Here is a 57,671-nt window from a genome sequence, read left to right on the forward strand (position 1 = left end):
AGCGAATATTCTCTGAGTTACCGTCGCCCATAATAACTGCAGAGGCGCTGGCGCCAAACTGGCGAACTTGTTTAATCGGTAAACCCAATATGGCTTTTGCATGTAAGGCAAACTCAGATAAGTCCTGAGAAATTAGGGTAACCATACCGGTATCATGGGGCCGCGGTGATACTTCACTAAAGTACACTTCGTCACCTTTAATGAATAGCTCTACACCAAATAAACCATAACCACCAAGTTCGGTGACTATTTTACGCGCTACATCTTGAGATTTAGCTAATGCTTGCTCAGACATGGCTTGAGGTTGCCATGATTCACGGTAGTCGCCGTCTTCTTGGCGATGACCAATGGGCGCACAAAAATGAATACCGTCTACTGCCCTAACCGTAAGTAAGGTAATTTCGTAATCAAAATCAACAAAGCCTTCTACGATAATTCGACCCGCGCCAGTGCGACCGCCTTCCTGTGAGTAATCCCAAGCGGCGTTGATTTGGCTGTTATCACGTAGCGTCGATTGGCCTTTACCCGATGAACTCATTACCGGTTTAAGTACGCAGGGCAAACCTACATTGGCAACGGCCTGTTGGCATTCTTCTAAGCTATCGGCAAATTGATAAGCAGAAGTCGGCAGGCCTAGTGTTTCTGCTGCTAAACGGCGAATACCTTCGCGGTTCATGGTGAGTTGCGTAGCACGAGCGCTAGGAGTAACAGCAAAGCCTTGCTGCTCCAACTCAACTAAAGTTTGGGTTGCTATGGCTTCAATTTCAGGAACAATGTGCTGCGGTTGTTCTTTTAATATCAGCGCCTTAAGCGCTTCGCTATCAAGCATATCAATCACATAACTGCGGTGAGCTACGTGCATTGCAGGAGCATTGGGGTAGCGATCTACCGCGATAATCTCAACGCCGTAACGTTGTAATTCAATGGCAACTTCCTTGCCGAGTTCGCCAGCTCCGAGCAATAACACTTTCGTTCCAGAAACGCTTAGCGCAGTTCCTAACATTTAAATACTCCTACGTTGAAGGGTAGCTATGGTGGACCATAGGTTTTTGAGAATGTTCCGCAAAATTCTGTAATTCTTGCTTAAAGCTGAATTGATTGTCCTTATGTTCCCATAATTCGAAACGTTCTACTTTGTCTAAGCTCAGATGATTTAGCGTTAGCTGTGATAATAAAGTGAGAAGCGGCGAGAGAGAAGGGTTAAACGCAACGTTTTCTAGGTAACAGCTCCAAGCGAGCACTTTGTCGCCAGCGTAAGCAAACATCGCACTTTGTACTTGGGTATAGGGCGCGTAGCTGGCTTTTGCAAAATCGGGGGATTGTGAGGCAGTGCTTAACGCTAAACGGGCTAGCGGAGTAGTAACGCCTAAATCTTCAGGACCAAAGGATTGTGGTAACAATTCTGGAAAATCATAGCTCTGCTGATTAAAGCGAACACTTAGCTGATTGGCATTGGCTAACTCATTAATGAACTGGCGGCAATAACCACAGGGCGCTGCGTTAATCACTAAGTGAGTGAGTTCGCTGGCTTGGTGGCTTAAGGCATTAAAAATCGCGCTTTGTTCGGCGTGCAAGCTGCCTGTGAGCGGGCCATAGGCTAACTCGTAATTAGCGCCTAAAAACAGTTGTTGCTGTTTATCTACTGCCACAGCACCAACATTAAAATTAGACTTGGGTGCAAAAGAGAAACTCGCGGCTAGTGGTAATAGTCGCTCGGCTAATTCAATTGTCGTGCAGTTTAACCTTTGGCAAAGCGCAGCGGTTTGTTTGCTATTTAAGCGACTTGGTATTAGTTCACTATTAACAACCGTTTTTAGCCCATTGAGCAGAGATAGATCTTGTGGGGTGGTTTCAGACATATTATCGTTCCCTTTATTTTGTCGAAGCTAGCAAGAAATCATGATTTAGTCATGATTAGTTTGCTAAGGCTTCGATTATAATCTGCCGCAATCGTGTTTACTGAAGATAGATCACTAATATCTAAGGTAGAGACTAGCGTGTAATTTATTGTAACTAAAGGTGTTGATAAGTGTTTTCTAACTTAGACTCTGTTCTTCAATTGGTTCGCCAGTGGCAACTGCCTTCGCCACAACATCAAATCTTATACACCCCGCAGTGGGACAAGCAACAATGTGTGGTACGAATCGACAACTTGTCTGCGAATAGTTTGCAATTGGGTCCAATTGATTTGTTTTCAGGGCAATTACCTGAGAACGCCCAATTTCATGGTGAAGGGTTTCAAATGTTGGCGCAAAATTATGGTAGCGCCCAGCACATTACAGCCATTGGTCGTTGCCCTGATGCTGGTGAGTATCGCTTAAGTGAAGACCGCGATCATTTCACCGCTTACAATCAGTTACTTATTGAGTGTGACGGGCAATATACCCTTTTAGGTTTTAGTTCCTGCGAGCGTTTTAGTGGCTACTTTAAAGTGTACCCTGATGGTCGATTGATCATTGGTATTGATACCGATACCTTAGCTGTAGCCGCTCGTCACCATATAACGAGTGAAAGCTTGTTTGTGGGCCACAATGCTAGCCGCGAAGCACTGCTTGAAGAATTTGCAGAGGCTATTGAACAGCAGCACCCACGCTTACAGTGGCCGAGTAAACCAAACGGTTGGTGTTCTTGGTATCACTATTATGCCGATATTAGCGCCGCTGATATTGAAGAGAATCTACAGCAATTAATTAGCCCTCATGATCAACTTGAATACTTGTTAATTGACGACGGTTACCAAGAGTTTATGGGGGATTGGTTATATCCTTCGGAGCGTTTCAGTGGCGGGGTAGAAAACCTATGCAAGCGGATCCGTGAGCAAGGTAAAGAGCCTGCTATTTGGGTGGCACCGTTTATTGCCCAAGCTGAATCTCGTTTGTTCCAACAACACCCAGAGTGGTTTGTAAAAAATCAATTTGGCCAACCCTTAGCGGCTGAAGAAGTTACTTATGGCGGCTGGCGCTGTACACCTTGGTATGTGTTAGATACCACTCAGCCAGACGTGAACCGTTACCTACATGATGTATTTAGCCATATGTACCACCATTGGGGCGTGCGTTACTTTAAATTGGATGCCATTTACTGGGGTACTCTGGCTAAAGGTTATCGAGCCGATCCCAATAAAACACGTATTGAAGCCTATCGTATGGGCATGGAAACGATCAATAAAGCGTGCAATGGTGATGCATACATCTTGGGCTGTAATGCGCCAATGTGGCCATCGTTAGGTTTAGTTCACGGTATGCGTATCGCCGATGATGTTGATCGAAACATTGGCCGCTTTAAGCAAATTGCTAAAGAAACGTTTTTCCGCAATTGGCAAGACCAACGTTTATGGCATAACGACCCAGATTGCGTGACTTTAAATAACATTCCACATCAGCAAACTACCGCCGCCGCTTACAATTGGCACCGTATAAGTGTGTTGGCCAGCAGTGGATTGGTATTTTCTGGTGACCGCCTAAATCAGTTAAATGCTCAACAGCGCGACGTACTAACAGTACTAGAGCAAAATAGTGCAGACGCCGCACGTTTTGACGATTTTTCTTTGCAACACGCAAAGCAATATCAACAACAGCAGTTAGTGCGCCAATATTGGTTTAACTGGAGCGAGCAACAAAGCTTACATATAGAGATTGAGCTTGATAGTGAGCAGTGGCAAGTTCTATGGGCAGATGCTGACTTTACTGTGCAAGGCAAGGGTGATAAACAAACTATTGTTTTAGCGCCAAACAGTGCAGTGGTATTTGAAAGAAAAGCGTAGCGGCAACTGAAAGTGGGTTTAGTACTTAAATTCTAAGCCCACAGAGAAGTTACTGTCGCCGTAACCTGGTATGTCGTGACTTGAAACAATGGTTTTCATTGACACCTTGTCATTGAGTGGCGCAACAAAACCTAAACCTACGGCAATATCAGTTTTGTCTACCAAGTAAGACATTTGGCGTTGTCCTAGGCTGTGGTAAATCGAGTCTTCATGAAGTTGGTTATATACCGAATACTTAGGGTCGTAAATGTGACTAAATAACTCTACGCGAAAAGAATTAAAAGGAGTTTGAATTACTGGCACTGCCACCATGTCGTAAAGCTCTGATTTAGAGAAATAACTATTAGTGAGAGTGGGGGAGAAATCGGTATCTTCGTAGGTCTTTTCGAAAATTTCGCCTAATAGAGCAAATTGCTCAGCACTTAAACGAAGTAAAGAAGACGGGCGTAAGGATAAATGTTCGTCGGAAGAGAAGCACGGGGAGGAAAAACATAAAGTCATAGCGACAGCAATACTTGCTGTTGATGCTATCGACAATTTTACCTTCTGAACCATTTCCATTGAATTTTCTTGTTCATCCCTAATGCGCCGACAATTATAACCTAGTCGGCGGAATAAAGTAGCATTTTGCTCACGTTTTAAAGGTTTTCTATATAGTTATACAGGCTTTTTAACACATTTATCTTATTAGTATCATTTTGATACTCGTTCATTAGCATTTCCAACTCTGGATAAACCACCGCAATTTGCTCGGCCAATGTGGCTTGGCGATGGGCTTGCCATTGCTGCAATTCCTTTTCGCTTAAGTATTCGGGGTAGTTACGCCCTTTAAAACGTAAAATCAAACGGTTCAAACGAGGGTCACTAAACTGAAACTGCTGTTTAGTAATCAGCTGCGGATCACTCGATCTTAACACCTGCATCAGGTTTTTATCTGCATTGCCCACAAAGCCTTTATATAAAGAGGTATCTGGGTTGTCGTCTTCTGCAAACTCGCGCTCAATGGCGAATACTTGATTAAGTTTTGCTTCTATTTGCGGCTTGTTTCGTACCATTAAGTCTAAGCTTTGACGGCACTGGCTGCGATTAAGGCCAAGCTCTTCGGCGCGTTCAGGTGTTAGTGTACTGGCGGGGGCTAACACTGGGCACTTGTTGGTATGAATTAGCTTCACCGGAATGGGAAGCTCACCATCGGCCAAATTAGCGTGTGAAGTATAAAGGCGTTGGTGAATTTGCTCCGCGCTTAACTCAAGCAATACACTGGCATTTTTATTTAAATCGACCACTATCATGGCGTTTTTATTTACTGGATGCCAGGCAACTGGCAATACCCATGAAGCACAGCCTTGAGCGGCGCCAAACATACCTGATATATGCACCAGTGGTTTGTTATTAAGTAAATCAAACTGCTGAGCCACCGCTTTTTTGTTACGAAGGTTAAGCAAATAGCTAAAGAGTTTAGGTTGTTTGTCTTTAATCAGCTTAGCCATAGCGATGGTGGCGTACACGTCTGATACCGCATCGTGTGCATTGGCATGGCTTAGGCCGTTGGCTGCCGTTAGCAACTCTAAACGAAAGCTTACTAGGCCATCGTCGTTAGTTGGCCATTCAATGCCTTCTGGTCGAAGCGCGTAACATGCCCGCACCATGTCTATTAAATCCCAGCGCGAATTTCCATTTTTCCATTCACGCTCATAAGGATCTAAAAAGTTACGAAATAGAGTGTAACGCGTAACTTCATCATCAAAGCGAATACTGTTATAGCCAACACCACAGGTACCAGGAACACTGAACTCTTGATTTATACGCGCAATAAAATCACTTTCAACTAGGCCTTTTTTTTGCGCCAACTGTGGTGTGATACCTGTTACTAAACACGCTTGAGGGTGAGGAACATAGTCATTTGGCGGCTGACAAAACCACTCGATAGGTTTACCGATAGGATTAAGATCCCAATCTGTTCGAATTGCAGCAAACTGACAAGGGCGATCTTTGCCCGGATGAATACCAAAGGTTTCGTAATCGTGGAACAGAAAAGTGTTGTCGCTCATGAACTGTTTTTAATCTTGTCGCTGTAAGTAAAAGCTATATCGCTAACCATAACACAAATCTGTTTGAGGTCGCTTGAACAGTGCAATAAACGCTTAGTTTGCTTAGCTTTTCGCCAAAAGTTTTTGATTTATCCGCCACAGAAAACTTTTCTACTACACTGTGCGTATTGTTAGAGCAAACTACACAACATAGGGACATGCAATGAAAACGCTCACTCTACTCGGCGGCATCATGCTCGCTTCAAGTGCTAACGCAACCATGGTTAGCCAAACGGTAACCCATACCATTGGTGATAAAAGTTTCGAATCTACCTTAGTATTTGATGATGCGAAGAAGGGGCTACCGGCTATTCTGATGGTTCCAAATTGGATGGGCCCCACCGAAGGCTCGTTAACTAAGGCAAAAAAAATAGCAGAAATGGGCTATGCGGTAATGATGGCCGATGTCTATGGTACTGACGTTAGACCCACTAATGCAGATGAAGCAAAAGTGGCGGCAACAGCGCTTCGCAGCGACAGACCCTTACTACGTGCTAGAACTAAGGCAGCGCTAGATGCGATGAAAGCCAATTTGCCCAGTGCAAATACAGACGCCGATAGCGTCGGTGCAATAGGTTTTTGCTTTGGTGGTGGCGCGGTGCTTGAATTAGCGCGTGCGGGCGAAGCCATCAATGGAGTGGTGTCTTTTCACGGTAACTTAGATACCCCAAATCCTACAGACGCTAACAACATCACTTCGCCAGTATTAGTACTGCATGGCGCCATAGACCCTTTTGTTCCGGCAAAACAAGTGGCCGATTTTGAGCAAGAAATGAGCGCAGCAAAAGTTGATTGGCAGTTTGTGGCCTACGGCGGTGCAGTTCACTCTTTTACTAATCCAGCGGCTGCAATGACCGGGAAAGCGGAATATCACCCTAAAGCAGCAGCGCGCTCATTTATTGCCATGGATAACTTTTTTGCTGAATCTTTCAATTAGAGCTGAGAGAGTTTTTGTTAAACGCCCTTAATTAATAAGGGCGTTTTTATTTAGCTAAAGTAGTAAGCTTATCTTTTGAATTTAATTGATTTTTAGCTTTTTGGCCTAAGCATTGTATTTAGTTTTGATTGGGGATTATAGTTAAGTGATTGGCCCTAAAAGATGGGGTGACTAAATGCGAGTGACAAGGAAAGTATATGCAAGTTGAGCAATTGTTATGGGTACTGTTTGCCTTACTCATTTTAATCGTGATGCTTTTGAACAGGTTGCGTAAATCAACCATTGAAAATGTCAGCTTATTACTTAGCTCGCGTAAAAGTATTTTAGTGATTGTTGCCATATGTACGGCAGCGATTGCTTTTATTGCTGCGGTAACCAGTATTGGCCTGCAACAACTAAAACATCATCAATTCTCCCAGTTAGAAGATGTTATTGAATCAGTACTTGATACTTCTGATGCTGGCTTGGACGAATGGAAGCAAGGCTGGCAATCTAAAGTTGATGCGATTGCCTTAGATCCCACCTTTAAGCATTTCTCTACTGTGTTAATTGAGGCAGAACATTCAAAAGACAGTTTAATTGATGACCCCGCATTAGAAGGCTTGCGTCAATCTGTTGACAATTATCGTGCGATTTTTGATGATTTAGGTTTTTTCATCATTTCTAGAGATCGCATAAACATTGCCTCAATGCGAGATGAAAACCTTGGCGAAATCAACGTTATTACTCGTTACTACCCACATTTGCTGAATCGCGCGTTTAACGGTGATACGGTAATTATTCCGCCGATTCGCCCCGAGATTAATTTAGACGACATGTTGCAAGGTAAAGTGCAAAATGTGCATTCCACCATGTTTATTGCTGCACCGATAAAAAATCGAGATGGTAAAGTTGTGGCATTGCTGACGCTGCGCATGGATCCAGAGACAGAGTTCTCGCAACTATTAAAAGGCGCTCGTATTGGCAAAACCGGTGAAACCTATTTGGTTAGCCGTTCAGGTTATATGATTTCACCTAGCAAATTTGAAGATGAGTTGACCGCTTTAGGTTTACTTGATGGCAAGCAATCTTCTGTACTTAACATTAAGCTTCAAGTCCCCAATCATAAAGGCGAAAACCCGGTTTGGACCAAGAGTGGTTATTCAATTATCGCCAAGCAAGACGGCGCTAATTTTATTGGTTATAAAGATTATCGAGGGGTAGCCGTTGTTGGCGCATGGCGCTGGGATCCGGAGCTGGAGATTGGCTTAGTATCTGAGATTGATCATGAAGAAGTGATGCAGGGTTACTTACGCTTTCGTAATATTGTGTTGTTGGTACTGGGTTCAGCCCTCGCATTTTGCATTTTGTTGTTTGTTTTGGTGTTTGCCTTAGTTCGTAAAATAAACCTGCGTTTAGAGCGCTCTAAAGCAGAATTAGAGCAAGAAGTTGAAGACCGCACTGCAGAGTTACGGGTACGCGAAAAAACCTTGTGGGATCTCTACGAAAATGCCCCTATTGCTTATGCTTCGTTAAATGAAGATGGTAAGTTTCTAAAACATAATCTTAGTCTTGCGGAGTTAATCGATCAGCAGCGAGATCAATTTAAACATCTATATTGGCACCAATTAGGCACTGATGAAGCAAACCAGCAGCGGGCTAAACAGTTACTTCAAAGCGCCCTACAAGGTCAAAGCTTTAACGATGAAACATTGAGCATTATTTGTGCTGATGGCCAGCAAAAAAATGTCAGTGTTAATATTGCGTCTGGTGTTGTGGAAAACGACAAAATCGTTGAAGTAAAAGTATCGCTTATTGATATGACCGAGCGCTACCAAGCGCGTTTAGCCTTGGCCGACAATGAAGAAAGGATCCGCACCATTGTGGATACCATCGCCGACGGTATTGTGCTGATAGAGCAATCTGGCATTGTGCGTAGTTTTAGCCCTGCTGCCCAGCAAATATTTGGCTACACCGAGCAAGAAGTTGTAGGTAATAACGTTAGAATGTTAATGCCAAAGTCTATTGCCGACAATCACGATCAAACCTTAGCTGATTATCTACCAAAGCCAAACTCGGTCGTTATTGGCAGCGAGCGTGCAGTATTTGGTTTGCGTAAAAATGGCGAAGAATTCCCTATGGAACTGGCGGTTAAAGAAGTGTTCCTAAAAGGAAAACGCCACTTCACCGGTATCATTCGCGATATTACTGAACGTAAAAAAGCCCAGCAAAAATTGGCCGATAGTGAGCGTCAATTTAGAACCCTGACCAACAACTTACAATGCGTTATCTATCGGGTAAAATTGGTAGAAGGTGAAGCACCAGAGTGGTTGTATGTTAGTGAGCAAGTGTTTGAGCAAACGGGTTACCCAGTAGAAGACTTTGTAGGGCCTAATGCGCCCCGGCGTTATAAAGATCTAGTTCACCCTGATGATTATCAAGAAAGCATTGACCGCTCGAAAGATCTCAATCAAAAAGGTGGTGCTATTTCTCAAGAGTTTAGAATCATTGATGCCCATGGCCGCGAAAAACACGTGCTGCAAAAAGCTTTTGTTTCCCTAGGTGAAGAGGGGGAAGCAACGTTCTCTGATGGCGCTATCTTCGATATTTCTGAAATCAAACAGGTAGAAGCGCAATTACGTGAAAGTGAAGAGCGATTAGATTCTGCTGCGTCTGGTGCAGGCTTGGGTATGTGGGATTACTATCCGCAAGAAGATCGGATAGAGGTGAATGCTATTTACGAGAGTATGCTTGGCTACGCCGCTGGCGAATTACGTGCGGGTGATGGATTGTGGGCACGTTTAAAAGGGGATACCGAAGCGTGGCTTAAGTTAATTCATCCTACAGATGCAATTCGTAACAATGACAAGCTAGAAGAGCACTTAGCCGGGGAAACGGATTTATTACGTAACGAAATACGTTTGCGCTGTAAAAACGGCCAGTACCGTTGGATATTAAGCATTGGCCGCGTGTCTGAGCTCGATGATGAGGGACGACCAATACGCATTAACGGTATTCATGTTGATATTAACGAGATTAAAAAACTGGAAGACCAGTTAAATGACGCTCGCGCTCAAGCAGACAGTGCTAACCAAGCTAAGAGTGACTTTTTAGCCAATATGTCGCATGAAATAAGAACACCAATGAACGCGATTATTGGTATGTCTTACTTAGCGTTAGAAACTGAACTAGACAATAAACAGCGAAATTACATTGATAAGGTACACCGCTCGGCAGAGGCTTTGTTAGGCATCATTAACGATATTCTCGACTTCTCCAAAATAGAAGCTGGCAAGCTAGACATTGAAGCAATTGAGTTTCGTTTAGAAGATATTCTGGACAATTTAGCTAATTTAGTGGGCTTACGTGCCGAACAAAAAAATCTAGAATTACTATTTGATATAGACCCTAACATGCCAACAGCGCTGTTAGGGGATCCACTTAGGTTGACACAAATACTCGTGAACTTGTGTAACAACGCAGTGAAGTTTACCGAGCAAGGCGTTGTAGTGGTAAAAATTGAGGCTAAAGAAATTACCGACGCTCAAGTACAAATGTATTTCTCGGTAAGTGACACCGGTATAGGCATGACACCCGAGCAGCAAGCTAAGTTATTTAAACCTTTTTCACAAGCCGATAGTTCGACCACGCGTAAACATGGCGGTACAGGATTAGGGTTAGCGATTTGTTTAAAACTAACTGAAATAATGGGTGGAAAAATTGCGTTAAGCAGTGAGCCAGGTAAGGGCAGCTGTTTCTATTTCGACTTACCGATGGTGATTCAGAAAAACGCTAAACCCTTACGCGATACAAACGAGTCGCAGCTGTCTAACTTAAAAGCGCTAGTGGTTGACGACAACCCAAGTGCTAAAGAAATCAATGTTCAGGTACTAGAGGGATTTGGACTCTCGGTAGAGTCTGCTGCTAGTGGTAAAGAGGCGTTGGCCTTGCTACAAGCGCCTGATGTAGAGCCTTTTGATATAGTGCTTATGGATTGGAAAATGCCAGACATGGATGGCGTCGAAACGGTTCGTAAAATTGAAGCCTTGGGTATCGATTTAGATGTAGTGATGATCACTGCATTTGGTCGTGATGAATTAAGTAAAGAAGCTAAAGACATTAAAATAGACGCCATTCTTACCAAGCCAGTGACCCCTTCTCATTTATTCGATACGGTTATCGACGTAAGACAAATTGAGGTGTTTGAGCAAACTAGACGAGAAGCTCAACAGCACGGAGCAGACCAAGATATAACTCATTTACGTGGCGCAAATATATTGGTGGCCGAAGACAATGAAATTAACCAAGAGTTGATTACTGAGCTGCTTAAAACCAATGGTATTTCCTGCGTGGTTTGTGGAGATGGAATGCAAGCGGCCGAGTATCTAAAAACGCATCAAGTAGACGGTGTATTAATGGATTGCCAAATGCCAGTAATGGATGGGTACACCGCCACCAAAGTGATACGTCATCAGTTGGCCTTAAAAGACCTGCCGATCATTGCGCTTACGGCAAATGCATTAGCGGGCGACAGAGAAAAAGCCATAGAAGCGGGCATGAATGATCACATACCCAAACCGATTAATGTAAATAGCTTGTTTAGCGTGATGGCTAAATGGATTACGCCTAGTGCGCCAGCACTTGTAACTGACCCGGCGTTTACCGCTAGTGACAACGGATACCAAGCACTGCCAGTTGTTAAAGGCTTGGATACTGCGGTTGGTCTAGCCAATGCAGCTGAAAACAAAACCCTATATTTGAAATTGATAGCTAAATTTGCCAGTGTAAATAATACGTCTTTGGTTGATTTACAGCAGGCATTTCAGCAACACCAAACAGCCGATGTTCAACGTATTGCACACACTATTAAAGGCGTGGCAGCAACTTTAGGTGCGCAAGTCATTTCAGATTTAGCCGCAGTGATAGAGCTGGCAGCAGAGCAGGGCGAAGTATTAAGTGAACAGTTAGACCAACTGGCGAGTCACTTGCAACCACTACAAATAGCCTTACAACAATTTGTGCTTAGCAGTGAGCAGCAAGCTCAGCCTGAATCGGCTGTTCAATCGAATGTTAGCGATGAAGAAATACTCTCTGATTTACAAACTTTGTCCCAATTGCTGGATGACTTTGATAGCGAAAGTAATGATTTTCTTGATCAACATGAGGCTATTTTGCAGCGGTTCCCGTCTCAGGCAAAACGCTTACAGCAGTTGATAGAAGAATATGATTACGAAGCTGCCGAGACCATTGTTAATGAATTGCAGCAATTAGTTGCAAATAATTCATAGGCATAGCCAAGGCTCACAAGACTTGTTTAGTCACTTGGGGTAGACTTCCCGCGAATTGTTATTATCGACTCAGGGGATTGTTGTGACTCAAACACTTACTATTACTAGACCAGACGATTGGCACTTACATTTACGTGACGGAGCAATGCTTAATGTTGCAGCAAATGCGACCGCTAAGCATTTTTCGCGCGCGATTATTATGCCAAACCTTACTCCGCCGGTTACCCAAGTCAGTGATGCTAAAGCTTATTATCAGCGTATTAAACAAACCCTGCCTGAGCAAAGTCAATTTGAACCGTTAATGACTTTATATTTAACTGACGCCACGAGTCCTGAAATGATTGCCGAGGCAGCAGCCAGCGGCATTGTTAAAGCTTGTAAGCTCTACCCAGCAAACGCCACAACAAATTCTGCCCACGGCGTAACCGACGTCAGTGCTTTACGTCCAGTCTTCGAAGCAATGGCTGAGCACGGTTTATTGCTGTTAGTGCATGGCGAAGTAACGCATTCAGATATCGACATTTTTGATAGAGAAGCTGCGTTTATTGACGCACACATGCGCGACTTAGTCGCTTCTTTGCCAGACCTTAAAATAGTGTTTGAGCACATTACTACTGCAGAGGCCGCTGAGTTTGTGATGAATGCGCCAGATAATGTCGCAGCAACTATTACTCCGCAGCATTTAATGTACAACCGAAATCATTTGTTAGCGGGAGGCTTACGCCCCCACAACTATTGCTTGCCCGTATTAAAGCGTCAAACTCACCAACAGGCGTTACAAAAAGCAGTGGCTACTGGCACTAAGAAGATATTTTTGGGAACTGATTCTGCACCTCACGTGCAAGGAGCCAAAGAAAGTGCTTGTGGTTGTGCGGGTTGTTACAGTGCGCCGGCTGCCATTGAACTATATGCAGAAATTTTTGACCAGCTAGGCATACTGGATAAGTTAGAAGGGTTTGCAAGTTTTAATGGCCCTGACTTTTACGGTTTACCACGTAACAGCGAAACGATTACGTTAAGCAAGCAAGCATGGCAAGTGCCAGAAAGTGTAATGGTTGAAGACGAGACCTTAGTACCGTTTTTTGCTGGCGAAACCCTACAGTGGCAAGTTAAGTAGGCAAAAAAAAGCCCTTTGCTATAGCAGCAAAGGGCTTGCGTAATTGTGTAAAGGTGTACACAGCAATAGGTAACTAAACGCGTGACTGAGTTAGCTACTCAGTCGCGATAAATATTATCCTCAGTGGCTTTAGTTCACCATTCCCCAAATGGGTGAAATTGCTCCTTTAGCTATTTATTTATTGATATTCAATAGCTTGCATTAACTTTTTGCTTGTTAAAAAAACAAAAAAAAGCCCTTTGTTTATAAAAACAAAGGGCCTGCATAATTTGTGTAAAGGTGTACACAGCAATAGGTAACTAAACGCGATGACTGAGTTAGCGACTCAGTCGATATAAATACTACTCCGCTAAGCTGTTCTCTACTATTACCCAAATGGGTGAAATTGCCTAACATTCCTAAAATAGTGGTTCCCAGCAGAGTTGATTGGCTTGCTGGTGTAATTGTCTCAGGACAACTAAGCTCAAAGTAACAGCACTTATTAGGAGTATTGGTTATGCCAGAGAATCTTAAAGTTCGCGACTACATGCTGACTCGTCCGGTGTGCTTTACCTCTAAGCAGCCGATTGCCGAAGTGGTGCATAGTTTATTGGAACACAAGCAGCTAGGCGCGCCAGTGATTGATGAACAAAAACATGTCATTGGTTGGATATCAGAACAAGACTGTTTAAAGAGTCTGTTAGAGGCCACTTACCATTGCGAAACCGTATCATTAGTGGAAGACGTGATGCGTAGCGATGTACTTATTGTAGGCCCAGACACTAGCATATTGGAACTTGCTCAAAGCATGCTTCAGCAAAAGCCCAAAATGTACCCAGTTATCGAGCGAGGCAAACTTTTGGGCATTATCACGCGCGAAGAAGTGCTTGGTGGTATCGATAAACATTTGCATAGTTGCTACAAACAAGTGAGTTAGACTTGTTTTCTCAGTGATTATTGTTAGCATTTGCGCCTCGTATGCAACCCTACGAGGCGTTAATTCTTGCAGTCGGCTTTTTCAGATCTAAAACAACAAATTTCTCTCGCGTTAGCCAAAGACCGTTATCGTCTGCAGCGACAGCTTGCTCAACTAAATTCAGATGATCAGGCCAAGCAAAGTGCCGCTTTTGAAAAATTCAGTTCAAGCTTAGATAAATCTCTAGATTTAGCTAAGCGTCGTCGTAGTGCTATTCCACCTATTGAATACCCACCACAGCTGCCGGTTGCTGAACAAAAGCAAACTATTTATGAGGCGATTCGCGACAATCAAGTGGTGATCATTGCCGGTGAAACAGGCTCTGGTAAAACCACTCAAATTCCTAAGATTTGTTTAGAGCTTGGCTTGGGGAGTCGAGGTTACATTGGCCATACTCAACCTCGTCGATTAGCCGCCAGAACAGTCGCTGCGCGAATAGCCGAAGAAATAGATACACCGATTGGTGAATTAGTGGGTTATAAAATCCGCTTCAACGACAAAATTAAAAACGATAGCTTAATCAAATTAATGACCGACGGTATGCTACTGGCAGAAATGCAGCAAGATCGGTTTTTATCGCAGTACGAAGTACTGATTATTGATGAAGCACACGAACGAAGCCTAAATATTGATTTCATTTTGGGCGTGTTAAGGCAATTGCTGCCTAGACGTCCAGATTTAAAAGTAATTATTACTTCGGCGACTATCGACCCGCAGCGTTTCTCCAAGCATTTTAACAATGCTCCAGTGATTGAAGTCTCTGGGCGAACTTACCCCGTAGAAACTCGTTATCGCCCGTTGAATGAAGGCGAACAGACTAAAGATGTACTAGAAGGTTTAGCGGAAGCGGTTGAAGAACTATATCGCGAGAAGCCGGGTGATATTCTTATCTTTATGAATGGAGAACGAGAAATTCGCGATGCAACTGACTATCTGCAAAAACGAAATTTCCGTGATACCGAAGTACTGCCGCTTTATTCTCGTTTGTCTAATGCAGAGCAAAACAAAATTTTCTCTTCGCATCGGGGAAGGCGCATTGTATTAGCGACCAACGTTGCTGAAACTAGTTTAACGGTTCCAGGTATTCGTTATGTGATTGACCCTGGTACTGCTCGTATTAGCCGTTATAGCTATCGTTCTAAAGTACAGCGATTACCCATTGAAGCCATTTCTCAAGCCAGTGCTAATCAGCGTAAGGGCCGTTGTGGGCGGGTTGCCGAAGGTATTTGTATTCGTTTATATAGCGAAGAAGATTTTGAAGGCCGCGCAGAATTTACTGATCCAGAGATTTTGCGGACCAACTTAGCCTCGGTTATTTTGCAAATGCTTGGTCTAAAACTGGGTAAATTGGAAGATTTCCCATTTATTGATATGCCCGATCAGCGCAATATTAAAGATGGTTTAAATTTACTTGAAGAAATTGGCGCGTTAAAAGATGGCTTAAGTAAACCGAGCTTGAGCCCGCTTGGGCGCGAAGTGATTAAGTTTCCCATTGATCCTCGTTTAGCGCGAATGATGGTGGCAGCTAAGCAGTTTGGCTGTGTTCAGGAAATGATGGTGATTTGTGCTGCGCTATCCATTCAAGACCCACGAGAGAGGCCCAATGATCGCAAACAAGCGGCGGACCAAAAACATGCTCGTTTTGTAGATAAAGATTCAGACTTTTCTAGTTACCTATTGTTGTGGCGCTATCTACAAGAGCAGCAAAAAGCCTTGTCGGGTAATCAATTTCGCAAACAATGTAAGCAAGAGTTTCTAGCCTATATGCGAATTCGCGAATGGCAAGACTTAGTCTTTCAACTGTCCACGGTAGTTAAAGAGCTCGATTATTCAGTTAATCAAGAAGAAGCCAATTACGACGCGATTCACCAAGCCATTACCGCGGGTTTGTTAAGCCATTTAGGCTTTAAAGATAAAGACCGTGAATTTTTAGGTGCACGTAATGCTCGTTTTGTGGTGTTCCCTGGTTCTAGCCAAGCTAAAAAGCCACCTAAATGGGTAGTGGCAGCTGAACTAGTGGAAACCTCTCGCTTGTTTGCTCGGGGGGTCGCTAAAATTCAACCCGCTTGGTTAGAAGAACAAGCTAAGCACCTGATAAAAAAATCATACAGCGAGCCCCATTGGTCAACTAAACAACAGGCTGTAATGGCTTACGAAAGTGTTCGTTTATACGGCGTAAGCTTGGTGAACAAACGTTTGGTTAACTACGGGCGTATCGACCCGGTGGTTGCGCGTGAAGTGTTTATTCGTTCAGCATTGGTAGAAGCCCAATGGCCTGCTAAGCATGATTTCTTTAAACAGAACCAGCAATTGCTTGATGACGCCGAAGCGCTAGAGCAAAAGCAGCGTCGTCGTGATGTGCGAGTTGATGATCAAGTGCTATTCGATTTCTATGCTGAGCGAATTCCCGAAGACGTAGTATCGGCTAGCCATTTTAATCGCTGGTGGAAAAAAGCGAGCGCGCAGCAAGCTGACTTACTGAGTTTTTCTAAGCAAATGCTCTATCAGCACGATGCTAGCCATGTAACAGAACAACAATATCCAGAGCAATGGCAGTTTGAACAAGTATCGGTGGCCTTGAGTTATGTATTTGAGCCGGCCGAGGTCGATGATGGTGTTAGTGCGCATATTCCTTTGGCACTATTAAACCAATTAGACTTCTCGCGTTTTGATTGGCAAATCCCTGCGTTTAGGGAAGAGCTGATTAGCGGTTTAATTAAATCTCTGCCAAAGCCGATTCGCCGCAATTTTGTGCCGGTGCCTAACTACGTAAAAGCGTTTTTGCAAGCAGTGCCAAATGCAGACGGGCAGCTGTTTGAAGTATTAACAAAGCAACTGCTTAGAATGACCGGAACGAAGATCCCCGAAGATGCTTGGAATATGGATTCGGTGGCCGATCACCTAAAAGTTAACTTTAAGGTGATTGATGATAAAGGCAAGGTAGTGGCGCAAGGGCGAAGCTACCAAGCTCTGCAAAACAAGTTACAAGATCAAGTTGAACAAAGTATTGCTGAAATTGCGCCTAGTTCTTTTGCTGAGCAAGCTAAGGTAACAGAATGGAGTTTTGGTGAGCTACCTTCAATGATTGAAGAGCAGCGTCAGGGTTATCAAATCACTGCATTTCCCGCGTTAGAGGATCAAGGTAAAACCGTTGCGTTGAAGTTATTTGATAAACAAGAGGAAGCCAGCTGGAGCCAAACACGTGGTTTAAGTAAGTTATTGCAGCTTAATATTCCTTCACCATTAAGTTACTTACAGCAACATTTGCCAAATAAAGCCAAATTGGGTTTGTATTTTAATCCTTTCGGCCGAGTGGATGTATTGCTTGATGATTGCTGTTTGGCAGTAATAGATAAATACTCCCAGCTGCATCAAGTCGATAACCCTGATGACTTCGCATCTTTATGTGACACCGTGCGTGCAGAATTAGCCACCGAAACCTTAGAAGCAGTGGTACAGGTAGAACAAATATTAAGTTTGCACTACCAAATTAACAAGCAGCTAAAAGGCAAAGTAGGCTTTGACCGTGTATTAGCACATGCCGATATAAAAGCGCAACTGACGGCATTGGTGCACAAAGGTTTTGTTCGAGAGGTTGGCTTACAGCGTTTAGCCGATGTGCAACGTTATCTTAAAGCCATAGAGCGCCGCTTAGAAAAGCTAGCGATAGATTCTCATAAAGATCGCTTAGCGATGCAGCAAATTGATACCGCTATCGAAAGAGAGAAAGAGCTGGCGTTGCCGGTATACAGTAAAGAGGGTGAAGAACTGCGTTGGATGATAGAAGAGTTACGCGTATCTTTGTTTGCTCAGCAGTTAGGGACTAAATATCCTGTTTCTTTAAAGCGGGTACTTAACCACATTACCGATTTACAGAAGAGGAAATAAGCATGTCGGTAGAGCAAGATGTCGCCTTACCTAAAGTAGCAATATACTACTGCAGTTTATGCGGCTGGTTGTTAAGAGCATCGTGGTTGAGCCAAGAGTTGCTGACTACTTTTTCTCAAGAGCTCGGCGAAGTTGCGTTGCGTCCAGCAAGCAAAGGGCGCTTTCAAATATATGTTAACGACCAATTGATTTGGTGTCGCGTTGCAGATGAAGGCTTCCCTGAAGCTAAGGTCCTTAAGCAACGAGTAAGAGATGTGATTGCTCCAGATATGAGCTTGGGTCATAGCGATCGCAAATAAGCGGCAGGTAAAAGTTAGATAACAAAAAGGGCGCTATTAATAGCGCCCTTTTTTATTGCCTTGCTAGGTATTTAGCTTATGCGAAGTTTGCAGCAGCAAATTCCCAGTTAGCTAAAGCCCAAAAAGCGTTCAAGTAATCAGGGCGAACGTTACGGTAATCAATGTAGTATGCGTGTTCCCACAAATCACAAGTGAATAGTGGTATAACGCCTTCATCAGTTAACGGCGTAGCTGCGTTGCTAGTATTAACGATGGCTAAACTACCGTCAGCGTTTTTAACTAACCAAGTCCAGCTAGAACCAAAGTTGTTAATTGCACTATCAGTGAATTTTGCTTTGAACTCATCGAAAGAACCGAAGCTTGCGTCAATTGCTGCTGCCAAAGCACCAGTAGGTTGACCGCCAGCGTTTGGCGCTAAACAGTTCCAGTAGAAGGTGTGGTTCCATATTTGAGCAGCGTTATTGAATACACCACCAGTAGAAGTTTTAATAATCTCTTCTAGGCTTTTTTCTGCTAAATCGGTGCCTTCAACTAAGCCGTTTAACTTTACTACGTAAGTGTTGTGGTGCTTGCCGTAGTGGAAAGACAAAGTCTCTGCTGAGATGTGTGGCTCAAGCGCGTCTTGTGCGTACGGTAAAGCAGGTAATGTAAATGCCATTGTTTTTTCTCTCCTTGTTATAATTGGCTGAATCAGCGCAATCTTTTATATAGTAAAAACTTTACAAACGAGTTTAGCACTAGTGCTTTATGTGGCAAAGCAAAAACACTAAAAAAAATTGATCTAGCGCAAAGTGGTGAAATCGGCGACTATTTTTGCTAGGGTACGCCCAACACCTAGAATAGACTTAGTGTAAAAATTAGAGAAGTTTAAAATGGAAACGATTGACAAAATCAAACAGCAAATTGCTGAAAACCCAATTCTACTTTACATGAAAGGTTCGCCTAAGTTCCCAAGCTGTGGCTTTTCTGCGCAAACAGTAGAAGCCGTTATGCAATGTGGTGAACGTTTCGCGTATGTAGATATTCTACAAAATCCAGACATTCGTGCAGAGCTACCAAATTACGCTGATTGGCCAACCTTCCCACAACTTTGGGTTGAAGGTGAGCTAGTGGGCGGTTGTGACATCATCATGGAAATGTTTCGCACTGGTGAGCTACAACCTCTTATCAAGGAAACTGCTGAAAAGTACCCAGCAGCGGAAGAAGAATAGAAAGATAGCCTATACTAAAAGCTACTAACCGCTCACTAGAGCGGTTTTTTATTGTCGCCTATCAAGACGGCTAATGTTTTTCCATAAAAATGTAAAATCAATGAGACTTTTTGTGATCAAAAGCGTATAGTGCGCATCCTTTAAATAATTGTGGGCCAAATATGACCGAATCCAGCAGTTCAAGTTTTGAGCAATTCGCTCTACCTGAAACCATTTTAAAAGCTATTTCCGAGATTGGATTCGAGACGCCGTCTCCTATTCAGGAAAAAACCATTCCATTGCTGCTGGAAGGACATGATGTACTTGGCTTAGCACAAACAGGTACCGGTAAAACCGCTGCTTTCTCTTTGCCGTTAATTGCAAAGTTAGACCCTAAGCTAAACGCGCCACAAATGCTGGTTCTTGCTCCTACGCGTGAACTAGCTAACCAAGTAGCCGATGCCATTAAAGACTTTAGTCGTCATATTCCTGGTTTACGCGTGCTGCCTATTTATGGTGGTGCAGATTACGGACAACAAATTAAAGAGCTACGTCGTGGTCCTCAAATTGTTGTTGGTACGCCTGGACGTACTATCGATCACCTAGATCGTGGCAAGCTTAAGCTTGACCAACTAAAAGCCTTAGTATTAGACGAAGCAGATGAAATGCTACGTATGGGCTTTATTGATGATGTTGAACGCATTATGCGCGATATGCCTAAAGAGCGCCAAACAGCGTTGTTCTCGGCAACGATGCCGCCGGCAATCAAAAACATCACTAAAAATTACATGTCTGAGCCAAAAGAAGTAAAAATTGCGGCTAAGACTCAAACTGTATCAAATATTGAGCAGTTCTATTGGCACGTTGCTGGTTTAAACAAAATAGAAGCGTTGGCCCGTATTCTAGAAGTTAACAGCGACAGCGCTTCAATTATTTTTGCCCGCACAAAAACCTCAACCACTGATATTGCTGAGCGTTTGGAAGCTAAAGGTTTCAGTGTTGCTGCACTGAACGGCGACATGAACCAAAGCATGCGTGAGCGCACGATTACTCGTTTGAAATCTGGCAAGCTAGACATCGTAGTAGCAACTGATGTTGCAGCACGTGGTTTAGATGTAGAACGCATTGGCTTAGTGGTTAACTTTGACATTCCATATGACGCTGAAGCTTACGTTCACCGTATTGGCCGTACTGGTCGTGCTGGACGTAGCGGTAAAGCGGTAATGTTTGTTGGTTACCGTGAGCAGCGTTTGTTGCGCAACATTGAACGCGTAACACGTCAAAAAATTGAGCAAATGCAGCTACCTACTCGTGAAGAGATTGAGAAGAAACGTGTTTCTAGCTTCCAAGAAAAGCTTGCTGCAGCAGTAGAAAATGCACAATTAGAAGATTACCAAACGATTGCTTCTGAACTTGCGACCAACCTTGGCATGAGCGAACTTGAACTCGCTACCGCTTTGTTGTTCCAAGCTCAAACAGCACGTCCGTTTAAATTGCCTACCGACCCAGAACCTCGTTCTTCACGCTTCAGCAACGAACGCGGACAACGTGGCGAACGCTCGCAACGCGGCGAACGTGGTGAGCGTAATCATCGCGGTCAACGTGGTGGAGAGCGCGGTGAACGCCCAAGTCGTAACGAAGCCGGTGCCGCTAAACGTAAACGCCGCACTGCAGATGTTGAAATGAACACTTACCGCGTAGATGCTGGTAAAGAACATGGTGTTCAAACTAAACACATTGTAGGTGCCATTGCCAACGAAGCGAATATCAGTAGCGATTACATTGGTAGCGTAAAATTGTTTGATAGCTACTCAACGGTAGAGCTACCAAGCGGTATGCCTGAGAAAACATTCAATCATCTAAAACGTAGTTTTGTTCGCCAACGTGCGATGCGTTTAGAGTTGATAGCTCAATAGGCAGTTAAAATAACAAGCAAAAGGTGAACTTCGGTTCACCTTTTTTATATACTCTCGGTACTGATTTTATGAATGCCGATTAACATGCCCCTGTTTATTAAAATTTCCTTTCTCTGGTTTTGTTTTTTCTCACTGGCTAGTCAAGCTGCACTAGTTTCGCCTCCTGGAACCATTGTTAGCTATGTTGGGCCTAATGGTTCTCAAAACAGCCAATTGTTGCTTACCCCGGCTAGTACTTTAAAGGTGATTACCGCCACTGCAGCCATTAAACAACTTGGTGCAGATTATCGCTTTAATACCCAAGTGAGTGTGAAACCTAATCCCGAAGGGCTGCATCTTCGCTTACATATGCGTGGAGACCCCAGTTTTACCTCCCAAGATCTTAAATCTCTATTAGCTCAAGTCACTAAAGGTTTTGGAAAAAAAGTGGCTTCAATAACCATAGATGAGGGAGTTTTTAGTGGTCATACCCGTAGCCAAGGCCAAGTTTGGAATGATATAGGCATTTGTTTTGCCTCACCTGTGAGTGCGCTGAACATCGATAGCAATTGTGTCAACGGCAACTTAAAGCCAGGAGAATTAGGCCAGTTAAGCAAACTTCATGTGAGTGATACTCAGTTACTGAGCATTGATAACCAGATAACCACGGTGAGTAGAGAGCATCAAGATTGTGAACAAAGCTTGATAGTAGGGGATAACAACCAGTATCAACTAAAAGGTTGTATTAACCAAAACGCTAGGATGATGCCGTTACGTTTTTCGATTAATGATGAACAGCAATATTTCACGCTTAAGTTACGTAGAGTATTACGTCAACTTGGGGTGACTTACCAAGGTAAAATAAGTTATCGCACCCAGTTATCTGAATATGATTCAACATTCAGTCACCGCTCGGTTCCGCTCATCGATTTAGTAGAATTCATGCTGGTGGAATCGGACAACCTCACTGCCGATAGTTTGTTTAAGACGATTGCTGTGGAGCAACAACGGGCGGGTAGTTATCAAGCCGCTAGCGAGTTAGTTAAGCAACAATTAACCGAGCTAGGCCTAGATCTCAGCTATACGGCTTTAAGAGATGGCTCAGGTTTATCTCGAGAAAACTTGGTCAGCGCCGAGTTGCTCTACAATCTGCTTGAGCTTTGGTTAATAGATCCTGATTTAACCCCGCTTATTTATAAGTTGCCGGTAGCTGGGGTGAGTGGCACTTTAAAGTATCGACGCAGTGTAACGCGCCCACCGTTGAAAGCACATATTCATGCTAAAAGTGGCTATGTAAACGGCGTAATAAACCTAGTGGGTTTTATTGAAAAACAGGGACAAATGACGCCCTTTGTATTTATGACAAATGGGGTATCGTTGAATGAACAACAAACTAAGGCCCTAAGGCAACGACAAATAATTCATCCAGTACTAGGCTATGAAAGGGACTGGCTTAAACAACAGTTAGCTGCAATAAAATAGCAATTTATGCATTGTTGAAGAATTATTATTCGGCATATTAAACTGACTATTGAGTGTTATATAGATTGCTTGTAATGACGGATCGCATAAATTCAGCATAAAGATTCATTTTATCTGTAATTCTCATTCTGTTTATGCTTAGATCGGCGGCCTAAAACACGGACGCAATTAGCAAACACAATATAAAAAGAGAAAATCATGAGTAATAACACTTCAGTGAGCAATCGCTGGTCGAGTAACTTTGCTTACATTTTAGCGGCTACCGGTGCTGCTGTAGGTTTAGGTAATATTTGGAAATTCCCTTACATTATGGGCGAAAATGGCGGTGGTGCCTTCGTTCTAGTGTATCTATTATGTATTCTTTTCATTGGTATTCCGGTGATGATGGCCGAGGTTTATTTAGGTAAACAAGGCCGTTCGACACCGGCGAACGCTGTCGCAAAAGTCGCCTTAGAAAATGGTCGCTCTAAAAACTGGGCCTTCATTGGTGGCATGGGTGTACTTGCAGGCTTCTTAGTGTTGAGCTTTTACATCGTTATTGCCGGTTGGGCGGTTGCGTATGTATTCAAATCTGCTGGTGGTGACATTTCTGCTGCAGCAGGCGATGCGAAACAAATTGGTGCGCTATTTGGCGATTTAACCTCTGATCCAAAGCAACTTATTCTTTGGGCTACGTTGGTAATAGTTGGCACTGTAGTCGTTTTGGCTAAGGGCGTTACTAAAGGCCTAGAGCGCATCGTTACCTTGTTAATGCCTGCGCTTTTTGTATTGCTTACTATTATCATGATCTATGCAGCTGTAACCGGTGATTTTGCCGCCGCAGTTAGCTTCATGTTTAGTCCTGATTTTTCTAAACTGACCATAAATGGCGTACTTATGGCCCTAGGCCATGCCTTCTTCACGCTAAGTTTGTCTTCGGGCATTATGATGGTTTATGGCGCTTACCTGCCTGAAGGTGCGTCTATTGCTAAAACCTCTATCTACATTGCCATCGCCGATACTGTGGTTGCGCTAATGGCTGGTTTAGCTATTTACCCGATTGTATTTGCCAATGGCATTGAGCCAAGTGCGGGCCCAGGTTTACTGTTTGTATCGTTACCTATTGCCTTTGGTACTATGCCGCTAGGCGGAGTGGTATCAACAATATTCTTCGTAATGGTTACGGTAGCGGCATTTACGTCGGCGTTAGCATTGCTTGAGTCTACTTCAGCATACCTTGTTGAGCGCAAAGGTTTCCGCCGTAATATTGCTGCTATTGTATCTGGTGGTGCGGTTTGGTTATTAAGCTTAGGTACGATTGGCTCATTTGCAGGTTGGGAGATATTCCAATTTGAAGAAAGCCCAATGGGTAAAAACTTTTTTGAAGTTCTAGATTACATTACCGCGAACATTCTTCTACCACTTGGTGGCTTATTCATTGCTGTCTTTGTAGGTTGGATTGTTCAAGCTGACAACGTTAAGAAAGGAATGGGTTTAGAAAGCCAAGCTTTTCAAATGTTCTCTAAAAGCGTGCGCTTCATATCGCCTATCGCTATTGCAGTAGTATTTTTGAATGCGGTGGGCTTACTGTCATTCTAAGTTTATTGCTATTAAAAAGTCGGCTTAGGCCGACTTTTTTGTTTTTAGCCTTAAGCTGAAAAGGTTAGCTGCACTAACTAATATCTTTTACAATAACTTCATCTTAATTCGTGTATTTTCGACATTCTATATAAGGACGTTTCATGGCCGACTCTTCAGCTCAACCAACAGCCAAATTCCGCTCAGACTACCAAGCACCCGCTTACACAATCGATAGTGTGGCCTTAGAGTTTGATTTAGAACCTCAATCTACTCGAGTTACTGCGGTGTCATCCGTCGTGCGTAAAGCTGAACAGGCTTGTGATTTGATATTAGATGGCGAAAAGCTTGAGTTAATTAGTTTACAAGTTAACGGCGAGACACACCAAGACTATCAAATGAGTGATTCTCAACTGGTCATTCGAAACCTTCCAGAGCAGTTTGAACTAGCCATTGTTACTCAAATTAATCCGGCAGAAAATAAAGCCTTTGAAGGCTTATATCAATCGGGTGATGCGTTTTGTACGCAATGTGAAGCAGAAGGTTTTCGCCGCATTACTTATTTCTTAGATCGTCCCGATGTACTGGCGACGTATTCTACCAAGATTATTGCTGACCAAGCTCAATATCCATTTTTGCTATCCAATGGTAATAAGATTGACCAAGGCGAATTAGAAAACGGCAAACACTGGGTAAGCTGGCAAGACCCGTTTCCAAAACCTTGCTATTTGTTTGCTTTAGTCGCAGGTGACTTTGATTTACTCGAAGACAGCTTTGTGACTCAGTCTGGTCGAACGATTGCCTTAGAGTTATTTGTTGATAAGGGCAACCTAAATCGCACCGAGCATGCAATGGCGTCTTTAAAAGCCTCTATGAAATGGGATGAAGAGCGCTTTAATCTTGAATACGACCTAGACATTTACATGATTGTGGCCGTCGACTTTTTCAACATGGGTGCCATGGAGAATAAGGGCTTAAACGTATTTAACTCAAAGTATGTATTGGCCAACAAAGAAAGTGCTACAGATAACGACTTTTTAGGCATTGAAGCCGTGATTGGTCATGAGTACTTTCACAACTGGACGGGGAACCGCATCACTTGTCGTGATTGGTTTCAACTGTCTTTAAAAGAAGGGTTAACCGTATTTCGCGATCAAGAGTTTAGTTCTGATTTAGGCTCACGCGCGGTAAACCGTATTAAGAATGTTCGAGTATTGCGTAGCCACCAGTTTGCTGAAGACGCAGGCCCAATGGCGCATCCAATCCGCCCCGATAAAGTGATTGAGATGAACAACTTTTACACCCTTACAGTGTATGAGAAGGGCGCAGAAGTGATTCGTATGCTGCACACTTTACTGGGCGAAGAGGGCTTTCAGGCTGGTATGCAAACATATGTAGAGCGCCATGATGGCCAAGCAGCTACCTGCGATGACTTTGTTAGCGCAATGCAAGATGTCAGTGGCAAAGATTTAACGGTGTTTAAACGCTGGTATAGCCAGTCGGGTACACCGATACTCAATGTTGAAAGTACCTACGATGAAGTAAACAAGCAATTCAGTTTAAGCATTCGCCAACATACTCCTGCAACGGCCGAGCAAACCAACAAACAAGCGCTGCATATTCCGGTATCTATTGAGCTATTGGCTAACAGCGGGCAGGCTTTTGCGCTAGAAATTGGTGGCTCTGCTGTGTCAGAGGTGCTGGAGCTAACTGAAGATAAGCAAACGTGGTTGTTTGATAACATTAGCGAACAACCTACTTTGGTTATGCTGCAAGAATTCTCTGCGCCGGTTAAGTTAGATCTGCCTTATTCTACCGAGCAGCTATTGCTGATTATTAATCATGCTTCAAATACCTTCGCCCGTTGGGACGGTATGCAAAAATTAGTGACTGGGTGGATGGTTCAAGCAGTTAGCGCTATTCAGCAAGATAAAGCCCTAGAAATTGATCAAGCAATTGTGGCTACGTTCCGCCAGTTACTGGAAGATCAAAATATCGATAAAGGCTTATTGGCAGAGTTGCTAACGATTAGTGGTGAAAACGAAATCGCTGATAGTTTTGAGCGAGTGGATATTGATGCTATCGCTAAGGCGCGTGATTTCTTTATCGAAAAATTAGCAGAGCACTTAGCCGAGCAGTTCTTGGTGCTAGAACAACGCTGCGCTGAACAAGACCAACAAAGTTTAGCCCATTCAGATATTGCCTTGCGCTCATTACGCGCAGCTTGTTTGCAGTATTTGGCCTATAGCAAACCTAGTTTAGTGGCAGACGCGTATTTTGAAAGCCCATTAATGACCAATAAACTTGCTGCCATGTCTGCTGCAAATAATGCTGCTATCGAACAGCGTGCAGCCATGTTTAAGGATTATGAGAAAAACTGGCAGCACGATGGTTTGGTGATGGATAAGTGGTTGGCATTGCAAGCGAGCTTTTCAGAGGATGGCGCATTAGAACGGGTTAAGGGCTTAAGCCAACACCCAAGCTTTACCATGGAAAACCCAAATCGAGTTCGCTCCTTAATGGGTAGCTTTGCTAATAACAATGCTCGTCATTTCCATGCTAAAGATGGTTCTGGTTACCGCTACTTAACAGATATTCTGTGTATTCTTAATACTCAAAACCCACAGGTTGCATCTCGTTTAATCACGCCATTAATTCAAACGGTGAAACTTGACGATGAACGCAAGGGGTTGATAATTAAGCAATTAGAACGTTTAGCTGGCTTGGACGATCTTAGTAAAGATTTATTTGAAAAAGTCACTAATGGTTTACAGCAACTAAAGGCTTAATTAACTAAGTATCCGATGAAGCAGTACATTTTTAATTTACACATTTCTTACTTGGAGTTTGAACGGGTCTACAAAGGTAGCGCCCGTTCAGTTATCGCTACCGACCAAACCGGTAAGCGGATCCAAATTCCTGCACTCCGCTTTTTACCTTTTTTAAACTCTGGTGGAGTGAGCGGTCGTTTTGTCTTATCTACTGATAACGAAAATAAATTCCTATCGCTTCAAAAAATCTAGTCAACAATGTTGTAAAAATGTAAAAGCATGGTCTAATTGTTTGTAAGGTTTAGCGTATATCTTATCGATTATTTTCTAAACCGAACTACACTAAAATAAACAATAAGCCATTGTTTTAAACAATAATAATTTTACTCTACTAGGATAAGGAATGCGTTATGACAAGAGCGCAGCAACACGCCTCCGTACTGCTTAAAAAAGTCTACCAAATTGTTAATCAGAAACTTGATTCAAAGGCTGCGCCATTAGCCGAGGAGTTTCTCTCTCGGCTGTTTTCTGGCATGGGCAGCGACGATCTCGCCAATCGCAGCGACAGCGATTTATATGGAGTTGGGGTGGGCTTGTGGAATGCCCTCAATCTTACTCAAACCTGCGATCGTCATATCAATGTTTATAACCCCGAACTAAGTCGCCACGGCTGGCAGTCTACTCATACTATTATCGAGATTGTGGTCCCAGATTCCCCTTTTTTGGTGGACTCTATGCGGATGGCGTTAGGGCGTAGTGGCATCAATACCCATCTGCTAATGCATCAGCCAATGCGTTTAGATAGAGATGCGAACAATCAAATCACCGCAGTGCATGATGTGCAGCATGCTGAGTTGGGCAATCAAACCGTATTTATGATTGAGATTGATCGCCAAAGTGACGAAAAAGCGCTGCGTCGTTTAAGTAAAGAATTGAATACCGTATTAGACGAAGTCAATGTAGTGGTAAATGACTGGGCTTTGATGTTAGAAAAGCTGAAAACGGTTAGTAATGAATTGGCTAAGAGTAAAGGTTTAGCGGGTGAAGAGTCGTTGAGCCAAAGTACTGCCTTTTTGGCCTGGATGGCAGATAATAATTTCACTTTGATGGGCTACCGTCACTACAGTTTAAAAAAGATCAAAGGTGATTTACAACTGATTCCGGACGAAAGCGGTAGCTTAGGTTTGTACCGAGAATATGTCACCAGCCAAGTGGTGACCCTATCGAGTTACACAAGTGCCGGGCGAGATCTCGCCACTAATCAAACGCCCTTGGTGCTTAATAAAAGCAATCACAAGTCACGAGTACATCGTCCCGCCTATATCGACCACGTTGGCGTGAAGATTTTTGATAGTAAAGGTACCGTGGTTGGTGAACATCGCTTTATTGGTTTATATGCTTCATCCATTTATAACCGCAGCGCCTTAGAGATCCCGTTAATCAATCAAAAGCTTGCCAGAATTATGGTGAACTCCGATTTGCCGGCCGGCTCCCACGCTTACAAGTCTTTGCTGAATATTATGGAGACTTATCCGCGCGATGAGTTAATTCAAGCCACCGAAGATGAGTTGCTCGATATTGGCTTGGGTGTTGAACAGATTCAAGAACGCGATTTAGTGAAGCTGTTTGTTCGCAAAGATATCTACGGTCGTTTCTATTCTTGTTTGGTGTACACCACCAAAGAGCGTTACAACACGGCTTTACGTATTCATAGCCAACAGATTCTAAAGCAACATTTTAAATCTAAAGAAGATGTGGAGTTTTCTACCTATTTCACCGAAGGGTCAATGGCACGAACTCATTACCTTGTGAGAGTAGATAATAATCAGGAGTTCGACTTGAGCGAGTTACAAACCAACCTCATTGAAGCGGCTAGAACTTGGGAAGATAGGTTAGTTGACTCACTGATTTCTAATTTTGGCGAAGAACGCGCGATTCAGTTAAGCAATAAGTACCAAACAGCCTTTCCACGTTCTTATAAAGAAAACGTGCTACCAGGCTCTGCAGTGGCAGACATTATACAGTTTGAAGACTTAGGTGATGAAAACCAACTCGGTATGTTGTTTTATCGCCCACAAGAAGAAAAGCTCAATACCAACCATGTACGCTTAAAGCTATTTCACTTAAATGAGCCTTTACACTTATCCGACATTCTCCCGATGTTAGAAAATATGGGGCTTCGCGTTATTGGTGAAACACCTTATCGGCTAACCACTAGCGACGACAAAGTGTATTGGGTACTAGACTTCGCGATGTTGTTTGTTGGTGCACAAGACTTAGATATTGAACAAAATCGAGATAACTTCCAGCATGCCTTAGCCGAGATTTGGTCTGGCCAACTTGAAGATGATGGCTTTAACCGTTTGGTATTAGCTGCACAAGCCTCGGGGAGGGATGTGGCGTTATTGCGCGCTTACGCTAAATATATGCGCCAAATAGGCAGTAATTTTAGTCAAAGTTATATTGAAGAAACCTTTGCTAATTACCCTGATATCTCAATGCTACTCATGGAGTTGTTCCGTCGCCGTTTTAATCCGGGTTTAAAACGTTCAGATAAAACGGAAGAGAAAATAGAAGCCAAGCTAATTAGCTTGTTAGATGGTGTAGAGAACCTTGATGACGACCGAATCATTCGTCGTTATTTGGAAATGATTAAAGCGACGTTACGAACCAACTTTTATCAGCTTAACCAAGAAAAAGGCATTAAAGATTATATCTCATTTAAGATGAATCCAAGCCTGATCTCCGACATGCCACAACCTGTCCCAATGTTTGAAATCTTTGTCTATTCTCCTCGAGTAGAAGGGGTGCACTTACGCGGCGGTAAAGTAGCTCGTGGCGGATTACGTTGGTCTGATCGCCGAGAAGACTTTAGAACTGAAGTGTTGGGTTTAGTTAAAGCACAACAAGTAAAAAATACGGTGATTGTGCCGGTTGGCGCAAAAGGTGGCTTTGTTTGTAAACGCCTACCAAGTGCCAGTGATAGAGATGCGTGGCTAACGGAAGGTAAAGAGTGCTATCGCATCTTTATTCGTGGTTTGCTAGACATTACTGACAACAATGTAAAAGGTGAAATAGTCCCACCTAAGCAAGTGGTTCGCCGAGATGAAGACGACCCTTATTTGGTAGTAGCCGCCGATAAAGGCACGGCAACCTTTTCAGATATTGCTAACCAATTAAGCCATGAGTATCAATTTTGGATGGGAGACGCATTTGCTTCTGGTGGCAGCAATGGCTACGACCACAAAGGCATGGGCATCACCGCTCGTGGTGCTTGGGAATCGGTAAAACGTCACTTTCGAGAAATTGGTGTTGATTGCCAAACCACAGACTTTAGCTGTGTTGCAGTAGGCGATATGGCTGGAGATGTATTTGGTAATGGTATGTTGTTATCTGAACATACCTGTTTAGTGGCTGCATTTAACCATATGCACATTATTATTGATCCAACGCCTGATGCTGCGAGTTCGTTTGTAGAGCGTAAACGTTTATTTGAGTTACCTCGCTCGTCTTGGCAAGACTACAACACCAGCCTAATTAGCGAAGGCGGTGGCATTTTCTTGCGTAGTGCTAAATCAATTAAGTTGAGCTCACAAATTCAAAAGCTGCTAGCAACCAAAGAAACTAATGTAACGCCTAACGCGTTAATTAAACTTATTTTGTGTTCACCCGTCGATCTGTTCTGGAATGGCGGTATTGGAACTTATATTAAATCTACCAGCGAATCAGACTCCGATGTGGGAGATCGCGCCAACGATAGCCTGCGAATTAATGGTAATCAGTTAGGCGCTAAAATTGTTGGCGAAGGCGGAAACCTTGGAATTACCCAGCTGGGTAGAATTGAGATTGCAGCCAATGGCGGCCGTATAAACACCGATTTTACTGACAACGTAGGTGGGGTAGATTGTTCTGATAACGAAGTAAATATCAAAATTCTGCTAAATGGTTTAGTTACAAACGGGGATCTTACCGAGAAACAACGTAACAAGTTGTTAGTGGATATGACCGAAAATGTTTCAGAAATAGTGCTCGAAAATGCCTATCGCCAAGGGCAGTCGATTAGCATTACTGAGCAATTAGGTGCCAGCACGGTTAAAGAAATCATTCGCTTTATGCACGCCCTAGAGCGGGATGGTTTACTCAACAGAAGCCTGGAGTTTTTACCTACAGACGAAGAATTAATAGAGCGCCAATCCAATGGTTTAGGGTTAACCCGTCCAGAATTATCAGTGTTGGTGGCTTACGGGAAAATGGTACTCAAAGAGTGGTTCAATGTTGAAGAAGTCACTGAAGATCCATATTTGAGTCAAACCCTAGTTAAATCTTTTCCAGTATTGCTACAGGAGCGCTATGTAGAGCAAATGCATAGCCATCCTTTACGTCATGAAATTGTGGCGACTCGATTGGCAAACAAAGTGGTAGACGACGTTGGTTTTAACTTTGTAACGCGCTTAGTTGAAGAAACCGGTGCTCATCCAGCAGAAATTTGTACTTGTTATGTGATTGCCTGCCAAGTATTTGGTGTGTGGGAGTTGTTCGACAAGATTGAGAGCCTCGACAATAAAGTGAACGCACAGTTGCAGCTTAAGATGATGGATAACATGCGTCGAATTATTCGTCGCGCTACACGTCGTTTCTTAACGCTACGCGATCGTTCGTTAAGTATTGCCCAACAGATAGATCGTTACCGACCTAGTTACTTACAGTTACAGCAAAGCTTAATGGAAGTTCTTGCCCCTGAAGAAGTAAAATTAGTAAACGCCGAATCGAAAGAGTTGCAAGACCAACATGTACCTGCGGATATCGCTTGTGCAATGGCTAAAATGAATTCGATTTATTCGGTACTAGATCTTACTGAAGTAGCAGAGCAGGCTGAGCAAGATATTGTAGCGGTAGCCAGGCTTTACTTTAACTTGGGCGCAAACATTGGTTTGCACTGGTTCTTAGCGCAAATCAATCTACAAAGCGTTGATAATCATTGGCAGGCATTGGCAAGATCTTCGTTTAGGGAAGATCTGGATTGGCAACAACGTCAACTTACCGTGAGTGCACTTAAGTGGGCCGCTAAAATGGAAAGTAGCGATGCGCTAGATGATTGGTTAGCTGCTCATGAAGGCCTGTTAGACCGTTGGAACCACATGTTAGCGGACTTTAAGACCGGTAATACCCATGAGTTTGCTAAATTTTCAGTTTTATTGAGGGAATTGAACCTTTTAAATTTAAACTGCTCCGTAAATTAGTATAAAATACTGCCCCCGAAGCCCTGCATCTTCGGGGGTCTTATACTAGGAGTTTAAATGTATTACCCACTTGCTCGAAAACTAATTTTCCAACTTGATCCAGAACGCGCTCACGATCTTACTATCGAGATGTTTAAACGCACTGGTGGAACACTGTTAGATCGTGTTTATCGCCAACATGTACCTTCTAACCCGGTAGAGTTAATGGGGCTTACATTCCCTAACCCGGTGGGTTTAGCCGCTGGTCTAGATAAAAACGGTGAGTGTATTCAAGCGTTTGACGCAATGGGCTTTGGTTTTGTTGAAGTAGGTACGGTTACACCACGTGCACAGTCGGGTAATGACAAACCGCGTATCTTTAGGGTATTAGAAGCCGACGGTTTAATTAATCGTATGGGCTTTAATAATTTAGGGATCGATAACTTAATAAATAATGTAGAACAAAGTCAGTTCAAAGGGATCCTTGGGATCAATATTGGCAAAAACTTTGATACTCCTGTTGAGAAAGGAAAAGATGATTATTTAATAGGCATGAATAAAGCGTTTCCACATGCTTCATACATTGCTGTTAATATATCTAGTCCAAATACTCCTGGTTTACGATCTTTACAATATGGTGAAGCATTAGAAGATCTATTAAAGGATCTGACTGAGCGTAAAGATCAATTAACTCAGCAATATAATAAACACGTTCCTTTATTGATCAAAATTGCACCAGATTTATCTGAAGATGAAATAGAACAGATAAGTGACTCTTTACTCAAATATAAACTTGATGGCGTCATCGCCACCAATACCACCCTTGAGCGCTCTATGATTGAGGGTATGCCGCACGCCGCTGAAGCCGGTGGCTTGAGTGGTCGTCCTTTGCAATTAAAGTCTACCGAAGTGATTCGAAAATTAGATCATTATTTGAAATCTGAGATCCCAATTATCGGGGTAGGTGGAATAGATTCAGCCATGGCTGCAAAAGAAAAAATGGATGCAGGCGCTAAATTAGTTCAGGTTTATAGTGGATTTATTTACAAAGGCCCGGAATTAATTAAACAAATATCGAATGCTGTATAAAAAATAGTAAATATATTTGTTTTTGTTGGGCTCACGTAGTACATTTGTTTATTAAGTGAGCTCAACACGGATAGTTCTGTTTTTAAATAATGTTAATTCAACCTAATAAACAATGGCACTGGGTATTTGATTCTAATAAGGGAGTAATGACTCTTGAGTTAGGGCCGAATATGTTGTTTGTGTCTAAGTTGTGTAAAAAGCGTTGTGTTCAACATGCCCAAGAAGACAGCCCATTTACTGCCGAGCACACTCAGCTTTATTATCAATTTCTAGAGCAATTAGAATCCTTTAATTGGTCAGATCCCATCAAAGTTCAAATTTGCCTGAATGCTGTTGCCTCAGCGCAATTTCTAAAACCTTTAATGCCGCAAAGTTGGTTTTTCAAAAGTATCGCGACTTCTTCGCAAAATCTGCTGGAACTGGGTAGCTTGGCTGTTTTACAAACCGAGCATTCGCAAACGCGTTGTGTAGTGGTTGAGGTTAGCGAGCAAACGTATACGTTAATGACGATAGAAGCGGGCATGGTGTTAGACGAACGTAAAACACTGAATCAGTTTGAGGCCATTAAGGTGATGCAAGATCGCGTAGCGTCTTTGTCACAACTACTACAAGACCAAAATGGCTTTGCTCAAACGGGCTAACTAGTTGTAAAGCAAATCGAGTAATTGCTGCTGCATTTGCTCGCTAATCATTGGCTGTGCCTGTTGATTAGGGTGAATCCCATCGTTTTGCATCAAATGTGTTTGAGTCGCTATGTCTTCAATAAAAAAGGGCAGGTAGCTAACTTGCTGCTGTTCAGCAATTTTTGGGTAAAGTCCTTCAAAGGCTTGGCGGTATCGCTTTCCATAGTTAGGGGGAATACGGATCTGCATTAATGCCACCTGCACATCGTGTTGCTTTGCCAAGTCGATTATTGCGTTTAAGTTGTTTTCAATATTACTGGTTGGGTGACCTTGTAAACCGTCGTTCCCACCTAATTCAATCAGTAACCAATCAATGTTATGTTGTTCCAGTAGGCTAGGAAGGCGTCGTAACCCGCCAGCTGTGGTTTCGCCACTAATACTGGCGTTGATAAGATCTACTGGCTGATTATTCGCGTTATAGTATTGTTGACTGAGCGCAACCCAACCTTGGTCGATTGTCATGCCATAACCAGCGCTTAAACTGTCGCCTAATATCAAAATAGATTTTGAATTAGAGAAAGCTTTCGTATTCAATGTAAAAAAGAGTAAAACAAATAGTGCGAACAGCGAAAAACTTTTACTTTTGTGTCTAACCATCATTCTTGAGCACCTACTTTTATGCCAACAACCGAATCAACTTCAGCGCCTAACATAATCATAAACGCCAACGGACTCAATCATCATGTTGCAACTCATGCCGGAAACCTGAGTTTATTGAACGATATAAACCTGCAAATAAAGCAAGGTGAGTCTTTGGCCATCGTAGGCGCATCTGGTTCGGGTAAAACCACCTTGTTAAGTATTCTGGCAGGCTTAGATAGCGCTAGCCAAGGCAGTGTGAACTTGTGCGGACAAAACTTGGAATCTTTGGATGAAGAGCAAAGAGCCAGTTTAAGACGTGAAAACGTAGGCTTTATTTTCCAACAGTTTTTATTGGTTCCTGCTTTATCGGCACTTGAGAACGTTATGTTACCTGCTGAGCTTAAGGGGGTAGCTAACGCTAGGCAATTGGCAGAACAGTGGTTAGAAAAAGTAGGCTTGGCAGAAAGACACGACCATTATCCCAATCAACTCTCTGGTGGTGAGCAGCAAAGGGTAGCAATTGCTCGCGCATTTATCAGCCAGCCAAAAGTGTTGTTTGCCGATGAACCATCGGCAAATCTCGATAACAGTAATGGTCAAATTATTGAAGATTTGTTGTTTGAACTAAATCAGCAGTCAGGCACAACGCTTGTACTAGTGACTCACGAGCTTAAGCTAGCAGAACGTTGTGCAAGGCAAATTACTTTGCAAGCCGGCAGAATTATCAAGCAATAAGGAACAATCCATGAAAAGTTTGATATGGCGTTTGTTTCGAGCTGAATTACGCCGAGGCGAGTTAACCATTGTTGCCGCAGCCATTGTATTGGCTGTGAGTTCTGTATGGCTGTTTACCAGTATTACCGACCGCATGGAACAGGCTATTTTTAATAAAAGTGGCGACTTTATTGCCGCAGATAGAGTGGTGCGTAGTGCTCATCCGGTAGATTTACCCTTAGCTGAACAAGCGGATGACCTTGAGCTCGATTACGCCGAGCAACTGCTTTTTCCATCAATGGTTTATGGTAACGAAAACCTAGTGCTTGCCAGCGTAAAAGCGGTGTCAGAGCAGTATCCCTTAAAAGGTAGCTTACGCATTAGCTCAGATGTGGCTGGCAGTGATGCCGCACAAAAACAGGGCATTGCGGTTGGAGAGGCTTGGCTGGCTGAACGATTATTTTATCAACTTAAGGTTGATGTAGGTGATGCCATAGAAATCGGTGAGGCTGAGTTTATTATTAGCGGGCGAATCGTTAATGAACCGGATGCGCCGTTTAGTGTGTTTATGACAGCACCGCGAGTCATTATTAATATTAATGATGTAGCCAAAACGGAAGTAGTACAACCTGGTAGCCGTTTAGCGTATCGCTATATGTTTGCTGGAGAAAAGACCAATTTAGCTGAATTTGAAAACTGGGTGAAACCACTGTTAGCCGACAATCAACGTTTAGTTAATGTAAGCAGTGGTGATTCGCCCTTGGCTGGCGCTTTGCAGAAGGCGCAGCAATTTTTATTATTGGCTGGCCTTATTGGCATTTTATTGGCCAGTGCAGCTATTGCTGTTGCTAGCCGTTTATATTGCCAGCGACATTACGACACGGTGGCAATGTTTAAAGTATTAGGCGCTAGCAAGCCGCAAATCAGAGCCATTTATTTAGGGCATTTGTTTGCAGTTATCGTGGCCTCTATTGTGATTGGCGTTGGGGTAGCGTTTATCGTTCAATGGCCAGTGGCAAATTACGTAGAAAGTTTGCTGAATATAACACTTCCTAGTGCCGGCGCCTCGCCTTACTTAATGGCGATAGGCAGCGGACTTATCTGCGGGATTGCCTTTACTCTTCCTACACTTATTCAACTCTTCGATATCGCACCTATGCGAGTGATTCGTCGCGACAGCGATGATGGAGTGGTAAACCCACTGTGGGTTGGGATTTGGATGCTGTTAAGTGTATTTGTATTACTGCTGCTTTATAGCGGTTCACTGATGTTGAGCTTAATACTGCTGGGTGTTGGCATCGCAGCAGTGGCTTTGTTGCTGGTTATCAGCCAGTTACTGTTGTGGTTTGGCAAAAGGCGCGCTGCTAGCCTACGTAATTTAAGCCTTAAAATTGCAGTTTCATCACTGTACAAACGTGCCAAACAAAATCGAGTGCAACTAATAGGCTTTACGGTAGCGATTAAACTGGCCTTGGTGGTTTGGGTTATTCAACAAGATTTGATTAGTGAGTGGCAACAACAGTTGCCTGAGGGGGCGCCCAATCACTTTATGTACAATATTAGTGAGCCTCAGAAACCCTTAATCAACGCCCGCTTTGAAAATGAGAATGTAGAACTTACTGAAATGTTCCCTATGCTACGTGGCCGATTAGTCTCTATTAACGACGAAGCGGTAAGCCAACAGCGCGAGGGTGAATACTCTGAAAAAAATTCATCACGTAGGCGTGGTGCTGGGCGAGAGCTTAACTTGAGTAGCGTGGCTAACTTGCCTTACCGCAACGCGCTATTAGAAGGAGAATGGCTAAACGCGAGTAGTGTAAATGAAGCCTCGGTAGAACAAGATTTTGCTCAGCGCCTCGATATTACTGTTGGCGATAAACTTGGCTTTATGGTGGGTGCGAGCGAGATAGTGGTAAATGTGACCAGTATCCGCAGCGTTGATTGGAATACAATGCAACCCAACTTTTATGTGCTGCTTAGCCAAGACATTTTAAAAGATTTTCCCACTGGCTATTTAACCTCCTTTAATTTACCTGAAAACAAAAGTGCCTGGATGGCTGAAACCATGGCTAGCTTTCCTACCTTGGTTCTTATTAATGTAAAAGCGCTGATTACACAGTTGTCGCAAGTTGTCGATCAAGTGGCATTAGCACTGCGTTTGGTATTAGTGGTGGTGTTGTTAGCGAGTAGCTTAGTGCTGTATGCGCAGGTGCAAAGCTCATTAGAAGAACGCAGGCAACAGACTGTAATACTGCGTACCTTGGGGGCCAGCGCTAAGTTACTGCGCAACGCTGTTATTTATGAATTTGTTATTCTAGGGTTCTTAGCGGGCTTCATTGCCGCGAGCGCAGCACAGACTATCTTACTACTATTGCAAGTGATGGTATTTGATATTGGTGCGTCGATTAACTGGGGATTATGGTTATTAGGCCCAGTGATTGGCACCTTGTTAGTCTCGGTGATGGGAGCAGGGGCCACCTTACGTTTACTAAAACAGAATTCAGCGCAATTAGTGAGAAATTTGAACTAATTAACGACTGACAAATATGTAGTGGAAAGACATTTCATTCTCTGGTTGTTTGATTATATACTTATAAAAAAATGTAATAAGAAACCCACTAACGGACAGTTAGTTGGTGTTTCGCGCCAGAGAATTTAACTACATGAAATTGCAGCAGTTACGTTATATCGTAGAAGTCGTTAACAATAACCTTAATGTGTCGGCGACTGCGGAAAGCTTGTATACCTCCCAGCCGGGCATCAGTAAGCAGATACGCTTATTAGAAGATGAGCTTGGTGTTCAAATTTTTAAACGTAGCGGCAAACATCTCAGCCAAGTGACTCCTGCGGGTAAGGAAATTATCCGCATTAGTAATGAGATCATGGCTAAGGTGGAGAGCATTAAGGCAGTAGCTAACCAGCATACTCACCCTGATCAAGGCTCCTTGAATATATCAACCACTCATACTCAAGCACGTTATGCATTGCCTGAAGTGATTCAAGGCTTTATTCATCGTTACCCTAATGTGTCCTTGAATATGCATCAAGGAACGCCGAATCAAATTAACGAAGCGGTTGCCAAGGGAAGTGCCGACTTTGCTATTGCGACTGAAGCACTGCATATTTTCTCTGATTTAGTGATGTTGCCTTGTTATCACTGGAATCGCAGTATTCTGGTGCCTAAAGAGCACGAGTTAGCTAAAAAGCACCTTAACGGAGAAGTTGTTACCGTTAACGATTTGGCTAAGCACTCGATTGTTACTTACATCTTCGGTTTTACAGGTCGCTCTGATCTCGATGATGCTTTTGGTCGAGCCGGTAAAGTACCTAAAATTGTATTTACTGCTACCGATGCAGACGTAATAAAAACTTATGTGCGTATGGGTATTGGTGTGGGTGTACTAGCTAGTATGGCCATTGATAAGCAGCATGACCAAGATTTAGTGGCGATTGACGCGAGCCATTTATTTAGAGCCAGCACTACTAAAATTTGTTTCAGAAAAGGCACGTTCTTGCGTACTTACATGTACGACTTTATTGAACGATTTGCTCCACACTTAACCAGAGATATTGTAGATAAAGCTGTGCAAGCTAAGTCGCTAGATGAAGTAGAGGCGTTGTTTACTAATATTGATTTACCTGTGATGTAAATCTACCGCTTAAAATAAAAAAGCAGCCTAATGGCTGCTTTTTTATTGGCTTGTCTATACTACGGAAGTAGTCAATAAAATCTAGTTTAGGCATCGTTTCCTAGGCCTTAATTTTCGTGATGACAAATCGCTAATTAGAGCCCGCCCCGTAGACTTCTTTAACGTTTGTCTTTAAGCTTCTTAGATAGTGGTTAATGTTTTGTTACAGGGCTGTACGAACATTGGAAATAGAGCTACTTCACTCAACGCAGGGAAAGCGTATTTACGCAACATCATCATGACAATTAACTCTTTACGCAGCTTAAGTCAGCAGGTGCTGACCGTTTTTGTTCTACTATTCTGCGGGTTAGTTGCAACTAAAACATATGCTGAGTCTTTAACGGCCTTGCATGTCAATGGCTTAGAAGATGGCAGCCGTTTAGGGCAGCATTTCCATGTGTGGCATGATGAAAGTGGTAGCGCTGATTTAGCCGATGCCATTGCCGCTTTTCGTTTACATAAATTCTCCCCGCTAAAAAGCAAAGGTTCTACGGGTTTACAGGCCGGTGCGTTTTGGAGCGTTTTCTACCTACATAATGATAGTGATAAACCTATTACACTCAACCTAGAGTATGTAGACCATCAGCTGATTTACTTAAGTGCTTATCAGCGTAATACAAGCGCACCAAGCTTTCTTGAGATAGCAGATCTCGCCCTGAGCAATCCCTTTTCTGAACGCTTAGTCAGCCATCAACGTTTTGTTGTGCCGGTAGAGCTAGGAGCAGGAGAGACTTATCAATTCTATTTTCGATTTGGCTCAGACGAGAAGGGCTTTGTATTCCCAGATCTAAGGCTCTGGCAGCCAGACAAAATGCACTATGTGCAAAGCATTGAACTGGGAAGTATCGCCTTTTTAGTCGGTGGATTAGCACTGATGGCAATTATTTCTTTAGTTACTGGTGTAGCCACAAACGACAAAACTTATTATGCCTATTTCGTTTATGCTGGGACTAAGTTAGCCACCTGGCCAACCATTCTTGGTTTTAGTCATATGTTCTTTGTGCGAGAAGATTTTCACTGGAGTTACATGTCTCTCACGGGAGCTATGTCTATTATGACTGGGGTTATTTTTGCTCGAATTTTTCTCCAGACTAAAGTTAATACGCCGCGTTTAGACTACGTTCTCAAGTTTATGATTCTAAATGCAGGCTTATTGGCATTAGCCGCGTTAACCAGAGAAACCGTGTTCTCGGTAGTGCTTATTACTATCGCCTTACTGCTTTACCCTGTGTTAGCCATTGCCAGTCTTATTCGTTGGTATCAAGGGTCTAAAGAGTCCGCTGTATACACCCTAGGCTGGACAGTGTTGATTATTGGTCTATTTAGCCAAGCCTTGCGTGACCTAGGCTTAGTTGAACATACTTTTGTTACTTATTATTGGCCTGTAGTGGCGTCTTACAGTGAAATGATGGTGATCATGGTTGCCATGGGGATCCACTTGTTCAGATTACGACGCTTAAAAGAACAAGCGGAGTTACGTTACCGCAGCCAATTAGAGCGCGCTAAGCAAGAATTAGAAATATTGGTGTCTGAGCGCACCCACGCTTTAGAAGTGGCTAAATCCGAAGCCGAGAAAGAAGCGCGTACCGATCCGCTTACAGGAATCAATAACCGACGCAGCTTTATGGCGAAATCAGAAGCCATGTTCGACAGCTGCCGAAATCGCTCGCATCCTATGTCTATGTTGATGTTCGATATCGATCATTTTAAAAAGATTAATGATAATCATGGGCATGCTGTTGGTGACCAAGCGCTTAAGCTGTTTGCGACCACTATTGAAAGTGAAATTCGAGACGGTGACGTGTTAGGCCGCTTGGGCGGGGAAGAGTTTGGACTTGCCTTGTATTCTGATAAAGATACGGCTATTCACACAGCTGAACGTTTACGTAGCGCAGTAGAAAGGATTTACCTAAACACCGGGGTCGTACAGGTACGATTTACTACCAGTATTGGTGTTGCCTTGATGGAAGCCGAAGAAAGCATAGAGCAATTGATGAGTCATGCTGACCAAGCTCTGTATAAAGCAAAAGAAAGTGGCCGAAATAAAGCTGTAGTATCGGCCGCCTAAAGTTGTTTATTCAGGGAAGCCAGAATATTGTTTAATGCTTTCTATGTTTTTGTACCAGCTCGCTTTTTCTTTTACAAAAATATGGTCTTGAGGCGCTAAGCTTGGGCTGCTATCTAATGATCCAGCCGGAACAATTACCCAACGTTGACTCGACGACAGATAGGGCACAGGGCTGCCGCAGTGTTTACAAAAAGCGTTGGAAATATTCCTACCAGGAACATCATATTGGTTTATTTGCTGCTCCCCACTTAACCAGGTAAAGCGGCTCGGTGTTAAAAACAAATTGGATACGTGGGCACCACCGGAGATCTTTTTGCATTGGTCACAATGGCAAAGATGAAATTGCTCGAAGTTATCCTCTGCTTCAAATCTTACTGCTTCACACAAACAAGTGCCTCTTAATACCTTCATTTGGTTTATCTCCGTAAGTATTTCGTGATGAATTGTACTAAATGCTGTTCAATCTCTTATGCCTTGATGGTATATCAAAAATATTAATAAATGATAAAAACATCTAACTGAGGTCTTTTTACATTAAATTCGTCCATATCTTGATACACGCATTTAACATTTAAGTTGCGTTAAAGCAGCAATTTACTAGTCTTTATGGTATTTCTATTAATAACAGTGATTGCAATTAAGTAACTCGCCTTTCGTTACATATTAATAACAAATACAAAATTCCATTTATGGTAACAATTAGCTAGTGCATTTTGGTTATATGCACGCAGTGGCAATGGAATTGCCAAGATAGATTTAGGGACAAATCGTGAAACCTTTAACAACCTCCGCAACGAGCTTGCTTTTAAGCCTCAGTGCGTTAGTTGGCTGTAGCCAACATTTAACGAACTTTGACAGCAACTACCAAGACGCAGTTGTTCAAGCTGCATTTCCAAGTAACCAAGATGTGAATCATAACTTGTTTGCTCTCAACCAACAAAATGAGTTGCTGCAATGGAACGAGCAAGGCGACAAAGTGTTGGTGGTGACTTGGAAAAGCCAACAAGCGATTGACCAGTTCATCTTACCTAACACCCACAGTTCAGAAAATCCAGACTATCCAATTTGGGTAAGCTTGGCGCCGCAGTTACGTCAGTTTTGCCAAATCTACGTTAAACAACATCCTGGTTTAGAGCAGGAACAATTAGCCTTGCGCTTAAAGCAATATCTAGGTCTTGACCCCAATTGGCATTACGACGCTATAGTGAGTCTGTATGTTAAGCCTGACGATCTATTTCGCCCTTGTGTTGACCCAGAAACTAACGATAGCAGTTGCCAATTAGAGGCAAGCACCATTACTGGTTCGGTAAAGGGGATAGATAACTACGCCAATTATTACCAACAATTATATTTCAAAAGCTTTCGAGCTTCGGCAGGCGTTCCTTGGACCGGCTTAGGTTACACCTTCGATTGGGGTAACCCTGCGTCTAGTCAAGGCGCAAGTGAATACATTTTGGTTCCCGGTGCTGAGTATCAAGTAAATGCGGTCACCGCTACGGAGCAATATTGCCATGAGTGATTCAGCGCAGTTACAAGCATTGGGGGATTTTCTCAAGGCAACGCCGGCCTTTGCTGGGTGTGATAAAGAAGATCTGGCACGGTTATTAGCAAATATAAGTATCGAGAAACTAGCTGCTGGCGAGCGTCTTTGTCATACCGGTGATACTGCAGATAAGCTTTATTATTTGTTAGAAGGAGAGCTAGAAACTACCAATAAAGACCAAATTAAAGGGCCTATTAGTGGTTTTTTTGGGGAGGAGTCAGCGCTCGGTATGCGCAGCTACATTTACGATATTGAAGTTGTTGATTGCGCCGAGGTAGTTGTGCTCCCGTTGGAAACAATAAAAACTCTGGTTAGGTATTCAAGCTTCAAGCAAAGTTTGCTAGATAGTTTTCACGCACGTTTAGCTGGGCAAACCCATGTAGAAGTAGATTTATCCAAACAGCCAGAAGTTGAGATTGGATATCGATTACTGATTGGTTGGCTGTTTGCTTTAATTACCCCAGTTATGATTTACATGGGCTTGCAATATAGCGACGAAGGCCTGCATCAAGATGCCATCTATTTTGCTTCCATTCTGGGCATATGCTCAATCATGTGGATATTTCGTTTACTGCCCGATTATGTGCCGGGTTTATTTGCGGTGCTAAGCGCGGTGTTGTTGGGGATTACCAGTAGCGAATCGGCCTTCTCAGGATTTTCAAGCAATAGCTTTTTTATGGCTTTAAGCATTTTGGGCTTAAGTGCGGTGATACGTTCTTCAGGCTTAAGCTATCGCATGTTATTGCATTTACTGTTAATTGGGCCAGCCTCAAAGATTTGGTACAACCTTAGCTTTTTTAGTGTCGGAGCGTTACTTACGCCAGTTGTGCCAACGGTGAATGGCCGAGTAACTATTGTTGCCCCTTTCTTAAAAGACTTGCTCAGTGGCGCTTCAAAAGAAGCTCGCGAACAAGAAGGGCCACGTTTAAAAGCCAGCTTGTTGTTTGGCGCGAGCTTACTGTCGCCTATTTTCGTGAGCAGCAAATCGGTTAACTTTATTGTGCTGGGTATGCTGCCTCAGCAAGTTCAGCAATACTTTCAATGGTTAGACTGGCTAATTGCCGCTGTGGTTTGTGGTTTAGTTTTGCTGTCACTTTATGTCATTGCACTGTGTTGGATTTATCGCAATAACCAAAACTTAACCATCCCTAAATCGATTAGTGATCAACAGCTAAAAACTCTGGGCCCGTTAAACCCCGCAGAATGGTCGTCTATTCTTGGTCTAATTGTGCTTATCGCCAGTTTACTATTTGCCAATATTCACAGAATAGAAGTGGCATGGGTTGCGTTGGCTATTTTGTTTTACTTGATGATGTTTGGCTTTCTAAACCCTAATCAATTTAGGCAAAAGATTGATTGGAGCTTTCTAGTTTTTCTCGGTTCTTTAATCGGTATGGTCGACATTATTCACCAAGTTGAACTAGACGTATGGCTGACCGGAAAAATTTATTGGTTAGCAGCTTATATGCAAGAAAGCTTGGCCTTATTTGTGGTCATGTTAGCGCTAATCGTGAGTTTAGTGAGACTGGTATTACCGATTAACGCCACCGTGGTCATCTTAGCGACCTTGCTTATCCCTGCATCGATTGAAGTTGGCGTTAACCCCTGGGTAATAGGGTTCTTAGTGCTGTTTCTTTCAGAAAGCTTTTTTTGGCCGTTTCAAGCGTCTTATTACATGCAGTTCCTCAGTTTAACCACTGGGGTGGTTAGCGACGACGAAGCCAAACTCATGAAGATGAATGTTGCAATCTACTTATTTAAGTTAATTGCGGTGTACGCCAGTATTCCTTATTGGCAAAGCATGGGGCTTATTTAATGAAAAAAATCTTATTAAGTATTGTGATGTTAAGCTTTTTGGTGGCCACCATTACCATCACATTAGTTGAGGGGGCGTCTCGCCCGCGGATTTTAATTTTACATAGCTACGATACCGACTACTCGTGGACTCGCACGGTTAATCAAGGCATTAAACGGGTGAAAACCGCGCATCTAAATGTGGATATTCGTTACCACTACATGAACACTAAAAATCAATCTAGTGAAGCGGCTAAACGCCGAGCTGCAGTGGTAGCCCATAGAGTTGTAGATTCTTATCTTCCCGATGTATTGATTGTTATTGACGATGACGCCCAGCGTTTAGTGGCGGTGGATTATTTAGACCGCCCTGAGTTACAGATTGTTTTTGCCGGTGTAAATGCCGAACTTGAAACTTACGGTTACCAAAATGCCAATAATGTAACGGGGATTTTGGAACGAAAATCAGTGTCGGCGATTAAAGAAGTATTGCGCTTGTTGGTGGAAGCTCAGCCTACGCCCGGAAAGTTAAATGGAAAGGTTATCTATTTATCTGATAAGTCTTCTTCTGCGAAACATGACGCGGATTACCTTGCCAAACAGCAGTGGGATCCGATTCTTTACCAAGGCCATTTGGCGGTGGGTAGCTTTGAGGAATGGAAGCAAACCGTGCTGTCTTTGGCTGGGCGTTATCAGTTTTTACTGGTTGGTGGCTACCGTAAGTTGTTAGGCGGCGAGGGTGGTGAGTTTGTATCTGCCGAGGATGTCGCACAATGGACCGAACAACATTCGCCTTTACCAATAATTGGCATTAATGCCTTTAATTCAGAAGACGGCATGATGCTGTCTATTGGCGCGTCTCCATTCGAGCAAGGAGAAGTCGCATTTACTCGCGCGATGCAGTTGGTGGATAAACCCTCTAATTTGGCACAAATGCCAGTAACAGTATCTAAGCAATACATTGTCGCGCTGCGCCGCGAGGCATTGCTTAAACGTGAAATCCAAGTGCCTAAAGTATTAGAGGCATTTGCTCGTGCTACTGATAATTATTTTGAATAAAAATAGCAAAGGAAGACTATTTTGACGATGAGATGGACCTTACGCAGACGCATGTTAGTACTGGGCTGCTTAGCGGTGTTAATCAGTGCTGTTGTGACCAGTTACGAAAACTTACAGCATTGGTTGAGCAACAGCAGTACCAACACTCTGGTATTAGCTGTTGTTGGGCCAATGACTGGGCCTGAAGCCGACAAAGGCTTGGCCATGGTGAGAGGCGCTGAACTATTTGTTAAACAATATAATCAGCAACGTTTAGACAGCCAAATAGCGCTGTCTGTTCAGCAGTACGATGATGCAAATAACATCGCCAAAGCTGAGCAAATAGCCAATCAATTTGTTAATAGCTCCAATGTTATAGCGGTTCTTGGCCATCGCGATTCTGATACCTCAGTTGAGGCAGCCAAAATTTATCAACGCATTGGTATGCCGATGATTGGCGCTTCCGCCACCGCACCTGAAATTACTCAAAACAATGATTGGGCGTTTCGCGTTATTCCAGATAACAAGCTACAAGGGCGTTTCGTAGCCGATTACATTGCCAGTTTGGCCAAAGACAAAGTTGTAATGATTTTTAGCAACGATAAATTTGGCGTATCCCTGGCCGATGCATTTTTAGCTCGCACCGACCTGTTTGGTATAGAAACTAAACCCTTTATGGTTGAACCAAGCAGTAACATTGAGAAGCAGGCCCACAAAATAAGCCGGGAAATTAGTCAATTTGGTCACACCGGCGCGGTGTTTTTAGCGGTAGGCGATGTTCAAGGTGAAGTATTAGTTAGCCAACTAAAACATCAACATCCTAACTGGACGTTTATTGGTAGCTCATCAATCGGTAAACAGAGTTTTCCAGAGCGGTTTAAACAGCGTAGCCAAGAGCAAGAAGTGTCTGGTTACTTCACTAATGGCATGTTAGCGGTTAGCCCCATGTTGTTTGATGTGGCCAGTGAATCTACTCAGTTGTTTTATCGCAATTTTCATCAAGATTTTGGGTATGAACCCAGCGGTGTGTCTGCAGCGTATTTTGACGCGACTACTATCGCCTCTGCAGCCTTAAGCGCAGCCATTGTTGATGTTGGCGGAACAGAGCTGTTTAGCCAAAAGAGCATATCAAGCCAACGTGCAGCGGTAAAAAATAAACTGGCAAGTTTTAACTCTCAAAGCGCGTCGGTGAGGGGGCTAACTCATTCCTTGTATTTTGACCATCAAGGAAATGTTCAGCGCCCCATGCAAGTAGGACTATTTAGTGGTGGGGCGTTTGTATCAGCGCCACTGCAGTTGCAAATTTCTCCCGAAAGTCAGCTCAGCACTCGCCGAACCGATGTGGTGTATACCGGAGTAGAGATGCAAAGCATTAATCAGTTCTCTACGCTAGACATGACTTTTCAGGCGAAATTTAAAATCTGGTTTAGAAATACCCCTGGTGTTAAAGCTGAAGACATCGTATTTCTAAATTCTGTGGGTGAGCTGGTGCTGTCTAAACCTATAGAATCTTCGTACACCAGTTTAAGTACTTACCAACTCTATCAAGTTGAAGGAACGTTTATTGCCGATGCAAAACCTGGCAGAGCAGCTTTTGGTGAGTATCAATTGGGAGTGAGCTTTCGCCACAAAACGCTGCCTAGAAGCGAACTCATTTATGTTTCAGATATTGTTGGCTTAGGCCAAACAAGCCTTCACAAAAACGTGAAAAACCAGCACAAGGTTCAATTCGATAATAGCCAATGGCGTCAAAAAGCATCACTGTCATTTCAAGATACCCTGCGTAAGCGAAGCTTGGGAGATCCAAAGTATCTGCACTCAGACAGACAAGCTGTGGAGTTTTCTCGATTTAACTCGGTAACGCCAGTTTATGAAAACGCCCTTAGCCTGCGCGGACGTATTCCTGCCCAATGGCAGCAAATCATCTTTTATACCAGTGTACTAGCATGGTTGTTATACGCTCTAGTACTTGATTTTAAGTTACTTGGTCAGTTGTCGAGAGCCTACGGCTTGGGCAATAAGCTACTTTACGCCTTATTTATCGCCTCGGCAGAACCGCTATTTTTAGATTGGTTGGCACAGGCTTATCCAAATACTAATCAATCATTTGCTAGCAACTGTTTTGATGTGCTGTGGTGGCTATTGTTCGCCTCAACTTTAGCGTTGTTAGTGGATGTATTGTTGTGGGATCCCATCGAGCGACGCAGTGGCCGCCAAGTGCCAAAAATTATGCGCCACTTTACACGAGGCATTACCTATATAGGTGCTGTATTTGCGATTTTGTCCTTCGTATATCAACGAGAGCTCACCAGCTTGTTGGCGACCTCTGGTTTGGTGGCAATGATTCTCGGTTTGGCATTGCAGTCAAACCTGGTGAATATATTTTCTGGGATTGCGATTAGTTTAGAGAAGCCGTTTAAGTTAGGAGATTGGATTAGCCTTGGTAGCTCTGGTGGGCCAATAGTGGGCGAAGTAATTGACATGAATTGGCGAACCACCAAAGTGAAAACAGCCGACAATACTTTGTATTCTATTCCAAATAATACCTTGGCAAATGCGAATTTAAACAATGTGAGTAGTAGTGGCCAAATTGTAACTGGTGGTTTTTCAATGTCGGTGAGTAAAGAGATTGAACCTCTTAACGTAATCCCTAAGATCGAAGCCGCTTTAATCGCCATTGATGCGGTAAAACGTGTCTATACCGATGTATCTAATATTGGCTTTGACACGGTTGATTACCAAATGAAATTGGTACATGGGGTAGACGACACCGCGCAAACGACCGACTTAGTGTGGCAAGCAATTTGGCGATTAGACAGTGAGCTAAAGAAAGAGTTAAGCGGCAACTCACTGCTTATCGATAATCAAACCGCTGAACAAGGCTAAGCTGATTGTACTTGAACAGGCGAGCTTGCTAAGGTAACTCGCCTGTTTAATTAGGAATTTCGTCGTGCAATTACATATTACCAATGGCGACTCTGTTGGCGACATGCTTGCTGAGTCATCACTACTTGATGGCCAAGTGCTTTGCTGGCGAGATGTCCTTCACGATGGTCCTATCATCGCTGCTGAAGGTGAAATTCACCTACAGGCTCGAGCTGATTTCATTTATCAGACTATGTTGTTAGACAGTCCATTTCCTCAAACAGAACTGACTAAAAATCAGATCTTGGAAAGCTTTCAACAGCGTCAGCAAATATTAGATAAGCTCGATAGCTTTAGCGAGATTGTGCTGTGGTTTGAGCATGATCTCTACGATCAATTGCAGTTGGCTGAATGCCTGTATCACCTGGCTAAGTCGCCGTCACTTATAGATAAAACGCAATTGATCTGTATTGGAGCGCACCCTGGTACAAGCTACTTCCATGGTTTGGGTAATCTGAATATTGCCCAGTTGGAAGCGCTATATCCTCAGCGCAGCGCATTAACCAAGGCGCAATTAAATTTGGGTAAACGGGTTTGGTTAACAATCGCCGAGCAATCCCCTCATGGTATTACAAATCTATTGAATGAAGATTTAAGATGTTTGCCGTTTATGGAAGAAGCATTGCTGCGTTTTGGCCAAGAGTATCCTTCTAGCTCAACCGGCTTAACCTTGACTCAACGCTATATTTTGCAATCGTTGGCCTCGCCATTCGCTGAGTTACCAATATTACTGGCTAACTTTGAAAGCAGTGAAAGCAGTGAAAGCATTGAAAGCGAAAAACTAAAAGCTAGGCAGGTAGAAACCACCACGCCGAGCGCAGCTGAGCGATACCAACAAGTAATGGCTAACCCTGATATTGCCTTAGCGCGTTTGTTTGTTAATGTTCAAACCTTAGAAAAGGCTACGTTCTTAGGGGATACTTGGTTGTGCAAAGACATTTTGTATCTCGCTAACTTGCAACCTGCATTCCTTACTATCGTTAACGCTAATTCGTCTCGATGGGATAATCATTCAAGTTATAAAATTACCGATGCAGGTAAACAAGCTTTAGCGGGTAAGCGGACTGTGCCTGCGGAGCAAATAGGCGAGATTTGGCGGGGAGGGGTAGCGATAAACCCGGCTAATAATTGGCGCTGGAATGACCATCAAAATTGTTTTGAGAAGATTCAAATACTCTGAATAAAAAAGCCTGATTAATATCAGGCTTTTTTATGGGTCTAGTAAGCTTGTTGCTTGCAATCGCTAGCGAGAGTTTCGCCATCGATAGATTTAGCGTTTTGGTCAAAACAGCGCGGTAATGGCCAGCTAGGTTTACTAACAATTAAGCCTTGGTTCTCGTCACACGCTTCACCATTTTCGCTTATACACCAAGAGCTAGGTTCTGGTGTAGGCACTTTATTTTGGGAATGACGATACTTAGACACCGCTTGATAAACCACACGCCGAGCCTTGTTTAAACTGCTTAAAGGTTCCCAGCCTTCTACTGCACGCCAAGGGTTCATTGAGATGTTTTCACAAAACTGTTGCTGCTGATCCGAGTATAAATACTGCGGGGGAATATTGATGGTGGCTACAGTGATAAACGGTGAGGCCTTTTCAGACCAAATCGCGGTGGCATCATCTACTGGCATGTAATGGCCAGGTACTTTCTCTTGAAGCATAAATTCAAAGCAAGCTCCGCCGTTGGCCAGTTGGGTCTCTAACTGTTTGCTTAAATAATCAGGATTCGATTTATCTACTTTGTTAGGGAAACTCATGCCAGAGCAGGGTTTAGTCGAGAATTTAATAGTGCTCTTACCGAGCTGGTAGGGCAACATCGAGAAATATTGTGCATTCAGTGGGGTATCAATCACTGATGAAACCGTCTGAATGGCGCGATAAAACTGCTTAGGGTGTAAGCGTGGCGGAAAGAAACTAATAAACCACTTGGTTCTTTCAAACTTAGCTAAATACAACATGTCATCAGCATAATCAAAAATGTTTCGATTAAAGAACGCAGGGGTATTGGTCATGATGAAATCTTGGTTGTGACTTTCGCCTAGTTCAGGAGCAATGGCTTTGCCGGGCACTCCCATCACCTTAACCGCCATGCCTCGCGCATCGCCTTTACTATCGGCTTGCACTAACATGTCTCCGTTAGAAAATCGGATCCATGCTTGGTACTGCTTATCGGCGTCGGCAAACATACCGGCTTTAAAGCGCTCTGGTATATCTGGGTTGATTGAGAAAGTGGCTCGAGCACAACCGGTTGCTTTTGCATGAGCATCTCGACGGTAGGGCAAGCCGTTATATTGCTCTGCACGTTTAGAGATTTCTCTCGCTGAGTTAATCGCCGACATTATTGCTTCTTGCTCGGGCTTGGTAATGCCCATTTCCTGGTACAAATCAGTCGCCGTTGCGCTGTTTAATCCAATAGCCAGCAAGCTCGCTGCAATTGTGCACTGAATGATAGGAGTCTTTTTCATCTTAATGCACCTTCACTGGGTTGTTTTTAGCAGCACTGAAACTGTCTAAACAGGCTTGCTGCTCTGACGCGAAAGTCGGCGCCTGTGTATAAGCTGACCAATCTAAAGGATCGCCGCCTAAGCGTTGAGTAAAGTCTGGATTACCCATCACTTTTAAGTATTCAAGAATGGCTGCTCGTTCTTCTACGCTGAGTAAGCGACCGATGCGACCGGGCATATCTACGTCGGTAAATAGGTGACCGCTATTACTGTTGCCCTTAATGCTGGTGTCGTGTTTAAAACTGCCAGGGCGTTTGTCTGTGACAAAACCTAAACGCTGAGGGTTATATTCTCTATCCCCCACATAAAACTGTTTAGGGCGCTCTCTAAGTGGCGAGAGTAGGTCATACAAAGTCGGCACAGAACCGTTATGTAAGAATGGCGGAGTTGCCCATACGCCATGTAATGGGCGCGGTTTGTAGGCGCGCATATTGGCAATACGGAAAGGCACGTTTAAACCGTCGTAATCAGCCACTAGTTCTTTGCTTATGCCATTATCTTGATACAGTTTAGGCACAAGACGATTGAGCAAAATCTGCAAGCCATCACCCGCATTAACGGGCTCTGAACCAGGAATGATTTTACTGCCATCGTAACGGTGATCCATGTAATTGTCGGCCGCAGTAGGATCGGTGCCGATAACACTGGTTTTCACCCAAGGCATTGCCCAAATTACTTTACGCCAGTCTTCTCGTACAGCCTGTTGACCAACGAAAGTAACATCGCCATCCATATCCCATTGCCAGTTAACGTCTATTTGATTATCTGGGTTCTGTCCCGCCTTACTGGCGACTTTCCACTGGTAAGGTTCAACTTTATGCGGGCCATGGCAGAACTGACATTGATCTAAGAAAAGCTCTTTTCCGTGAGTCGCTTTATCGAGGTCAATATTGCCGAGAATCTCTTCTGGCCAGCGAGGGGGCTCTAGTGAACGCAGCGTACCTTCAATACAATGCATACCAGCTAAATCGATGACCGACTCACCAAATTCCTCTGTTGTGAGCAACTCACCTTCATCATTGACTAACTTAATTGGCGCTAACACACCGAGGCTCTCGCCTACGTTGCGCGCCATCGCTTGATTAGTAAAGCCGGTGTATTGCACCCAATCAAAGCGCCAAATGTCCCAAAGGAAGGGGTAACTTACCGGGGCGTTTGCTACACGGTAGTTACTCGGCTCATCTAAGTCGTAACCAAACACAACGTTTGCAATACGTCCAACCGCATCAGTTCGACCTCGGCCTTCTTCAGTTGGGTAATATTTTGAGGCGCCAGCACCAGTAACAAATTGCTTAATGTTGCCTAAGAAGCCCCAAATCTGTTTGCGTAGTTGTTTTCGCAGTTCTGGGTCTTGGCCAACGACTCTGTCAGCAAAGCGATTCCATTTAACCGGGTTAATATAAGTGGCTACCACCGAGGCTGCTAAGGTTGTAATGAATTCGCCGCGTTTAGCATTTGAGATACTTTGAACCGCCTGTCCGCCATCAACTCGCAAGGCATTGCCTTTATAATGAAGCTCGCCGGTATGGCACATCGCACAGCTAAGATCTAAGCGCTCTTTACCCGATTTAGGGTCAATATGTCGACCTAAACCAACCGGTAAATTACCCGGATTTAGCGTAGTGGCCTGTTGCCCTGGTGATACAATAAAACCCCAGCCACGCATGTTGTCTGGGCTTGTCAGTAAATCTTTAGATAAAGGCAACTCTAAGTTAACGAACCAGTCGTATTCTAAACCTAATAGTTCGGTGCCTTGGGGGGTGTAGTAGTAACGTTCGCGCTGCTCGTTGCTCCAGCCTTTATTGAGGTAATGAACCTGATTTACCGTTTCTAAGGTTAAATTAGGTTTGAGAAAGGCTTTTAATGAGAAATAGCCGGCTAGCACAATAGCAGTGCTTAGAAAAGAATAACGTAACCATCGCGGGCCAAATGCTAACCAAACTTGCCATAGGGCTTTTAGTAAGCCTGATACCCAACGTATTACCGCCATGATCCCTTTAATGATGAGCTTAAAAGGAAAGGCCACAATTTTTAACACGAGCAAAAATAGCCCAGAGAGGAGCTGTAGTAGCATAGTTTCAAATCCATTTGTAATAATGCAAGCGGCCTGCATAGATGCAGGCCGATATGTTGTACAAATGTTATATTCTTTTAGTGCCAATTGCACTTAACTATTACTAAAACAAAGAGATAGCTCGAGTAACTAGATATTTACAGCAAAATTTCCATTAACATTCGATAATGTTTACTGCTAAGCCACCGCGCGCGGTTTCTTTATATTTACTCTTCATATCACATCCTGTTTCCCACATAGTTTTGATGGCTTTATCAAGCGAGACCTTGTGTTCGCCACTGCCGCGCAGAGCAAGACGAGCAGCATTGATAGCTTTTAGCGCTCCCATGGCATTACGTTCGATACAGGGAACTTGTACTAAACCGCCGATTGGATCGCAGGTTAGGCCCAAGTTATGCTCTATGCCAATTTCAGCAGCGTTTTCTATTTGCTCAGGATTACCGCCAAACATGGCAACCAAGCCTGCGGCAGCCATTGAACAAGCAACACCCACCTCACCTTGGCAGCCCACCTCAGCGCCAGAGATAGATGCATTGGTTTTATAAAGAGAGCCAATGGCGGTCGCAGTTAAGAAAAACTGATTAATCGCGTCTTGGTCGAGTTCTTGTACAAAGTTGTGATAGTAGTGCAACACCGCAGGAATGATTCCTGCTGCGCCATTAGTGGGGGCGGTAACCACTCGGCCGCCACCGGCGTTCTCTTCACTCACCGCTAGGGCATACAAGTTTACCCAGTCCATTACGTTTAAAGGGTCTGAACTTAAGTTTTGTTGGGAGGCCAGTTGGCGCTTCAAGCTTGGAGCTCGACGGGCGAGTTTTAAACCGCCAGGTAAAATACCTTCTTCACTTATGCCTCGTGCTACACACGCTTGCATAGTGTTCCAAATTTGCAGGGTATATTGGCTAATGGTGCGAGTAGAGCAGTGAACTTGCTCGTTGGCTGACACTACCGCCGCAATACTTTTGCCGCTTTCTTTGCAGCGAACTAGCAGTGACTCTGCGCTATCAAAGGGGTAGGGATAATTGTGCTGCTCAGCGTTAGTCGATTCGCCTTCTTCAATAATGTAGCCCCCACCAATAGAATAGTAAGTTGCGGTTACGGCTTTTCCGTTATCTAAATGCGCATGAAAACTTAGGGCGTTACTGTGTGCCGGCAAGTGTTTACGGCGGTGAAAAACAATGGCGCCGCTGTTACCAAAATTAACCAGTTTCTTACCAAGCAAATTAAGCTCTTCAGATTGTTCAACTTGCTGAAGCAAAGCATCTACTTTATCAACGTCTATGGTTTCTGGGGACTCACCCATTAAGCCCAAAATTACTGCTTTGCCTGTACCGTGACCTTTGCCAGTTGCGCCTAAGGAGCCATATAGTTCTACTTTAAGATAATCTACGCGGGCAAGCTCTTGTTGAGCTTCTAAACGCTCAGCAAACAGCTTTGCGGCTTTCATTGGGCCAACGGTGTGTGAACTAGAAGGACCAATCCCAATGGAAAAAAGGTCAAATAAACTTACCATTTCTAATCCTACTGCTAAGGCATGAATGTGATTAAGATGTTAATTCTGAGATTATAAGTATATTCAGTTATCTGCAACATTGAATGGCAAAATCACGCAATATTTTAGCGGTAGCTCCCCAAATTACATGTTTATCTACTTTTATAAAATAAACCTGCTCTTTATGGCCATTTCGCGTAAAGCGGTAGCTGTGGTAGTTAGTTAACTGCAGAAATGGGCGTAGCGGTAGTACCATTACTTGGGCTACTTCATCTTGGTTCAGCTTAAACAATAACTGTTCGGATGTGGTGGCTATAAACGGGCGTACTGCAAAATTGCTCACGGTGGTTTGCCGTGGTAACTGACCATGCAAGGTGAACACGTGCGCGGGAATACCAATTTCTTCTTCGGTTTCCCTTAATGCTGTATGAGCGAGGTTTATGTCTTTGGGATCTTGTTTGCCGCCAGGCAAACTTATTTGAGAGGGGTGGTGGCGTAAGTGTGCGCTGCGCTCGGTAAGCACAATCCTATCTTCTTCTCCTTGTTGGGAGATAATTGGTAACAACACGGCGGCAGCATGTTTTGCGCTTCGTTGGCTATCGGTATTGGCAAGTTGAAGTAGAAACCGCTGTAAATAATGTTGCATAACAGGCATTGGTGATAACTTCTCCTATTGGCTTAGAACAGTGTTACTCCAATACTGGTAAGATACGACTGAGTTTGTCAAAGATCTCTTGGTATTCACTGTCTACATTTGAGTCTACCACCACTCCGCCACCAGCCCAGCAGTATATCTTTTGATTTTCGCAAACGAGGGTGCGAATAGTGATGTTAGTATCCATATCGCCGTTGGCTGATATATAACCAATCGCCCCACAGTAGGCATTTCGTCGATTAGCTTCCAGCTCTTCAATGATTTGCATTGCTCGTATTTTGGGCGCGCCAGTGATAGAGCCACCCGGGAAACAAGCTGCTAACAGCTGCTCTGCTGAATATTGCTCCGCTAACTCTGCACGAATAGTACTAACCAAGTGATGAACCGCAGGAAAAGACTCTATGTCGAATAGTTTGGGAACAGATACGCTGCCGGGTTTTGCTACGCGACCTATATCGTTGCGCAACAAATCCACAATCATTAGGTTTTCTGCTTGGTCTTTCTCTGCGGCCTTTAACTCATCGGCAAGTTGCTTATCTAGAATGAGATCGCTACTTCGTGGCCGTGTTCCTTTAATTGGCTTGGTTTCTATTTGACCTTGCTTAAGGCTAATAAATCGCTCCGGGGAAACGCTTAATACACAACTTTGTGGAAGTCGCATAAAAGCTGAGAAAGGGGCTTGATTAGCCGCAATGAGACGTTGATAAGCATCTAATTCGCTACCTTGATAACTCGCTTCAAAACGTTGAGTTAAATTGATTTGATAACAATCGCCACTGAGCAAATAACGCTGCACTTGCGCAAACTTAGCTTGGTACTCAGCTTGGCTTGTATTACAGCGCCATGAACTGCTTAAGTTAAAAGCTGGTGTTTCTTGGCAGGTTTGAATACTTAACCACAAAGCACGTTCTTTTAAGCGCGCTTCTGCTTGTATTTGATCGCCAAGATCATGCCATTGAATGAGTGTAGTCTGTTGTTTTTCGTGGTCAAAAATAAGAGCCCAGTCATAAAAACCAACTGCCATATCTGGGGTGTTAAGATCTTGAGTGATTTGCTCGGGAAGTGTTTCCAAACTGCGGCCTAAATCGTAAGACCACAAGCCCATCGCGCCACCAACAAAAGGAAAGTCTGTGTCGTTTGTTTGCGCATTGGAAAACAGTTGTTCTCGCAGCTCTTCTAATAATTCAAAGGGGGCTTTTGTACTTTGATAGTGTTGCTCGCCGAGGCTTACCTGTGAAACGCCTGCTTGATAAGCAATAGTGGCGATAGGATCGGCCACTAGAATATCGAAATGGTTATTCTCATGAGAATCGGCAGCCGATTGTAAAAAGCAGCACCATTGTTGTTGGGCGAGTTGCTCAAACACGATTTTTGGCTGAATAGGAAAAGTTTTACTAACAATCATATAGGCAGTTTAAGGTGACCGTTCACTAAAGGGTTTATTGATGTAGAGAAAATGTAAAAACTTAGCTTAAGGTTATAGCAGGCTTAATGGCGCAAGGGTATCATAGGCGATGAAGGATAACGACTATAACCCTAACAGCCTTATAAGCAGCCTAAATAAAAGCTGTTGAAAATAAAGGCAATAATAAGGAAACGTGGAGACTTTATGACCATCATCCGTAAACAGGACTTCATTGACAGTGTTGCTGAATCACTGCAATTCATTTCGTACTATCATCCCATCGATTTTGTTACAGCCATGGCCGAAGCTTATGAAAAAGAGCAAAGCGTTGCTGCTAAAGACGCCATTGCTCAAATTCTTATTAACTCTCGTATGTGTGCTCAAGGCTTACGACCGATCTGCCAAGATACCGGTATTATTACCGCGTTTGTAAAGGTAGGCATGAATGTACAGTGGGAAAGCGATTTAACGGTTCAAGAGATGGTGGATGAAGGCGTTCGTCGCGCGTATACCAACCCAGACAATCCTTTACGTGCATCGATTGTTGCCGACCCTAATGGCGCGCGTAAAAACACCAAAGACAATACCCCTGCAGTGGTTCACATTGATTTGGTAGCTGGCGATAAAGTAGAGATTATGGTGGCTGCGAAGGGCGGTGGTAGCGAAAACAAATCGAAGATGGTGATGTTAAATCCTTCTGATTCGGTGGCTGAATGGGTGCTTAAAACACTACCTACTATGGGCGCAGGCTGGTGTCCGCCTGGCATGGTTGGTATCGGTATTGGTGGTACGGCTGAGAAAGCCGCTGTGATGGCGAAAGAATCGCTAATGGACCCGGTAGACATTCAAGATTTAATCGCAAAAGGCGCAGAGAATGCAGACGAAGAACTGCGTTTAGAATTAATGGATGGCATTAATAAACTGGGCATTGGTGCTCAAGGTTTAGGCGGCCTAACCACAGTATTAGACGTTAAAGTTAAATCTT

Annotated in this window: 38 protein-coding genes (2 of these 38 only partly in view); 26 read left to right on the forward strand and 12 right to left on the reverse strand. The window is 43.5% G+C overall.

What is annotated here, in order from left to right:
• Together purT and cdd are read right to left on the reverse strand one after the other, a co-directional pair.
• A protein-coding gene (gene purT / locus Q4549_RS01525) for a formate-dependent phosphoribosylglycinamide formyltransferase (protein ID WP_303553137.1) crosses the window boundary here: on the reverse strand, positions 1–1,003 show its 5' portion. 173 nt of this gene lie to the left of the window's left edge; only the first 1,003 of its 1,176 coding nucleotides appear in the window; the start codon lies at positions 1,001–1,003; its stop codon lies off the left edge, out of view.
• 10 nt (positions 1,004–1,013) lie between these two features.
• Positions 1,014–1,859, reverse strand: coding sequence for a cytidine deaminase (cdd, locus tag Q4549_RS01530; RefSeq protein ID WP_303553138.1), 846 nt, complete (start codon positions 1,857–1,859; stop codon positions 1,014–1,016).
• Positions 1,860–2,029: 170 nt separating this feature from the next.
• Between cdd and Q4549_RS01535 the strand changes: the two genes are divergently transcribed.
• Positions 2,030–3,763, forward strand: coding sequence for a glycoside hydrolase family 36 protein (locus tag Q4549_RS01535; protein ID WP_303553139.1), 1,734 nt, complete (start codon positions 2,030–2,032; stop codon positions 3,761–3,763).
• Between the two features lie 18 nt (positions 3,764–3,781).
• On the opposite strand, the gene Q4549_RS01540 is transcribed toward Q4549_RS01535, so the two are convergent.
• On the reverse strand, positions 3,782–4,324 hold the full coding sequence (locus tag Q4549_RS01540; RefSeq protein ID WP_303553140.1) for a hypothetical protein: 543 nt from the start codon (positions 4,322–4,324) through the stop codon (positions 3,782–3,784).
• Between the two features lie 77 nt (positions 4,325–4,401).
• Positions 4,402–5,814: an exodeoxyribonuclease I gene (gene sbcB / locus Q4549_RS01545; RefSeq protein ID WP_303553141.1), complete on the reverse strand. Its 1,413-nt coding sequence runs from the start codon at positions 5,812–5,814 to the stop codon at positions 4,402–4,404.
• Between the two features lie 202 nt (positions 5,815–6,016).
• Between sbcB and Q4549_RS01550 the strand changes: the two genes are divergently transcribed.
• The 6 genes from Q4549_RS01550 (at position 6,017) to Q4549_RS01575 (ending at position 18,316) form a co-directional block, all read left to right on the forward strand.
• Complete coding sequence (locus tag Q4549_RS01550) at positions 6,017–6,790, forward strand: dienelactone hydrolase family protein (RefSeq protein WP_303553142.1); 774 nt, start codon at positions 6,017–6,019, stop codon at positions 6,788–6,790.
• Between the two features lie 197 nt (positions 6,791–6,987).
• Positions 6,988–12,057, forward strand: a complete 5,070-nt coding sequence (locus Q4549_RS01555) for a PAS domain S-box protein (protein WP_303553143.1) — start codon at positions 6,988–6,990, stop codon at positions 12,055–12,057.
• Between the two features lie 82 nt (positions 12,058–12,139).
• Positions 12,140–13,174, forward strand: coding sequence for a dihydroorotase (gene pyrC / locus Q4549_RS01560; protein WP_303553144.1), 1,035 nt, complete (start codon positions 12,140–12,142; stop codon positions 13,172–13,174).
• Positions 13,175–13,670: 496 nt separating this feature from the next.
• The gene (locus Q4549_RS01565) at positions 13,671–14,090 is read left to right on the forward strand and encodes a CBS domain-containing protein (protein ID WP_137672950.1); all 420 of its coding nucleotides are present in this window, start codon (positions 13,671–13,673) and stop codon (positions 14,088–14,090) included.
• A gap of 66 nt (positions 14,091–14,156) precedes the next feature.
• Positions 14,157–18,017 (forward strand): ATP-dependent RNA helicase HrpA, encoded by a 3,861-nt coding sequence (hrpA, locus tag Q4549_RS01570; protein ID WP_303553145.1) that lies wholly within the window; start codon positions 14,157–14,159, stop codon positions 18,015–18,017.
• Between the two features lie 2 nt (positions 18,018–18,019).
• Positions 18,020–18,316, forward strand: coding sequence for a SelT/SelW/SelH family protein (locus Q4549_RS01575; RefSeq protein ID WP_303553146.1), 297 nt, complete (start codon positions 18,020–18,022; stop codon positions 18,314–18,316).
• A 76-nt stretch (positions 18,317–18,392) separates the two neighbouring features.
• Here Q4549_RS01575 and sodB read toward each other — a convergent pair whose 3' ends face one another.
• The gene (gene sodB, locus Q4549_RS01580) at positions 18,393–18,974 is read right to left on the reverse strand and encodes a superoxide dismutase [Fe] (protein WP_303553147.1); all 582 of its coding nucleotides are present in this window, start codon (positions 18,972–18,974) and stop codon (positions 18,393–18,395) included.
• A gap of 214 nt (positions 18,975–19,188) precedes the next feature.
• Between sodB and Q4549_RS01585 the strand changes: the two genes are divergently transcribed.
• The 9 genes from Q4549_RS01585 to Q4549_RS01625 all read left to right on the forward strand — a co-directional run bounded on the left by Q4549_RS01585 (position 19,189) and on the right by Q4549_RS01625 (position 34,160).
• Positions 19,189–19,527: a Grx4 family monothiol glutaredoxin gene (locus tag Q4549_RS01585; protein ID WP_137672946.1), complete on the forward strand. Its 339-nt coding sequence runs from the start codon at positions 19,189–19,191 to the stop codon at positions 19,525–19,527.
• A gap of 161 nt (positions 19,528–19,688) precedes the next feature.
• On the forward strand, positions 19,689–21,422 hold the full coding sequence (locus Q4549_RS01590) for a DEAD/DEAH box helicase (RefSeq protein ID WP_174235938.1): 1,734 nt from the start codon (positions 19,689–19,691) through the stop codon (positions 21,420–21,422).
• A gap of 72 nt (positions 21,423–21,494) precedes the next feature.
• Complete coding sequence (dacB, locus tag Q4549_RS01595) at positions 21,495–22,883, forward strand: D-alanyl-D-alanine carboxypeptidase/D-alanyl-D-alanine-endopeptidase (RefSeq protein ID WP_303553148.1); 1,389 nt, start codon at positions 21,495–21,497, stop codon at positions 22,881–22,883.
• A 198-nt stretch (positions 22,884–23,081) separates the two neighbouring features.
• Positions 23,082–24,461 (forward strand): sodium-dependent transporter, encoded by a 1,380-nt coding sequence (locus Q4549_RS01600; RefSeq protein WP_303508626.1) that lies wholly within the window; start codon positions 23,082–23,084, stop codon positions 24,459–24,461.
• Positions 24,462–24,604: 143 nt separating this feature from the next.
• Entirely contained in the window at positions 24,605–27,229 is a 2,625-nt protein-coding gene (gene pepN / locus Q4549_RS01605) for an aminopeptidase N (protein WP_303553149.1), read from the forward strand.
• A 15-nt stretch (positions 27,230–27,244) separates the two neighbouring features.
• Positions 27,245–27,463 (forward strand): DUF2835 family protein, encoded by a 219-nt coding sequence (locus Q4549_RS01610; protein ID WP_303553150.1) that lies wholly within the window; start codon positions 27,245–27,247, stop codon positions 27,461–27,463.
• 158 nt (positions 27,464–27,621) lie between these two features.
• Positions 27,622–32,451 carry an NAD-glutamate dehydrogenase gene (locus Q4549_RS01615; protein WP_303553151.1) on the forward strand — a complete coding sequence of 1,610 codons (4,830 nt, stop codon included), beginning with the start codon at positions 27,622–27,624 and terminating at the stop codon, positions 32,449–32,451.
• 57 nt (positions 32,452–32,508) lie between these two features.
• Complete coding sequence (gene pyrD, locus Q4549_RS01620; protein WP_303553152.1) at positions 32,509–33,519, forward strand: quinone-dependent dihydroorotate dehydrogenase; 1,011 nt, start codon at positions 32,509–32,511, stop codon at positions 33,517–33,519.
• An 89-nt stretch (positions 33,520–33,608) separates the two neighbouring features.
• Positions 33,609–34,160 (forward strand): cell division protein ZapC domain-containing protein, encoded by a 552-nt coding sequence (locus tag Q4549_RS01625; RefSeq protein ID WP_137672939.1) that lies wholly within the window; start codon positions 33,609–33,611, stop codon positions 34,158–34,160.
• Here the strand turns inward: Q4549_RS01625 and Q4549_RS01630 are convergent, their stop codons facing one another.
• Positions 34,161–34,736, reverse strand: coding sequence for an arylesterase (locus Q4549_RS01630; protein ID WP_303553157.1), 576 nt, complete (start codon positions 34,734–34,736; stop codon positions 34,161–34,163). It lies immediately after the preceding gene.
• Between the two features lie 84 nt (positions 34,737–34,820).
• Here Q4549_RS01630 and Q4549_RS01635 point away from each other — a divergent pair, with 84 nt between their 5' ends.
• From Q4549_RS01635 to Q4549_RS01650, 4 genes are all read left to right on the forward strand, one after another.
• Positions 34,821–35,519, forward strand: coding sequence for an ABC transporter ATP-binding protein (locus tag Q4549_RS01635; protein ID WP_303553153.1), 699 nt, complete (start codon positions 34,821–34,823; stop codon positions 35,517–35,519).
• A gap of 10 nt (positions 35,520–35,529) precedes the next feature.
• Positions 35,530–38,028, forward strand: coding sequence for an ABC transporter permease (locus Q4549_RS01640; RefSeq protein ID WP_303553154.1), 2,499 nt, complete (start codon positions 35,530–35,532; stop codon positions 38,026–38,028).
• A gap of 133 nt (positions 38,029–38,161) precedes the next feature.
• The gene (gene cysB / locus Q4549_RS01645) at positions 38,162–39,148 is read left to right on the forward strand and encodes an HTH-type transcriptional regulator CysB (protein WP_137672936.1); all 987 of its coding nucleotides are present in this window, start codon (positions 38,162–38,164) and stop codon (positions 39,146–39,148) included.
• Between the two features lie 277 nt (positions 39,149–39,425).
• Positions 39,426–41,255, forward strand: a complete 1,830-nt coding sequence (locus Q4549_RS01650; protein WP_303552883.1) for a diguanylate cyclase — start codon at positions 39,426–39,428, stop codon at positions 41,253–41,255.
• A 6-nt stretch (positions 41,256–41,261) separates the two neighbouring features.
• Here Q4549_RS01650 and Q4549_RS01655 read toward each other — a convergent pair whose 3' ends face one another.
• Positions 41,262–41,666, reverse strand: coding sequence for a GFA family protein (locus Q4549_RS01655; RefSeq protein ID WP_303552882.1), 405 nt, complete (start codon positions 41,664–41,666; stop codon positions 41,262–41,264).
• 358 nt (positions 41,667–42,024) lie between these two features.
• On the opposite strand from Q4549_RS01655, the gene Q4549_RS01660 reads away from it, so the two are divergent.
• The 5 genes from Q4549_RS01660 (at position 42,025) to Q4549_RS01680 (ending at position 49,735) form a co-directional block, all read left to right on the forward strand.
• Positions 42,025–42,774 carry a hypothetical protein gene (locus Q4549_RS01660; RefSeq protein WP_303552881.1) on the forward strand — a complete coding sequence of 250 codons (750 nt, stop codon included), beginning with the start codon at positions 42,025–42,027 and terminating at the stop codon, positions 42,772–42,774.
• Positions 42,767–44,614 (forward strand): SLC13 family permease, encoded by a 1,848-nt coding sequence (locus Q4549_RS01665; protein WP_303552880.1) that lies wholly within the window; start codon positions 42,767–42,769, stop codon positions 44,612–44,614. The genes Q4549_RS01660 and Q4549_RS01665 overlap by 8 nt, the downstream gene beginning before the upstream one ends.
• Entirely contained in the window at positions 44,614–45,651 is a 1,038-nt protein-coding gene (locus Q4549_RS01670) for a hypothetical protein (RefSeq protein ID WP_303552879.1), read from the forward strand. The genes Q4549_RS01665 and Q4549_RS01670 overlap by 1 nt, the downstream gene beginning before the upstream one ends.
• Positions 45,652–45,678: 27 nt before the next feature.
• Positions 45,679–48,516 carry an ABC transporter substrate-binding protein gene (locus Q4549_RS01675; protein WP_303552886.1) on the forward strand — a complete coding sequence of 946 codons (2,838 nt, stop codon included), beginning with the start codon at positions 45,679–45,681 and terminating at the stop codon, positions 48,514–48,516.
• A 64-nt stretch (positions 48,517–48,580) separates the two neighbouring features.
• Positions 48,581–49,735 (forward strand): DUF1835 domain-containing protein, encoded by a 1,155-nt coding sequence (locus tag Q4549_RS01680; protein WP_303552878.1) that lies wholly within the window; start codon positions 48,581–48,583, stop codon positions 49,733–49,735.
• 38 nt (positions 49,736–49,773) lie between these two features.
• Here the strand turns inward: Q4549_RS01680 and Q4549_RS01685 are convergent, their stop codons facing one another.
• The 5 genes from Q4549_RS01685 to pabB all read right to left on the reverse strand — a co-directional run bounded on the left by Q4549_RS01685 (position 49,774) and on the right by pabB (position 56,686).
• Positions 49,774–51,021 (reverse strand): catalase, encoded by a 1,248-nt coding sequence (locus tag Q4549_RS01685; RefSeq protein WP_303552877.1) that lies wholly within the window; start codon positions 51,019–51,021, stop codon positions 49,774–49,776.
• A 1-nt stretch (position 51,022) separates the two neighbouring features.
• The gene (locus tag Q4549_RS01690; protein WP_303552876.1) at positions 51,023–53,134 is read right to left on the reverse strand and encodes a di-heme-cytochrome C peroxidase; all 2,112 of its coding nucleotides are present in this window, start codon (positions 53,132–53,134) and stop codon (positions 51,023–51,025) included.
• A gap of 154 nt (positions 53,135–53,288) precedes the next feature.
• Positions 53,289–54,647, reverse strand: a complete 1,359-nt coding sequence (locus Q4549_RS01695; RefSeq protein ID WP_303552875.1) for an L-serine ammonia-lyase — start codon at positions 54,645–54,647, stop codon at positions 53,289–53,291.
• A gap of 67 nt (positions 54,648–54,714) precedes the next feature.
• Positions 54,715–55,281: a CoA pyrophosphatase gene (locus Q4549_RS01700; RefSeq protein WP_303552874.1), complete on the reverse strand. Its 567-nt coding sequence runs from the start codon at positions 55,279–55,281 to the stop codon at positions 54,715–54,717.
• A gap of 34 nt (positions 55,282–55,315) precedes the next feature.
• Positions 55,316–56,686: an aminodeoxychorismate synthase component I gene (gene pabB / locus Q4549_RS01705; RefSeq protein WP_303552873.1), complete on the reverse strand. Its 1,371-nt coding sequence runs from the start codon at positions 56,684–56,686 to the stop codon at positions 55,316–55,318.
• A gap of 204 nt (positions 56,687–56,890) precedes the next feature.
• On the opposite strand from pabB, the gene Q4549_RS01710 reads away from it, so the two are divergent.
• On the forward strand, positions 56,891–57,671 hold the 5' portion of the coding sequence (locus Q4549_RS01710; RefSeq protein ID WP_303552872.1) for a fumarate hydratase. It continues 746 nt past the right edge of the window; 781 of the gene's 1,527 nt are visible here — the first part of the coding sequence; the start codon lies at positions 56,891–56,893; its stop codon lies beyond the right edge, outside the window.

It is taken from the genome of Agarivorans sp. 2_MG-2023, from assembly GCF_030548085.1.
In the GTDB taxonomy this organism is placed as follows: domain Bacteria; phylum Pseudomonadota; class Gammaproteobacteria; order Enterobacterales; family Celerinatantimonadaceae; genus Agarivorans.

Bases quoted from the DNA above. Each gene is read 5' to 3' on its own strand.
- cdd (WP_303553138.1), bottom strand. From the start codon at position 1,859: ATGTCTGAAACCACCCCACAAGATCTATCTCTGCTCAATGGGCTAAAA.
- Q4549_RS01540 (WP_303553140.1), bottom strand. From the start codon at position 4,324: ATGGAAATGGTTCAGAAGGTAAAATTGTCGATAGCATCAACAGCAAGT.
- sbcB (WP_303553141.1), bottom strand. From the start codon at position 5,814: ATGAGCGACAACACTTTTCTGTTCCACGATTACGAAACCTTTGGTATT.
- Q4549_RS01550 (WP_303553142.1), top strand. From the start codon at position 6,017: ATGAAAACGCTCACTCTACTCGGCGGCATCATGCTCGCTTCAAGTGCT.
- Q4549_RS01555 (WP_303553143.1), top strand. From the start codon at position 6,988: ATGCAAGTTGAGCAATTGTTATGGGTACTGTTTGCCTTACTCATTTTA.
- Q4549_RS01565 (WP_137672950.1), top strand. From the start codon at position 13,671: ATGCCAGAGAATCTTAAAGTTCGCGACTACATGCTGACTCGTCCGGTG.
- Q4549_RS01575 (WP_303553146.1), top strand. From the start codon at position 18,020: ATGTCGGTAGAGCAAGATGTCGCCTTACCTAAAGTAGCAATATACTAC.
- sodB (WP_303553147.1), bottom strand. From the start codon at position 18,974: ATGGCATTTACATTACCTGCTTTACCGTACGCACAAGACGCGCTTGAG.
- Q4549_RS01585 (WP_137672946.1), top strand. From the start codon at position 19,189: ATGGAAACGATTGACAAAATCAAACAGCAAATTGCTGAAAACCCAATT.
- Q4549_RS01590 (WP_174235938.1), top strand. From the start codon at position 19,689: ATGACCGAATCCAGCAGTTCAAGTTTTGAGCAATTCGCTCTACCTGAA.
- dacB (WP_303553148.1), top strand. From the start codon at position 21,495: ATGCCGATTAACATGCCCCTGTTTATTAAAATTTCCTTTCTCTGGTTT.
- Q4549_RS01600 (WP_303508626.1), top strand. From the start codon at position 23,082: ATGAGTAATAACACTTCAGTGAGCAATCGCTGGTCGAGTAACTTTGCT.
- pepN (WP_303553149.1), top strand. From the start codon at position 24,605: ATGGCCGACTCTTCAGCTCAACCAACAGCCAAATTCCGCTCAGACTAC.
- Q4549_RS01610 (WP_303553150.1), top strand. From the start codon at position 27,245: ATGAAGCAGTACATTTTTAATTTACACATTTCTTACTTGGAGTTTGAA.
- Q4549_RS01615 (WP_303553151.1), top strand. From the start codon at position 27,622: ATGACAAGAGCGCAGCAACACGCCTCCGTACTGCTTAAAAAAGTCTAC.
- pyrD (WP_303553152.1), top strand. From the start codon at position 32,509: ATGTATTACCCACTTGCTCGAAAACTAATTTTCCAACTTGATCCAGAA.
- Q4549_RS01625 (WP_137672939.1), top strand. From the start codon at position 33,609: ATGTTAATTCAACCTAATAAACAATGGCACTGGGTATTTGATTCTAAT.
- Q4549_RS01635 (WP_303553153.1), top strand. From the start codon at position 34,821: ATGCCAACAACCGAATCAACTTCAGCGCCTAACATAATCATAAACGCC.
- Q4549_RS01640 (WP_303553154.1), top strand. From the start codon at position 35,530: ATGAAAAGTTTGATATGGCGTTTGTTTCGAGCTGAATTACGCCGAGGC.
- cysB (WP_137672936.1), top strand. From the start codon at position 38,162: ATGAAATTGCAGCAGTTACGTTATATCGTAGAAGTCGTTAACAATAAC.
- Q4549_RS01650 (WP_303552883.1), top strand. From the start codon at position 39,426: ATGACAATTAACTCTTTACGCAGCTTAAGTCAGCAGGTGCTGACCGTT.
- Q4549_RS01655 (WP_303552882.1), bottom strand. From the start codon at position 41,666: ATGAAGGTATTAAGAGGCACTTGTTTGTGTGAAGCAGTAAGATTTGAA.
- Q4549_RS01665 (WP_303552880.1), top strand. From the start codon at position 42,767: ATGAGTGATTCAGCGCAGTTACAAGCATTGGGGGATTTTCTCAAGGCA.
- Q4549_RS01670 (WP_303552879.1), top strand. From the start codon at position 44,614: ATGAAAAAAATCTTATTAAGTATTGTGATGTTAAGCTTTTTGGTGGCC.
- Q4549_RS01675 (WP_303552886.1), top strand. From the start codon at position 45,679: ATGAGATGGACCTTACGCAGACGCATGTTAGTACTGGGCTGCTTAGCG.
- Q4549_RS01685 (WP_303552877.1), bottom strand. From the start codon at position 51,021: ATGAAAAAGACTCCTATCATTCAGTGCACAATTGCAGCGAGCTTGCTG.
- Q4549_RS01690 (WP_303552876.1), bottom strand. From the start codon at position 53,134: ATGCTACTACAGCTCCTCTCTGGGCTATTTTTGCTCGTGTTAAAAATT.
- Q4549_RS01695 (WP_303552875.1), bottom strand. From the start codon at position 54,647: ATGGTAAGTTTATTTGACCTTTTTTCCATTGGGATTGGTCCTTCTAGT.
- Q4549_RS01700 (WP_303552874.1), bottom strand. From the start codon at position 55,281: ATGCCTGTTATGCAACATTATTTACAGCGGTTTCTACTTCAACTTGCC.
- pabB (WP_303552873.1), bottom strand. From the start codon at position 56,686: ATGATTGTTAGTAAAACTTTTCCTATTCAGCCAAAAATCGTGTTTGAG.